The organism is Cupriavidus lacunae, from assembly GCF_003353055.1.
GTDB classification, from domain to species: Bacteria; Pseudomonadota; Gammaproteobacteria; order Burkholderiales; family Burkholderiaceae; genus Cupriavidus; species Cupriavidus lacunae.
This window is the reverse complement of sequence record NZ_QKWJ01000035.1, coordinates 1-57,538: the sequence shown is the minus strand read 5'-3', so window position 1 is coordinate 57,538 and position 57,538 is coordinate 1. Positions and strand designations below refer to the sequence as shown.

The following is a 57,538-nucleotide window of genomic DNA, read 5'->3' as shown; positions in this document are numbered from 1 at the left end:
TCCGGCTCGGGCAAGTCCACGCTGCTGCGCATCATGGCCGGGCTGGTCGGCGCCGACCGCGGCGAGGTGCATTTTCGCGGCGAGCGCCTGGCCGGCACCGCCGAAGGCATCGCCATGGTGTTCCAGTCGTTCGCGCTGTTCCCGTGGCTGACGGTGCAGCAGAACGTCGAGCTGGGGCTGGAAGCGCAGGGCGTGCCGAAGGCCGAGCGCGAGCGCCGCGCCGAGGCCGCGATCGACATGATCGGGCTGGCCGGCTTCAACAGTGCGCTGCCGCGCGAGCTGTCGGGCGGCATGCGCCAGCGCGTGGGCATTGCGCGCGCGCTGGTGACCGAGCCCGACCTGCTGCTGATGGACGAGGCCTTCTCGGCACTGGACGTGCTGACCGGCGAGACCCTGCGCGACGAGATGCTGGCGCTGTGGGAAAGCGGCCGCGCCAATATCCGGAGCATCCTGATCGTCTCGCACAATATCGAAGAGGCGGTGATGATGGCCGACCGCATCGTGATCCTGTCGAGCGACCCGGGCCGCATCCGCGCCGAGGTGCGGGTGGCGCTGCCGCGCCCGCGCAACCGCGACAGCGCGCAGGTGCGCGCGCTGGTCGACGAGATCTACGCGCTGATGACCGCCCCCGCTGCCGAAGCGCGGCTGCCCGCGCAAGCGCCCGCGCGCCAGATCGCCTACCGGCTGCCTGAGGCCGACATCAGCCAGATGGAAGCCATCCTCGACCTGTTGTGCGAAGCGCCCTTTGACGGCCGCGCCGACCTGCCCCACCTGGCCGACGAAGCCGGCCTGACCGACGACGAACTGCTGCCCGCCTGCGAGGCGTTGCAGCTGGTGCAACTGGTTTCGATCGAGCGCGGCGACATTGCCGTCACCAATGCTGGCCGTGCGTGGTATGCCGCCGAGCCGCAGCAGCGCAAGGTAATGTTCGGCCAGCAGCTGCTGGGCAACATCGCGCTGGCCGCGCATATCCGCCGCGAACTGGTGGCCAGCGAAGCCGGCGAGATCCGCGAGGAACAGGTGCTGAACGAGCTGGAGCAGTTCCTGAAGCCCGCCGAGGCCGAGCGCGTGCTCAGCGTGGCGATCGGCTGGGGGCGCTACGGCGAGATCTACGAATACAGCTACAACAGCGGCATGCTGACGCTACCCGAGGAAGAGCTACCCGAAGCGCAGTCAGCCGAAGACTGACCGGTTTTGGGCGCTCAGGCGCGCGCGCGCATGGCGCGCCCGATTGCCCCCGTGCGCAGCGCGATCTTGGCCGCGTCCTCGCGCAGCGCGCGCAAGCGGCGGTCCAGCACCGCGTTGGCCGAACGGCCGGTGGAGCTGGCGGTGGGGCCGGCCTCGTGGCTGGATTCGCCGGCGGCGGCGGCATGCACCAGCACATCGGTGCGGCGCTTGTCGGCCGAATCGGCCAGGCGGGCGCGGCGTTCGGCGGCGGCGTCTTCGGCGGCCTCTTCAACTTCGGCGCTGACGGTGCCGTCGATGGTCGCTACCGGCTTGTCCGCGGCCGCAGGCGCTGCCTCCTTGCGTTCCACCGGCGGTTTCACGCCGCGGATAAAGCCCGCGCCGCGGCCACCGCCTCGCTCATCGGCATGCAGCCGCTCGCTGGCCACCTGCAGGCTGTGGCTGGCGGCCTCGGTGGCCTGTTCGATCGCGGCTTCGGCGGCCGGGATATCGAGCTCGTCATAGTGCTGGCGCACCTGGATGCGCGCCGCCGCCACGTGCGCCGCCACCAGGTAGTTCTGCACGATAAAGCGGTTCAGGTTGTCCACCGCGCGGTGCCGGCTCTTGGGCTCGTCCAGCATGCGCTGGAACGACGAGATCAGCGCCGACAGGTTGTCCATGAACTGCTTGCGCTGCACGCGGTAGGCAAAGTCGTCCTTGGCCCGGCGCAGCAGCAGGTCGCGCGTGGCGCCGATATAGCGGCGGTTGGCCTGCAGCACGGCCTCCACCAGCTTGGGAATGGCGCGGTATTCCCAGCTCGGCAGCACAAAGCTGAACAGCGAGGCGATGATGCCGCCGATCACCGTGTCCACCAGCCGCTCGCCGGCCACGGTGGGACTGTTCGGCATCAGCAGGTGGATCTGGATCAGCACCTGGATGCAGGCGGCAATCGCGGTGTAGCGGTACTTGATGGTCACGAACGCGGCGCTGGCCACCAGGGACAGGAACAGCACGCCCAGCAGGATCAGCGGCTGGTGTACCACCTTGAGGATCGCGACCGAGACCATGCAGCCGATCAGCGTGCCGATCACGCGGTCGTTGTAGCGCTGCTTGGTCATGCTGAAGTTGGGCTTCAGGATGACGATGATGGTCAGCAGGATCCAGTAGCTGTGCGACACATAGGGCAGGTGCTCGGCGATCCACAGCCCCAGCGCCACCGCCATGCAGATGCGCAGCGCAAAGCGGAACGCCGGCGAACGCCACTTCAGGTTGTCGCGCAGCACGCTGAACTCATACTTCTGGCGCGTCAGGAACGGCGTCATGTCGGAGCCGGGCAGCACCTTGGCCGGCTCCACCGGCGTGCGCGAGGCCTCGTGCAGCTGGCCGATCAGCGTGACCGCGCCGCGCATCATGTCGAGCGTCTCGACCAGCGCCGTCATCGCCGCCGGGTTGATATGGTGGTGGCGCAACTGCGCGATCTCGGCCTCGACCGCGCGCAGGCCCTGGCGGTATTCCACCGTGGCGTACGAGGCACGGCCGCGCGTGACCTCATAGGCGATCTCTTCCACGTCCTTGCACATCAGCATCACCAGCGCGCGCAGGTGGTCCAGCACCGGCGTGCCGGCGAAGGTCTGGCGCAGGAGCGGATAGTCGGTGTTGGTCGACAGGATGTACTCATACAGGTCGAGCATGCGCATATGCACCTGCACCAGCAGCCCGTCGTGCGGGGTTCGGTTGCCGCGCAGCACCAGGTCGCGCGCGGCCTGCTGGCGCTCGGCCACCACGATCTGCTGGCGCACCAGCTGGTTGAACTGGGCCTCGAAGTCGTTGCCGGCGTCGTAGAAGCCGGCCTTGATCTCGAGATAGCCGGCCAGCTCGTACAGCGACTCGGCGAGCACCTGCTGCCTGGTGCGGCGCTCGGTGATCCAGCTCACCAGCATCGCATAGCCCAGGTAGGCGACCGCGCCGATGCTGAACAGCGCCGCGTGCTCCAGCGCGCGCCGCACCAGGAAGTCTTCGTTGATCGTGAGGGTCATCACGAACAGCGCCGCGAACTGCAGCGGCAGCGTCTTGTTGCCGTACACCGTCATCATGCCGGCCAGGAACGTCACCAGCACCAGCAGGAACGGCATCACGCGCGGGAACGGCGTGGCCAGCCCCACCACCAGCGTGACCACGCTGCACAGCAGCACGCTGGCCAGCATCTCGTTGAACTTGTGGTTCAGCGGACTGGGCAGGTCCATCAGGCTGGTGCACAGCGCCCCCATCGACACCACCATGGCGGTGGGCAGGTCGCTGAACTGCAGCGCGATCAGCGTGGCGCCGATCACGCCCGTGGCCGAGCGCAGCCCCCGGTAGACGTAGTGCGAATAGAGGAAGGTGCGGGGATCGTGCGCGTATTGCATGCAGCGGGGGCGATGGACTGCGGTGGCGGGTGTGGCTGCGGAAGACTAATTCACTGGCCCAGCCAGCGCGAGCGTGCCGCGTGCCGTCCGCTCTCGAGCTTGACCTTGAACTGCGCCGCCGGCTCGCGCGCCAGCGTCACTGGCAGCGCCTGCAGCTCGTCGCGCCGGAAGGCGTGCAGCTCGATGCGGTCGCCGGTGCGGTAGCGCGCCAGCATCTTGTCGAGCTGGCCGGGCGCCACGCGCAGGCCGTCGATGGCCACCAGCAAGTCGCCCGCGGACAGACCCGCGGCCTGCGCCGCGCCGCCGTCCAGCACCTGGCTGACGCGCACCCAGCCGTCCTCGGTCTTGACCTTGATCCCCAGCGCCGCGGTGCGCGCCGGCTTCTGCGCCTCGGCCTTGACGCCGAACGCCTTGAACAGCGCCGGCAGCGGCAGCTCGCCGGTGCCTTCGGTCAGCGAGCGCAGCAGCGGCCCCATGCGCAGGCCCGTGACTTCATCGAACAGCGCATGGACCTCGGCCTCGGTCACGCCGCGCTGCACTGCGCCCGGCGCATAGAAGTCGCGGCCGTAGCGGTGCCACAGCGCGCGCATGACATCATCCAGCGAGCGCCGCCCGCGGGTCTTGTCGCGGATGGTCAGGTCCAGCGCCAGCGCCACCAGCGAACCCTTGGTGTAGTAGCTGACGATGGCGTTGGGGGCGTTCTCGTCCTGGCGGTAGTACTTGGTCCAGGCGTCGAAGGAGCTTTCGGCCACGCTTTGCTTGGTGCGGCCGCTGCCGCGCAGCACGCCGTTCCAGGTCTTGGCCAGCATCTCGATGTACTGCGCATCGGTGACGCAGCCCGCGCGCACCAGCACCAGGTCATCGTAGTAGCTGGTGAAGCCTTCGAACAGCCACAGCAGCGGCGTGTAGGTTTCCTCGGCCAGCCGGTACGGCACGAACGCGGCCGGCTTGATGCGCTTGACGTTCCAGGTATGGAAATACTCGTGGCTGCAAAGCCCGAGGAAGGTGCGGTAGCCCTCGCTGGTTTCGCTGTCGCCCCGCACCGGCAGGTCATTGCGCGCACAGATCAGTGCGGTGCTGGCGCGGTGCTCCAGGCCACCATAGCCGTCGGTGGTGACCATCGTCATGAAGACATAGCGGCGGTTGCTGTCCAGGAATGGCGCCTGCGCGGTCTTGGGTTCGAACAGCCGGATCTGCGTCTCGCAGATGCGCTTCAGGTCGCGGCATACGCGCTCGATGTCCAGTTGCGGCACGCGCCCGGTGAAGACCACGTCGTGCTGCGCGCCGCAGGCGCGGAAGCTGGCCAGCTGGAAGGTGCCCATCTCGACCGGATGGTCGACCAGCTCATCGTAGTCGGCCACCTGGTAGCGGCCGAAGCCGTAGCGCTTCGCGCCTTCGCGGCCCGGCGCCTCGCGCATGGCGGTGGCCACGCGCCAGTCGCGGTAGGCCTCGCCCGCGGGTGCATGGATATCGACCGTGCAGGGCCGCTCGGCCTGCCCGTCCACGCACAGGAACACCGAGCTGCCGTTGAAGAAGCCATGGGTGGTGTCCAGGTGTGCTGCGCGCACCGACAGGTCCCAGGCATAAACCTCGTAGCTGAGCGTCATCGGGCCGTCGCCAGCGCTGACCGGCGCGGCCTGCCAGCTCTGCTTGTCGAGCTTGGTCAGTTTGACCTCGCGCCCGCCCGCATCGGCACGGATGCGCACGATATTGCGCGCGAAGTCCCGGATCATGTAGCTGCCCGGGATCCAGGCCGGCAGCGAGAAACGCTGGCCGGCGGGATCGGGCTCGCTCACGGTGACGGTAACGGCAAACAGGTGCGCTTCAGGCTGAAGCGGGGCGATGGCGTAGCGGATCGGCGTCATGAGCAGGATTGTAACGTCGGCACATACGGTCGGTGCCGACGCGGTTTTGCAGCAAGGCCACTATCGCGCGCGCTCAGCCGCGATTCACATCCACCACCACGCGCCCGCGCATGCCCCCTTCCATGATCTTGCGGCCCGCCTCGATGGCATCGCCCAGGCCGATCTCGCGCGTCAGCGCATTGAGCCGGTCCGGTTCCAGGTCGCTGGCCAGCCGCTGCCAGGCCTGCTCGCGCAGCAGCATCGCCGCCATCACGCTGTCGATGCCGTGCAGCGTGATGCCGCGCAGAATGAACGGCGCCACCGACCCCGGGAAGTCCAGGCCCTGCGCCAGCCCGCACGCCGTCACCACGCCGCCGTAGCGCACCTGCGCACAGGCATTGACCAGCGTGTGCGAGCCGACCGAGTCGACCACCGCGGCCCAGCGCTCTTTCTGCAGCGGCTTGCCGGGCACGCCCAGCTCGGCGCGGTCGATCACTTCGTCCGCGCCCAGCGCCTTCAGGAAATCGGCCTCCTTGGTCTTCCCGGTCGAGGCCACCACCTTGTAGCCAAGCTTGCTCAGCAGCGAGATCGCCAACGTCCCCACCCCGCCCGAGGCGCCGGTCACCAGCACCTCGCCGTCGCCCGGGCGCACCGGGCCGTTGACGCCGCCGCGCTCCAGCGCCAGCACCGACAGCATCGCGGTATAGCCCGCGGTGCCGATCGCCATGGCCTGGCGCGTGGTGAAGGCGTCGGGCAGGCGCACCAGCCAGTCGCCCTTCAGGCGCGCGCGCTGCGCCAGGCAGCCCCAGTGCGTCTCGCCCACGCCATAGCCGTTGAGCACCACCTTGTCACCGGCCTGCCAGCGCGGATGCGCGGATTCCAGCACCGTGCCGGCACCGTCGATGCCCGCCACCATTGGCCACTTGCGCACCACCGGCGAGCGGCCCGTGATCGCCAGCCCGTCCTTGAAGTTGATGGTGGAATAATCGACAGCGACCAGCACGTCGCCATCGGCGGGAAGTTGCGCGTCGTCGAGCGTGGCGATGCTGGCCTGGGTGGCGCCGTCGGCCTGGGTCAGCAGCAATGCCTGGAAGGTCATGGTGTCTCCTTTGTCGCCTGTAGGCGATCGCATGCAATGAGGGGAAAAGCAGAAAGCAGAACGGCCGGACAAGTCCGGCCGTCGATCGGGCCGGGACTGGTCCGGCGCGCGCTTATTTCTTGAGGCTGGCGAGCTTGCGTTCCAGCGTGGCGACGTCGGCCGCGCCCGGGATGCGGGTGCCGTCCATGAAGAACACAGCAGGCGTGCCGTTGATATTCAGACTGTGGCCAAGCGCCAGGTTCTCTTCCAGCGGGGTCTTGCAGCTGCCGTTGCCGCTCAGCGCCACCTGCTTGAGCATCCAGTCGCGCCAGGCCTTGGTGCGGTCGGACGCGCACCAGACCTGCTTGGCCTTGGTTTCCGAATCCGGCGACAGCACCGGGTACAGGAAGGTGTACACGGTGATGTTGTCCATCTGCTGGAAGGTCTGCTCGATGCGCTTGCAGTAGCCGCAGTTGGGGTCGGAAAACACCGCCACCTGGCGGCTGCCATCGCCCTTGGTCCACTTGATCGCGCGCGCCAGCGGCAGGTCCGACCACTTGATGCGGTTGATCTCGGCCAGCCGCTCCTCGGTCAGGTTGGTGCCGGTGCGGGTGTCGATCATCTCGCCGTTCAGGATGTAGCGGCCCGAGGCGTCGGTGTAGACCACCTGCCCGCCGATATTGGCCTCGAACAGGCCGGGCACCGGGGTCTTGCTCACGCTCTTCACTTCGGCGCGGCCGCCCAGCATCTTCTGCAGCGACTCCTTGATGCGGTCGGTGCCGGGTTCGCCCGCTGCCATGGCATGCAGCGCGAAGCCCGCCGCGGCCAGCCCGCCGACGATGGCGGTGATCGCGGCGCTCATGGCGGGGCGGCGGCGCAGGAATTGGAACATATGGACTCCAGAGTATTCGGTAAAGGGATCGGAACTTGGGTTCGGCCGCGGTCAGCCGAGCGCGCGTCCGATCAGGAAGCGCTTGAGCAAGGACTGGCCGCCGACCGCGCGCATGCCAGTGTTGCGCACCACGCGCGCCACGTCGCCGGGCAGCGAGAACAGCCGGTGCAGCCCGTCGGTGGCCGCGGTCAGCGACAACAGGTCGGTGGCGCGGGCGCGCTCGTAACGGCGCAGCAGGCGCAGGTCGCCCTCGCTGCGGAAAGGTTCTTTGTCGGCCATCACGCGGCCAAGTTCCGCGACATCGCGCAGGCCCAGGTTCATGCCCTGCCCGGCCAGCGGATGCACCACATGGGCGGCGTCGCCCACCAGCACCACATGCGGCTGCACGAACTGGTCGGCACGCTGCAGCACCAGCGGGAAGCCCTGCGCGGGGGTCACGCAGCGCAGCGCGCCGAACTGCGCGCCGATCGCGCCGCTGGCGCCCTGCATCACGGTGGCGGCCAGCGCCTCGGGCGACAGCGCCAGCAGCTCGCGCGCGTGGGCCTCGTCGGCGGACCAGACCATCGACACATGGTTGTCCGGCAACGGCAAGATCGCCAGCACTTCGCCGTTGGCGGGCTCCTCGTCGGCCATCAGCTTTTCCGGCGCGCCCAGGAACCATTGCCAAGCAGTTTCCTGGTGCGGGCGCTCGCAGGCGAAATTGGCAACCACGCCCAGCTGGCGGTACTTGCGCGTGCTGACGCCGATATGGCATTGCTGGCGCAGCCAGGAGCGCGCGCCGTCGGCACCGACCACGCAGGCCGCGCGCAGCTTCTCGCCATTGCCCAGGGCCAGCGTGACGCCGTCCGGGTCGCGCTCGAATGCGCTGGCGGTGGCATCGTGCCACGTCACCTGGTGCTGGAAGCCCAGCGCCGTGTCCAGCGCCCGCTCGACATGGCCGGATTCGATGATCCAGGCCAGCTGCGGCACTGAGGCGGCGTAGGCCGAAAAATGCAGGTCCCCGTCCAGGCTGGGCGAAGTCTCGGCCGCGCTGACATCGCCGAACACGCGCATGTCGCGCACCGGCTGGATCCGCGCCGGGTCCAGCGCTTCCCACACGCGCATGCGCTCCAGCAGCGCATGCGAGCTGGCCGAGAAGGCGTAGATGCGGCTGTCCCAGTCATCCGGGCCGGCCGCCGCGCGGGCGCTGGCGCGAGGCGGCTTCGGCGCGACCAGCGCCACGTCCATGCCCTGCTGGGCCAGCAGCAGCGCGCAGGACTTGCCGACGATGCCGCCGCCGACGACGGCAACCTGGAAAGCGGATGAGTTACGCGCGGACGGGCGCGCGGACGCGTGGGATCGGGTCATGGCTGGATTATAGCCACGTCACTCCGCGGCCCGTCCGGGCCAGGTCTGGCAGCAGACGCCAGGCAAGCAGACCCGCCGGAAAATGCAGGGCGAGCGCCGCAAGCAGCACGCCATTCTCGGCCGGCTCTTATATATCGTCCGGTCATAAGGCTTAGAACAAAACAATACATATGGCGGTCCGCGGCCGGTCAGGTGCAGGGCTATATTGAAACGAAATGTTTCACGCCGGGGAACTAACCACCTGAAGGGAGGTGGAAAAATGCTTAAAGAAGCACTATGGATTGCCGCCGCCAGCATTGGGATCATTGGAACGGCACTAGGGGGCACCGGTCCTCGCGATGTCTACACAGATGGCGCGAAGGTTTCCAGGTTCGATGTGTATACCGATGGAGCGCGCACCACCGACGCCCGCGACGTCTTCACAGATGGGGCACGCGTCATCGACAAGCGCGACATGTTCACGGACGGCGCAAAGACCACGGATAAGAGAGACGTATTTACCGACGGAGCCTGATCGCACAGGAATCGATCGAGCGCCAGATCGCAATGCACGGCCAAGCTTGAAACCTTGGCCGTCTTGTTTTGCCGGCCGGGCTCCGCTTTGCTGCAGGCGCCATCCCAGAGCGTCCGCAAGCGCAGCCAACCCGCGGCCAGCCTTCGTCGCCCCTCTGCCAATTCCGGCACCTGAAAGGGTTACAATCGCGGTTTTCCGTGGCAAAACCCGCACAACATCGTTGAGCCAGCGCGATGTGATGTCTTTGTCTCGTCCCGATGCAGTCCCGGTGGTAATGGAATCCGCGCCTGTCGCAGACTTGCCGGCACGGGCCCGCACCGGTACGCATCACGCAACCCATTGATTCCTAAGACAACACCATGAGCCTCCAATGCGGCATCGTCGGCCTGCCCAACGTCGGCAAGTCCACGCTGTTCAATGCCCTGACCAAGGCCGGCATCGCCGCCGAAAACTACCCGTTCTGCACCATCGAGCCCAATGTGGGCGTGGTCGAAGTGCCGGACCCGAGGCTCGGCAAGCTGGCCGAGATCGTCAAGCCTGAGCGCATCCTGCCGGCCACGGTCGAGTTCGTCGATATCGCCGGCCTGGTGGCGGGCGCCTCCAAGGGCGAAGGCCTGGGCAACCAGTTCCTGGCCAATATCCGCGAATGCGACGCCATCACCCACGTGGTGCGCTGCTTCGAGGACGATAACGTCATCCACGTGGCCGGCAAGGTCGATCCGCTGTCGGATATCGAGGTCATCAACACCGAACTCGCACTGGCCGACCTGGCTACCGTCGAGAAGGCCCTGGCCCGCTACATCAAGCCGGCCCGCGCCGGCGACAAGGAAGCCCTGCGCTTGGTCGCGGTGCTGGAAAAGGCCCAGGCCGTGCTCGACCAGGCCAAGGCCGTGCGCACCCTGGACCTGGCCCCGGAAGAGTGGGAAGCCATCCGCCCGTTCTGCCTCATCACCGCCAAGCCGACCATGTACGTCGCCAACGTGCGTGAAGACGGCTTCGAGAACAACCCGCACCTGGACGCCGTGCGCGAGTACGCCAAGCAGACCGATTCCCCCGTGGTCGCCGTCTGCGCCGCCATCGAAGCCGAGATCGCCGACCTCGACGACGCCGACAAGGCCGAATTCCTGGCCGACCTGGGCATGACGGAACCCGGCCTGGACCGCGTGATCCGCGCCGGCTTCAAGCTGCTCGGCCTGCAGACCTACTTCACGGCCGGCGTCAAGGAAGTGCGCGCCTGGACCATCCACGTCGGCGACACCGCCCCCAAGGCGGCCGGCGTGATCCACACCGACTTCGAACGCGGCTTCATCCGCGCGCAGACCATCGCCTACGAGGACTTCATCTCGTTCAAAGGCGAGGGCGGCGCGAAGGAAGCCGGCAAGATGCGGGCGGAAGGCAAGGAGTATGTGGTGAAGGATGGGGATGTGATGAACTTCCTGTTCAACGTCTAAGCCAAAGGCACCATTTCAAGAAATCTCACAACATCTCATCGAACCCAGGAAGCCCAGCATTTGCTGGGCTTCTTCGTTTCCAGCCGTCCTCACGTGACTTCTTGTCATCTCATCAAAAACCGGGTACAAAGTCGGGTATGGGAGCGCCGTACCCGGTCGGGACGGAAAGTTCATACCCGGTTTCCCCCCGAATACCGCGCCCCGCTTAGCTTTCGAGGCCGACATGCTCACCGATACCCAGTGCCGTAACGCGAAGCCCAAGGACAAGTCCTACAAGCTGACGGACGGCAACGGCCTCTTCCTCGAGGTCAAGCCAAACGGGGTCAAAGCGTGGCGTTACCGCTTCGAGCTAGCGTCGGACGGAGTCCGCAAGGAAAACCTGTTTGCCATCGGCGAATACGTCTACGTACCAGCCGGCGAAACCCCGGCACAAGCCCAAGCACGCCGAGGCGGTGCCCGATTCACATTGGCCGAGGCCCGGGAGGAGCGCACCAAAGCCCGGGCCTTGGTCAAGCAGGGGATCAATCCGGCACATCAGCGGCAGCTGGAGCGCATTCAGCGCGCCCAGGCAGCCGCCGTCACCTTTGAGGCGGTGGCACAGGAGTGGTTGGGACTGAAGGACTGGGAGCAAACCACGAAGGACCGACGCCTGGACATGCTTACCAGAGTGGTATTCCCGAAGATCGGACGCCTGCCGGTCGATTCAATCAAGCCGGCACACATCCTGGACGTCCTGAAGACCGCGGCCGGGAATAACGGCCCCACGGTGGCGGCCGAAGCCAAACGTACGATGTCCGGTGTATTCGAGCTCGCGGTGTCCACCCTGCGGGCTGAGGCCGACCCGGTGTACCCGGTTCGCAAGGCTTTGCCGGCCAACAAGACGCAACACAAGCGCCCGCTCAGCACCGAGGAGATCGGGCAACTGCTCCGCGACTTGGACGGCTACGAACGGAACTTCCAGACCGTAGCGGCGTTCCGCCTCATGTGGATGACCCTCTGCCGACCCAACGAGGTTGTCGGCGCCCGCTGGGATGAGATGAATCTCGATGCCGGAATCTGGCGGATCCCCCCGGAGCGAATGAAGAAGCGCAAGGAACATGTTGTCCCGCTGCCGCGCCAAGCAATCGAAATGCTGCGCGCGCAACAAGCCGTCACCGGCCGCCATGCACATGTGTTCCCCAACCGGGACGATCGCACGATGCCTATGACGGATGCCACCTTGCGTCAGGCCCTCAAATACCTGGGCTGGTCGGGCAAGTACAGCCCGCACGCTACGCGCACGACCGGCAGCACCCGCCTTAATGAAATGGGCTACGCGGCCGACTGGATCGAGCGGCAGCTAGCCCACATAGAACCCAATGCCGTGCGGCGGACATACAACCATGCCGACTACCTGGCGGACCGAACCACGATGATGCAGGCATGGGCGGACATGCTGGATTTATGGAAGAACGGCGCCAAGGTGTTGCCGATCGGTAGCAAGCGCGCCTGACGGGTAAGAGCCACGCCTGGATCGAGCGATCGAAAGGCCGGTTACCCACACGGCTTGCGCGGCGTCAGCAAGAACAAAGATCTTCGGAGTCTGTAAGTGTCTGAACTATGCGTTGATGGGGATCGTTCCCACGATGGGACCGATGATATCGATGAGCTCTGGAATCTTCATGAGGATTTCAGCGTCGCCGATGCTGCTGCGCTTGTCGCAGGCTACAACCCGACGCTGGTTCAGCGTTGCGAGCAAGACACTCTCATTCACCAGAGTTTCCCGCGGTATCCCGTTGTCTTGGACGCTCTCACCAGAGCTATAACGAACCGCCGCCTGAAGGCCGCCATCCGCGTTTCCGCACGCGAGTATGGGTATGCGGACCGTATGGCTGACATCGAGTACTTTGCGTTTATTGAGGACGCTCTACCGGAAGGCAACACGGTAGAAGATGATGAGGTGCTGGCCAAAGATCGCAGTTGTATCTACAAGCCATTCCCCGATTGGTCCCTTAGCACGATCGCCAGGGAGGATCTGATCGACTGGCTGCGACGGCGCGGCGTCAGCTCAGGTTTTTTCTTCCCAGCTGGCACTGATGCTCCCGACTATCTTGACCCCGGCAATCCGCGTTATGCCTCTAAGCTAGCGGCAGCGGTGCGCGCCTGGCAAGCCGTGACCGATTCCGGTGGCGCCAGTCCGAAAAAGGCTCTTGTGAAGTGGCTGCGCGAACATGCGGCAGAGTTTGGCCTAACCGACGACGAAGGGAAGCAAAACGAAACTGGGATTGATGAGGTTGCTAAGGTGGCCAACTGGCAGCCAGGCGGCGGCGCACCCAAGACCCCTAGCGAATAACCCACCCCCCCCAAAACCCGCGCCACTCCTAGCTTTCAAGGCTGGCGCGACTTCTAACCCACCCACCTTTTCTGGAGAAACCCGCCCACCCCCGCCCCAATTTCTGGGGGGCAGGTATTCGAAACCTGCCCATCTATTCCCAGCCCCCTGTTGTGGCAAAGAATCCATACCGCATCAACTCACTTCACGAGGTAACGCGGTATGCCACAAGGCACCACAACCCACGCAAAACGCTCATCGACATCCACGCTACTCGCCCATCTGATAGGGAAGCTGCCCGATACCGGCTATGTTCGCCAATCCCAACTGATCCCCGCCATCCTGCCGTTCTCTAGTGCCACGTTGTGGCGCAAGGTGAAGGCTGGCACATTCCCTAAGCCGGTCAAGCTGTCGGAACGCGTCACCGCCTGGGATGCGTCATCCATACGCGAATACCTTGCCGATCCTGCCGGCTACCGCAGCGAGGGCTAATCGTGATGCCACCTCGAGAAAAGGAGGTACACGTCCACGCCCCTGAGTTGCCTATCACTTGTCCCTATTACCTGGGCGCAAGTGAATGCCGTAACCGCTGCCAGGCCGCTCCGCTCCGCCTCTGCGCTGTCCTCTCGTTCTTCTTGGGGGCGTAAATGGGTCGCGTGAGGAAACGCTCCACTGAAAGATTTATTGGGATCCCACATTGGGTCATGCAGAGTGCCGCATACCGATCGTGCCCCCACCCGGCTAGGTCGCTGCTGCTCGATATCGTCATGCAGTACAACGGGCGGAATAACGGCTCGCTGGTAGCCTGCGACAAATACCTAAAGCCGCTTGGCTGGCTAAGCAGCGATGTCATTGCTCGCGCGAAGGACAAACTATTGAAGTGCGGCCTGCTGGTCGAGACTCGGAAAGGGCAGCGTCCAAACAAGGCCGCTTGGTATGCCTTGGGCTGGCGACCGCTGGATGTAAAAGACGGAATGGACATTAACCCCCGCGCCTACCGGACAATTTCACAACATGAAATTAACACCCTTACCCCGTCTCACGGAGCAAGGAGCCGCGGCATAGCTCCGTCTCCCGGAGTAGATGGTGCTCCGCCTACTCCGCCTCGCGGAGCTATGCGGGGTGTTTTGGGGGGGATACCTACTCCGCCTCACGGAGCGTATCTAGATATAGCCATACCCTCAGCGGAATCTGTCCCATCTAGGAAGAATGCTGGTGCGGAGGTCGCTTCATGCGCGTGAAACGCCAATGGATGAATCGCCCGCGCACCGCGCATCTCACATCGGCGCAATGCCAGAGGGTGCAGGATGGCCGCTCGCCTACGAGCAAGTCGGCACGCCGTCCGTCGGTGACGCCAGGAGTCTCGGTGGAGGATGTGTACGGCCTGCGTCTAGCCGTGGCCGTCGCGGGGGCGGCAATTTGCCATACGGCGATTCAGGCGATAGACAGCAAGGGCATACTGTGCCGAGCACGCGCGGCACGCACGCACACCCTGCGGGAGCATCGAAAATCTCCGCACCCACCACATCGTGCGCTGAGCCATGAGCCGGCGCTCCGTGTGGTCATGGAGAACGGCATAACCCTTTACAAAATCTGTCACGAAGATGAGCACCGCAAAGCAGCCTAACCAAAAGAAACCGGCAAAACCCGCGACGAAGAACGTAGCACCGAATCGCTCCATTGGGCGCCCATCATCGTTCACCCAGCGCCTCGCCGAAACCATCTGCATCCGGCTCGCCTGCGGCGAGAGCTTGCGCAAGATATGCGCGGACGAGGGGATGCCGGACAAGGCGACCGTGTTGCGTTGGCTATACACGAACGAGGAGTTTCGCACCCAGTACGCGCGCGCGAGGGAGCTGCAACAGGAATTCATGGCCGAGCAGATTCTGGAGATTGCGGACGACGGCACCAACGATACCTACGAGGACGAAGGCGGGAACATGCGCATCGACCACGACGTGATCCAGCGCTCGCGCCTGCGCGTCGATACGCGCAAGTGGCTGATGTCCAAGCTGGCGCCGAAGAAATACGGGGAGCGAGTAGATGTAACCCACGGCGGCCAAGCAGAGAACCCGCTGGCCATGCTGCTGAAGCAAGTGCAAGGCACCTACATAAAGCCGGTGGCCGAACCGCTTGACGAGGAGGATGATTGATTTGCTTTCCGCAGCACTCAATCTCGAGTTAAAGCGACGCATCGAACAGTCCCGGGGTGCGCTCGCCCTGCACACCAAAGCGCCTCGCCGGTCGGCTTCCTGGCGCGGGACTTGCGCAACTTATCAGTCCTCCGGCGGTAGCAGGATGTCCGGCATCACGAACTCCTCGGCCTGGTGCCTTGGCATCCCCGCTGCCATCAGGGTTGCCACCTGCGTCGCCGCCTGCTTACTTAGGCTCTGGGCGAACTCCTGAATCGTCCCGTCCTTCGTCATTTCCTTGTACGCCTTCGGGCGCCACTGTTTCCAGTGCCGAAGGATCAGGCCCGTGTACTGGAGTCCTAGCATTCACTCTCCATCATTAGGTCAGGATTTAATCCTAGTCGCTGCCGATGGCGTTGCAATGTTGCCCGGCAAACCCCGGCACAGCCTTCACCCCTTCCAACCCAGACGGCGTATCCAATCCTTTCTAACGGCATGAAGTGCTATCGCAAAGCTCGAAACGATGGTGATGGCGCAGTAGGCGATGTTGGCTTGGGAGGGCGCCAGACCGTGAATGTCAAGGGAAGGAGGTTCGAAGCGGCAAGGTCATGTCAAATGGTCCTGGGGCAGGCATGAGTGCAATGCCGGAGGTGCTGAATGGTCGCTCGTCTATGAGCAAGTCGGCACACCGTCAGTCCGTAATGATGGGCACCCCGGTGGAGGACATGTATCGCCTGCGTCTCGCCATGGCCGCGGCAGAGGGTCCCGCAATTTGCCGCGCTTCGATGCTGGCGATAGACAGCGAGGGCCGCGCAATGGAGGCAAGCGCTTGGACGATGCTGTCCGGCAGGGCAAGGTAGGCCTCCCTTCATGTCATTGCGCATACCGCCAATCCCTTGTCCCGTGGGACAAACTTGGGACAAACTTAGGACAAACTTGGGACAGACGCGGACTCCGGCGGGACTCCCTGTGCCTTCCGCCGAACTCAATCTAGAGTTAAAGCGACGCATCGACCAGGCCCGGGGTTCGCTCGGCCTGCGACTAGTAAAATCGGCTGCGTGGCGCTGTCCGGCACCCTGATAGGCGGTGCGGCCCTTGCTCGCCACCCACTTCAACAGCTTTCAAGCTAACCGCGAATTACTGAGCGAATCAGGTGCTCCGATAGTGCTTGTCATTTACCCAGCGGTACCGGTTCGGATCTTCTGCCAACAGAAAAGCCCTCATGGCTTGGCGCTTGGCCTTATCCACTCGTAGGAAGATGGCTCGCAACTCCGAATCGATGATTCGCGTGCTGGCGCCGCGCTCTTCAGCCTGGGCGTACCAGTTGCGGGCTTCGCCAAAGTTACCCAGTTCCATATGCACGGCGCCTAGCAAGGTGCATGGACGGAAGTCCCGCGGCTGGAAAGCATGTCCCTGCTCGCCCAAATGCCGGGCATCGTTCAGCCGGCCCATGTCGCGCATTACACCGGCGCGCGTGGTGCACACGGCGGCCTTGGTCTTAGGGTCTTTGAGACGGTGGGCCGGCACGCTGTCGAGCAGTTCGAGCGCCGCATCAGCGTGATCGCATTTACGATAGTGGCTGCTGGCATTGACCGCGTTCCAAGGGTCTTGGGTGCGACGGTATTCTTCCGTGAAGAACTCGGCCTCGCGCAGGTGGTAGGCATCCTGCAACTCTTCCGTGAAGTGCTCCCCGGCCGCTGTAGTGAGCCAAATATAATCGTCGACGGTCAGGCGACTGCCAGAGTCGATATTTCTGAGGATGCCCATCATCCGAGCAAACAGAGGCTTATCGATGAAGTCCAGCCTGTACTTCCGGCGTAGGGCTTGATTCTTCATCCTGGCTATGTACTTGGGATCGCTCTCGCGAGCTTTGCGGGCGAGTTCCGCAGCATCGCACTCGCGCTTGTACTTCGCTGCCCACTCCGCCTCTCGGGCCATGAGGTCGGCAGCCTTGGCCTGGCGTTCGGTCTCGGCAGCTAGCATCCGGGCCTGAAACTCCGGGCCGGCGACCGCAACGAAGGTCTCATAATTGATCTGGCCGGTGGCCAACAGGTGCAATCCGATGAGGTTCTGCTCCTGTAGGAACTTCAGGGACAGCTCCGTGAGCGGTCGCCCATGATGCATGCTGCCTAGGATATTGCTGAGGCGGGTTGCCGGGATGATCGCGCTGCTGATGTCACTCACGCAGAAGTGACGGGCGATATCGAAGAGAGTCGAAATGCTCATGGTGGTGGTAATGACTTCCCTCTTCCCGAATGGCCCCGAGAATGCACTCCAATATGACTTCGAGGCAATACTCCCTGCCGAGCAGAGAGTTTGCCCACCCCACTTAGGTAGGGTCTGCTCTTCAAATTGCTCACTGCCTTACAGGTGCTCGGCGGAGCAGACGCCGTCGACCACATCCCAAGTGGACTGTCTCAGGTCTCATCTTCCGGTGTCGGCGGGTCGCTGCTGAAACTGACTCTGGCTATCAGGGCGCGCCGGTAGCGCGGTGGCTGAAATGCGACCGAGCATGACGCGATCCGCCCTGCGGCGACCAGTGTGACGACAAAATCGAACTCTCTTTCCGACAGCTCCACAACGCCATCCATCACAGGCTTGGTGCGAATAAAGCTTCCGACGGACGGGATCTCAGCTTGACCCACGCAGGGTTCTGAGACTGGAAACACGTGAATCGAAAAGCCCGAGACGCCGGCCACCGGCTCGGTCAACTCGCCTTCGAGCACTAACCAGGTGCTACCCTTCCGCTCGCGTGGTCCGCCGCGTTGGCGTTCGGCCAAAACGTGAAGAGAGGCTCGCCAACCGGTGATAACGCCGTCGCGGGTTAATAAGGTCGCCCGTGAAGGGCGCGTTTTTCGCTCACTCATCACTTGGCTTGCCACCTACTTACAGTCCTGTTGCCCCAGATCCCCCGTGGCACCTGCTCCTGCCGCCCCCTCTGATCGATCATGGAGCCAAGCCGTTTTCAATCAACCTTCCACAAAGTACAATCTTTCTTATGTTTCTGCACGAAAAATTCTAGTTGATGTCAATCCTGCTGGCCTGGTTGGGTAATACGGATCTGCGCGCATCCGAGTCGCCTGACTCCGGAGAGGGCGGCCCCATCCTTGGCGCTATCAAGGCAATGGGCTTCGATGTGGTTCATCTCCTCTCCGATCACTCCGCATCGAAAACTCGTGCCTACGCGCGCTGGCTTGAATGTCAGACGGATGCAACTGTCTCATCGCACCAAGTCAAGCTCACCAGCCCGACCAGCTTTGAGGAGATATTCAAAGCAGCCACACCCGTCATCGAAGAGGTTCGGCAGGCTTCTCCAACTACCCCCTTGACGTTCCATCTCAGTCCAGGCACGCCGGCGATGGCTGCCATCTGGTTGCTCTTGGCCAAGACACGTTACCCAGCCAGATTGATTGAGTCGTCGCGCGAGCAGGGAGTCAAAGAAGTCAGCATCCCTTTTGAGCTGTCTGCGGAGTTCGTGCCTGCCAGCGACAAAACGGCCGACGAGGCGCTGACCAGACTGATGCAGGGCCTGCCGCCGGAGTCGCCTGCTTTCACGGCGATCATTCATCGGTGTGCGGCGATGAAGCGCACAGTTGCCATGGCGCACCGTTTGGCCCTGCGTGAAGTTCCGGTGCTGATCCAGGGGGAGTCAGGAACTGGGAAGGAGCTCTTTGCCCGGGCCATCCATCAGGCGAGCGTTCGAAGCGGCAGACCGTTTGTTGCAGTCAACTGCGGCGCCATCCCCCAGGAACTGGTCGATGCCGAGTTGTTTGGCCATGAGAAAGGGGCGTTCACGGGCGCCGCATCTGGCCGTGCCGGGTATTTCGAGGCTGCTGAGGGCGGCACCTTATTTCTCGACGAAATTGGTGAGTTGCCTCTTGCCTCACAAGTACGGCTTCTTAGGGTTCTGCAAGAGCGTGAAGTCACACGCGTAGGCGCCACCAAGGCCAAGCCCATCGACATCCGGGTCATCGCCGCTACCAATCGTGTCTTGCCCGACGAGATAAGAAAAGGTCACTTTCGGGAAGATCTGTTCCATCGTTTGGCTGTCGGGGTGCTATTGCTGCCACCCCTGCGCCAGCGAGAAGGGGATCTCGGCCTGTTGATAGAGTCGATTCTAGCCAGCATCAATGCCGAGGCATCAACTCAACCAGGGTTCAAGCATAAGAAACTGGATATTGGCGCTAAAAATCTTATGATTCAGCATTCTTGGCCCGGCAATGTGCGAGAGCTGCATAATACTTTGCTGCGGGCCAGCATCTGGGCCACTGGTGACCGGATCACGGCTCAGGACGTCGCAGAGTCGTTGGCGGTGACCGTCCCTCCCAGTGTTGAATCTGTTCTTGGACGTCCTTTGGACCATGCCATTTCTCTGCCAGAAATTATTGGAGACGTGGCACGCCACTACCTTGAACGCGCGATGGCACTGACCCATGGCAACAAGTCCGAGGCAGCCCGCCTGCTTGGCCTGGGCAGCTACCAAACTCTGAGCAACTGGCTGCAAAAATATGGGGGGTAGCTAGTTGGCACGCCTTCTGCTTATAAGAGGCCATTCGCAACTTTTCTTATGACCCACGCCGAAACATAAAACTTAACTAAGGCACATCCAATGGCACGCAACGAACGACTCACCTGCAAAGAACTAATCGAGCCCCGCCTGGCGGCGCTCGGTTGGTCGTGGCAGGAGCAACTTCGCATCGGGCCTGGACGGGTCAACCTAACTGGTGAGGCGATGTACGACGCAACGCAGTCGATCATCGCCGATTACTTGCTGCGCTACAAAGGCGTGCCACTCGCCATTCTGGAAGCCAAACACGAGGGTGAAAGTGCTGCCAATGGCATGCAGCAAGCGTCGCGCTATGCCCGCCGCCTGTCCCTACGTTTCTCGATTGCCTCAAACGGCAACGACTGGATCCTGACGGACAATGACACCGGCGATTTCGAGCCGCTGAGCGGGCCGCCGTCACCTGAAGAGCTGATCGCCCGCATGGGCGTGTCGGTCGACTGGTGCCGCTGGGAAGGCGCGTTCGCCGCCGGCTATCACATGGATCAGGTCTCGCGCAAAGGCGTGCGCCCCTATCAAGACGTGGCCATCAACAAGGCCATGTGGCAGTTCGCGCAAGGCAATGACCGCGTGTTGCTGCTTATGGCAACCGGCACTGGCAAGACCTTCACCATCTTCCAGTTGGTGTGGAAGCTACTGAACGGCAAGGCGCTCAAGCGCGAACATGTGCTGTTCCTGACTGACCGCAACAGCCTCAAGGACCAAGCTTATCGGGCTTTCAGCGCCTATTCGGCTTCCGAGCGCGTTCAGATCGACAAGGATACCGTCGCCCAAGGCCAGCATCTGGTGGGCAAGGTGTTCTTTGCCAATTACCAGAGCCTTGACGAGGAGCTGGATGGCAAGAAGGTCTACGAGCACTATGACCCGGACTTCTTCGATCTGGTGGTCGTCGACGAATGTCACCGCTCGGGCTTTGGTGATTGGTTCGGCGTGCTCGAACACTTTGGCGGCGCCCTGCAACTGGGCCTCACCGCCACACCACGCGAGTTGGAAGAAGGCGAGCGGGCGCTGACGGACGAAGAAAAGCGCCGCGACACCCAGCATTACTTTGGCGACCCGGTCTACACCTATAGCCTCAAGCAGGCCATCGAGGACGGCTTCCTCGTGCCCTACCTGCTGGAGGAGCGCATCACCAACGTCGATGAGGATGGCTACACCGGCCTGGACGGCAAGCGCTACACCACCGCTAATTTCGAGCGCGACATCCGCATGCCGGATCGCACTAGGGCCATCGCCGAGGACCTGTGGGAGGTGCTGGGTAAGTACGAGCTGCGCGACGAAAAAACCATTGTGTTCTGCGTGGACGATACACATGCCGCCTTCATGGCGCAGGAACTGCGCCGCCTGTCCGGTAACAACGATTATGCCGCCCGCATCACCCGAGCCGAGCGCAACAGCCATCAACTGGAACGCAACTTCGCCGTCGTCGGCCCGAGCAATCCACGCGTCGCAGTCACGGTCGATTTGCTCACCACGGGGTTCGACGCACCCGACGTGAAGAACGTGGTGTTCATGCGCCCGCTCCGCAGTGCCATCCTCTACAAACAGATGAAGGGGCGTGGCACCCGCTTGTGCGAGGACATCAACAAGCGTTACTTCACCATCTTCGATTACTCCGGCGCCAGCCAGCTGGAGGACGCCGAGTTCGACGGCCACCCAGCCAATAGGCAAAAGGCCACAGCCGCTAGCAGCAAGCCCCAGAAGAAAAAAGGCGAGGACACTGCGCCCAAGCCCATCGGCGAAGGCGTGTCGGTGATCATCTCCACCGAGAACCGCTACGTCTGCCTGGCGGATGGCCGCAAGGTGCCCTTCGACGAGTACACCGAGCAGTCGCGCGAATTCATCCTAGATGTCAGCCACAAGGGCATGGACGAGCTGCTACGCATCTGGATCGACAAAGGCAGCCGCCAGGAACTGCGCGAAGCCCTGCATGACCGCGACATTTATCCCTCGGCCTTCCGGCATTACCTAGACCTGCCCGATGCCGACGACGTGGACATCCTGGCCAAGATCGGTTTCCAACTGCCGCGCGTACCCAACCGCGCCGACCGCGCCAACCGCCTGTGGGACGAAGACCAGATATGGCTGCTCGACCACCTGGGCGAAGCCGCGGTTCCCGAGAGCCTGCGATTCAAAACCCATCTGTGGCAAACGGCGCTCGACCACTATCGCCTGTTTGGCATCGACGACCTCGAGCAGGCTCGGACCTACAGCGCCCCGCAATTTGCCGAGCAGTTCGGCAGCTTCACCACGTTGGCTCAGCGCTACGGCGGCCCAGCGCTGCTCAAGGCTGACCTTGAACTGGTGAAGAAACACCTCTATGTACCCATGGCTGCCTGATGCGCCGGGCAGCCGCAATAATACAGGACCCGACTTGACCCAGAACAACACCGATCACCGCCGCCAAGAAGTGCAGCAGATCGTCAAGAACGCTTGCGATCAGCTCAACGCCGAAGGCGTGGATGCCCGCAATTACGTGGAGCAGCTTGCCTGGCTGTTTTTTCTCAAGGCTTTTGATGAAACCGAGAGCCGCAAGGAGCAGGAAGCCACCTTCGACGACACGCCCTACGAGCGCCGCCTGGCCGGGGAATACGCCTGGAGCCATTGGGCGCAGGACACCGACCACCCCGACGATATGCTGGAGTTCGTCGACGGCAAGCTGTGGATCAAGCTCACCAGCCCCGACCCCGCCAAGGGCTTGGGCCACGACGCGCTGGCCCAGCGTTTCCGCCGCATATTCGACAACGTGCGCAATTACAGTCGCCGTGGCGTGAGCTTTGCTAAGGTGGTGCAGCAGGTCGACAAGCTGCATTTCTCCAGCGAGACAGACGTCATCGTCTTGTCGGAAATCTACGAAGACTTGCTGAAGCGCGTGGCCGCCGACTCGGCCGGTTACGCCGGCGAGTTCTACACCCAGCGCCACATCATCCGCGCTATGGTGCAGGTGGTGCAGCCCCAAGCCGGCGACCAAGTGTACGACCCCTGTTTTGGCACGGCGGGCTTTCTGGGCGAGGCGGCCGACTACATTCGCCACAACAACACACTGAGTGGCAAGCAGCTCGACGAGTTGCAGCACAAGACATTCTATGGCTTGGAGCTCAAGCCCCTTACCTATCTGCTGGGCTCGATGAACATGATCCTGCACGGCATCGAAGGCGCCAACCTGGAGCTGGCCAACACGCTGGAGGTACATAGCCAGAACGTTGCTGAGAAGGACAAGTTCCAGGTGATCCTCGCCAACCCGCCCTACGGCGGCAAGATGGCCCAGGAGCTGCAAACCAACTTCCGCGTGCGCTCCAGCGCCACCGAGTGCCTGTTCCTCCAGCACATCATGGCCAACCTGAACAAGGGTGGGCGCGCGGCGGTGGTTATCCCCGAGGGCGTTCTGTTCCGGGGCGGGCCGGATCAGAAGGTGCGCAAGGAGCTGCTTGAACAGTTCGAGGTACACACCATTCTGTCGTTGCCAGCGGGTTGCTTCTTGCCGTACACCGGCGTCAAGACCAACGTGATCTTCTTCGACCGTACTGAAGATGGCTCGGGCACGAAATCCGTCTGGTATTACGCTCTGACCAATGACGGTTTCGAGCTCAAGCAGACGCGCAAACCCATTGCCGGCAACCAATTGCCCGACTTCTTGGCGAAAAGGCAAGGCCGTGTGGAAAGTGAAAACTCGTGGACGGTACCTATTGCTGACATCGTTGCAAATGGCTATGACCTCTCGGCCAAGAACCCCAACAAGGTGGATGACTACGAGCATAGACCCGCGCTGGACCTAGTTCAGTCGATCAAGACTAACGAGGCTCGAATTACCGAGCTCTTGGATGAGCTCGAATCCTTGCTGGAGCGTGCCGAATGACGTTTCCAGCCACTTGGAAAACCTACAAACTTGGTGAACTCGCCCAGTACATCAATGGCAGAGCGTTCAAGCCGGAAGATTGGGGAACTACTGGGTTACCAATCGTACGGATTCAGAATCTCAACGACCCTGAGAAGCCATTTAACTACTTTTCGGGTTCGTTCATGGAGAAGCACCGGATTGATTCCGGTGATGTGCTTCTTTCTTGGTCCGGGACGCCGGGGACCTCGTTTGGATGCTTCATCTGGGACCGCGGAGAGGCACTCCTAAACCAACACATCTTCAAGGTCATTATTCAGCAAGATGTAATCCTGCCTGAATACTTCGTTTATGCAACGAATAGTCGCCTTGACGAGATGATTGACCTCGCCCATGGTGCGGCCGGGTTGCGACATATAACAAAGGCCAAGCTTGAACAAATAGAGATTCCCGTTCCATCTCTCGACGAACAGGGCCGCATCGTCACCCGTATCAATGATTGCATGGCGCGGGTAGAAGAAATCGAGACCTTGCGTGCATCATCGCAACTGCAACAGCAGTACTTGTCTGCATCGCTGATTGAGTCGGAGTTGCACCCTGACTTGGTCGATAGCGAAGGATGGGCCACACGCATAGTGGGCGACCTTGTCACCACGGTTCGCAATGGACGATCCATTGCTCAGGACACTGAAGGTCGAGCCGATGGAGCTGTGCTCACATTGACCGCAGTAAGAAGCGTTGATCTTGGCGTCGGTTACGAGAAACCGATTGTGCTTCCTGACACCGTAGCGCAGCAGTTCGACATTGACGCGGGGGATGTGTTTGTATCGCGTGCTAACACGATTGAGCTGGTGGGGTTGGCTGCAGTGGCAATGGAAAAACCAGAGAGACGTTTGATCTATCCAGATCTTCTCATCAAACTCAAGGCAGACCGTTCGCAGGTTCTGCCGCGCTATCTCGCCTACGCATTGCGCAGCGCAGGTGCACGCAAGCAGATAAAGGCACGTGCTTTAGGTTCCAGTCAGACGATGGTGAAGATCTCCGGCGAACGCCTTCGAGAGGTCAGCATTCCCGTGCCTTCGCTAGCCCAACAAGAGCAGATCATCATCCGCCTGGACGCCGCCCACGAGCTGATCGGTCAATTGCAATCGGAATCGCAGTCGGGCGAGATTGAAGCGTTGCGCGGTGCGGTGCTACGCAAAGCCTTCGCCGGGGAGCTGTGAGCATCGTGCGTGACCCCCTGGTCCTCCGTGAAGAGTGCAAGCATCTGGTCGCCGCGCTTGAAGCAGCGCTGACCAGCGCGCTGCCCAATCATGATGCGAACACCCTCATCCGCGAGGCATTCGCGACTCTACTGCTGCTGCGCTGGCTGAGCGTGGCAGAGGCCGAGCAGGAGGCCATGGCAGTTTTCGAGGAGCGGCCTTATCACCCCTCGCTGCCCACTGCACTGCAATGGCCGCATTTGGTTCAGATCGACCAGCCCAGCGATTGGGCGGGATTCGTGTCTGCCCTGGTGGCCCATTTGGAACGCGCCGATCCCCATTGCTTGAACGCGGCGATGGCCTGGCTGCCCCGCCTAGCCGGGCCGCTGCGACGGTTGGTGAGGGTGCACGCGGTTCATGTGTTCGACCTCATCCGATGGCTCGATGCTCTGCCGCTCGATACCCCCGGCGAGCGCCGCACGGCGCTAGAGCTGTTCGACGCGGTGCTGGCTGAAACCAGCGAGGCTTACGACGGCCAGTACCAGACGCCGGCCAACATCGCCCGTCTTGTGGCGGCACTGGCCCAGCCACAGCCGGGTGAGCGGGTGTATGACCCCTGCTTCGGCTCGGGCAACTTCCTGATTTCCGCCTGGCGCGAAGCTGAGCGCAGCCGGCGGACGACTCAGCGCCCCGGCGCGTTGCTGGATGTGGCCGGGGTAGAGATCAACGAGAGCGCCTTCTTGCTTGGGCTCACACGTCTGGTGCTCGCAGGCATCGAGCATCCGCTACTTGAACTGGGTAACAGCTTGGAGCGGGAGGCACCGAGCAGTTTGCGCCAGCAGGGATTCGACCTGGTACTGGCCAACCCTCCAATTGGCGCTAAGCTGCCGCGCGATGCTGGGGGGCACCAGCACTTCGCCTTCCCAACCAGCGACAGCGCGGGTCTGTTCATCCAGCACGCGCTGACGCAGCTCAAGCCGCAGGGGCGCGCGGTGATTGTGGTGCCTGAGGGTTTCTTGTTCCGTGGTGGCGCCGAGCGCGATTTGCGTCGGCACTTGTTGGAGCGGGGGCAGGTCGAGGCCGTCGTGGGTCTGCCGGCGGGGGCCTTTGCGCCGTATACCGGCGTCAAGGGTGCATTGCTGCTGCTGCGCCGTCAGGGTGGTGCCGAGCGGGTACGCATGGTTGCTGCCGCGTCCCAATTCGAAGCCAGTGGTCGCCGCAAGGCGCCGGTGATCCGCGCCGAGCTGGCGAGGCAGCTCGCGCAGGAGGTGCGCCGCCCAGAGTTGAGAACGCCAAGCGAACTGCCCCCCGGTGTGCCCGAAGGGACGCCCAGCAGCGACGGGCTCGCACGCTCGGTGTGGGAAGTCAAGTTGGACGACCTCGCCGCCACGGATTGGGACCTGACGCCTCGCCGCCGGGAGGAAGGCGGGTTGGATGAGCTGCTGGCCAGCCTGAACGAGGGAGCGCCTGGCGAGCAAGGCCTAGTCTTGCCGCTGAAGGACGTGGCGCAAGTGATGGCCGGCCGGGCCGTCAAGTCGGCCGACTTGGTGGATGAACCCACCGAGCTTGAGGAGCGCGCCCCGGCCACTCCCTATCTGCGCATTAAGGATCTCAATCAAGGCAAAGTAGGGCGCCCGTCGCGGTGGGTACGTGCTGAATTGGCGGCGGTCGAGCGACGCTGGGCGCTCCTGCCGGGCGATGTATTGGTGTCAAAATCGGGCACCATTGGCAAGGCGGCCGTCGTGCGCAACGGTGCCGTCGGTGCCATTGCGGGCAATGGCCTCTATGTGCTGCGCCCCAATCACGAAAGGCTGGATCCAGCCTTCCTCGTGGCCTATCTGGCGAGCCCGAACTGCCAGAATTGGTTGGCCGCCCGATCGCGCGGCGCGGTAATCCAGCACCTGAATCGCGTTGTGCTCGATGAACTGCCGGTGCCGCTGCCGCCTTTGGGCCTGCAGGCGCGGGCGGCTGCACAGTTCCGCGAGCACGGCACCGATGCACTGAACTTCCTCATCCAGGCCAGTGCCAGCGGCGAAGCTGAGCGGTTGGCCACCTGGCTGGCGGACTTCAGCAACAAGCTACCGGTGCTTGCCGCTGGCCTGGACGCCCCCCCTCCGCTGAGGGCGATGGAAAGCCTTGTGGCCATGGCGGCGACACCCCGACGCTGGCTGGCGCAGGAGGACGTCAGTAGCGATTCTGCTCGCTGGCTGCGGCCGCTGGTCGATACGCTGGAGCCGTTGTCGGGTCTGGCGCAGATCCCACCCGGGCCGGGTCTGTTGAGTGTGTTGCAGGATGCCGAACGCGGCGTACGTGTGATGCTCGAGCGGGCGAGTGGCCACTTGCCCGTGGAAGCCCAGGCGCGTGCTGTGGCCGAACGCCTGCATGCCTGGCTTCGTGAGCTCATCGATGACCTGGCTGGCAGCGCCGAGTTACGGGTCACACAGGCGCCGCCGACGCTTTCTACGGGGAGCGCAGCCGAATTCACGCTCATGCTGGCCAATGCCGGCGCGCTGCCGTTGCGAGCGGTGCAGGTCACCAGCGAGCCGGATTGGGGCCTGATCGACAGCCCTTACCTGGCCGAGAGTGGCACGCTGGCGCTGACGCTCCGCGGCGATGCACCCAAGCAGGGCGAGCGATTGGCGCTGAAACTTCATTGGCAAGCTCGCACGCTGATCGGCAACAACGTGAGCGGGAGCATCGAAGTGATGATCCAGCTCGTCCAAGCACCACCGCAGGCCGCGGAGGTAAGTCATGTCGAACTGGGCGGCAGTCCCTATGTGACGGGCAGTCCGCTGGAGCCGCAGCATGGGCATGCGGTGTTTTATGGCCGTGAGCGTTTGCTTGAGCAGCTGGCCCGTCAGATCATCACTCACGGCAACGTGGTGCTGCTGGAAGGCAACCGCCGGGCCGGCAAGACCTCCATACTCAAGCACCTGGAAGGGCGCACGGCCATTCCAGATTGGCTGGCGGTGTATGCGAGCCTGCAGGGGGCGGAGGGGGCATCTCAGGCCGTGGGAGTGCCGACGGCCGAGGTTTTTCGACATATTGCTTTCGAGCTAGCCAAGGGAGTCGCTACTCTGGGAGTCGAGACGCCGCTACCGGATGGATCGACCGTAGAAGGGCTGACGCTATTTGGGGCAAACACACTTGAAAGACTCAAGGAGAGCAAACGCTGCCGGAAGGCTTGTCGCAGTGGAATCGCCGAAGACTCGTCCTTTGCAGACTTCCGTGACTATCTTGAGGTGCTGCTATTGGTTGTCGAATCGCAGGGGCTTGGCATTGTCCTCATGCTCGATGAGTTCGACAAGCTGCAGGAAGGTATCGACAATGGAGTCACTTCGCCGCAGGTGCCGGAGAACATCCGCTTCCTGATCCAGAGCTATCCGAAGTTCTCGGCCATCCTCACGGGGTCGAGACGCCTGAAGCGGCTGCGTGAGGAGTACTGGTCGGCTCTTTACGGACTGGGCACGACCATCCCAGTCACCGCCTTGGATGTTGACAGCGCGCGGCGCATCGTGACCGAGCCGGTGCGCGACCTATTGGTGTTCTCTGACGAGGCGGTGGACCGCGTCATCGAGACGACGGCGCGCCAGCCCTACCTCATTCAGTGCTTGTGCAACCGCATCTTCGACTTCGCCAGCCAGACCAAAACGCGCTCGATTACGCTCAGCGTCGTGGAGCACGCGGCCGCCGTGCTTGTGCGTGACAACGAGCATTTTGCCACCCTATGGGATTTCGCAGCACGCGGTCCTGCCATGGGCGGTTGCCGGCGTCAGTTCATCCTGTCCCTGTGTGCGCTCAATTTCAAGCGCGGCAACTCCATCAGTTTCGGCACCTTGCGCGAGCAACTGGTGCAGGTCGGCGTGGAAGCGGATGACGCGGCACTCGATGTGGACCTGGCCTATCTACGCGAGCTTGACTTGATAGAACTGAGCGGCGAAATCTTCGACGGTCACTATAGGTTAGCGATCCCGCTGATGGCGCAATGGATTGAACAACAACATGATGCCGACGTGGTGGCAAGTCGCGCGCGGATTGAATCGGAGGAAGAGCATGCCTGACCGCAGGTTTCCCATTTGCAGCACACCCTTTCCGCCTTGCCTGGGCCGCAAAGCGCCGCTGGACCGGTTGACAGCCTCGCTAACCAAGGCGGCCCCGGACCATCTGCAATTGGTGGGGCCGCGGTTTGGGGGAAAGACCGTGTTGCTCGCGGAACTGGTCAAGCGTCTGCAACAGAAAGGGGAGCCGTATTCCGCCATCTTTCTGTGGGACTTGGCCCATCAGACCTTGGACAGTGATGGGCATTTCATCCGTTTGCTCGGCCAGGAACTGGCGCGGGCTTTGAGGGCCAGTCATCCGGACTACGCCGACCATCTCGAAACCGAGTCCAACGGCTCGGCAGCCGAGATTGCGGAGGTGCTCGATGCGCTCAAGGATGAAGGCGGGAAAGTGCTGGCGGTGCTGGACGGCTTCGACAAGGCCGTCGCCAATGGACGCTTGACCCGCAACCTCTGGGATCAGCTACGTGAGCTGGCGATCAAGCCTAGCTTGCGATTGGTGACCGCAAGCCGCAAACGGTTGAGCGAGCTGATTCGTGACCCCAATGCAGAGACCAGCCCTTTTTGGAACATCTTCGACCCTACTCCCATCCGCGTGGGCTGCTTTGATGATCATGACCTCGATGAGGTGCTGAGGCAGGTGCAAGAGATTCGCCTGACCAACGGTGCCCGTACCGAACTGCTCAACGCCACCAACGCATCGCCTCTCCTCACGCTGGAGGTACTCAATACGGTGCTGAGCAACGGCAGTACCGGCGAAATAGGCCCTGAGGCAATGCGTACTGCCTGCGATTTGACCTTCCCGGCCGTTCGCGATCGGCTTAGTCTTCTGTGGACAGAGTGCCCTCCGACCAGTCAGGAGTCCTTCCGGCGGGTTCGAGAGCAAGCCCCCGTGCCGCGAGGTGAGGTTTCGGCGACTGACGCGGACATTCTGATTGAACGCGGGTTTGTTCAACTGTCTGGAAACAAGCTGCTGCGGCCGAGCCGTTTGTTGGAGCAGCTCCTAGACGAAATGCCCAATGAAGGTAGTTCGTTGTCTCGTCTATTTGGCGACGTACGCGCCTACCAGAGCAATCTGCGCGGGGCGCTGGAGTATCGCATTTCGCATATAGACCAGCTCGACGCGAAATTGGCAAGATATCTGAGCCTCGGGATTGACGATCTACCAGATCACCCAGATGTTTTTCTGACCCATATCCGAGGGATCGTCGACAAGGCCTTTGACCTGATCTGGGGGGCGGAAATACCGGAAAAGCGCATCCCCTCTGGATGGATGAGTCTCTGGAAACGCAACGACGAAAATGTCAGTGCTTGGGAAACCACTTTTCCTCAGGGTGGGCAGCGTGTGCGGCTGCTCGGGCTGATGACTGGCGCAAGCCAGAAGAGCGCGCCATGCGCCAAGCACGTCACGAAGGGAACCTATGTCCTCATGAACGCCGTTTACGGGTTCGGTGACTTTGGCCAACACCAAGAGGGAGCACCGGTCGACGCCGGAACTGCCTACGCGGCACTACACCTATGCATCGAGCTAGCTGCATCGCTTGCTCGGGAACTTGGAAAACGAGCGTGATCCTGCTATCCGCACAAGGCCGCTCCCCTTGCACGTCCCCCCCCGGCCGAAACGACGCGGGGAGGCCAGCATGGCGCATGATTTCATTAGCCGCCTACGCGCTGCTTCCGCCGATGCGCCATTCCATTCCCCTCTGATGTGCACCAAGTCGCGTTCTGAATGCGGCTTTGCGTCGGTTCTGCTATCGCGTCCCCGTGCCGCCGGCCAGTCGCAGCCTCGCACCGTGCGCGGCCACGGAGGCACGCCCGTGCAGGGCGGCCTTTGAAAAAGCAAACCCCATAAACGGTGATTCGGGGAGGGCACAGCGACAGAACGCCAAACGAGCAGGGCAATCGCAAGTTATCAAAAGTTATCCTTGAGTAGGCGATTCAGGAGGCGATGAACGCGCGTTCACAGCGCTTGTGATAGCTAACCCCATGCAATCGCCGCTTTCGCGCTCGCGGTTGGGAACCGCTGGCACGTTAGGCGGGTGCGATGCGCGGATTGCCCGTAGCAACCCAGCGTAGCTTGGGGCGTCGGTGCACTTCACGAGCAATTCAGTCCCCACCGAAGGGGGGATAAGCGCTTACCAATGGCCAAGAGTGGTATCTCATCGGCGAAACTTACTCCCTCAATTCAGCAGAACAATAAAGAAATGAGTGGCGACAAGGGTTTGTGTAGGACCGCACTTCCGATGTTATGAAACACGCGGCTTGTTCCCCATCACGTCCACCTTCCTATAACCAAGTTAGATTGCAAAGGCATCATGAGTTCAGTTCCAAAGATTCACACGAGATTCAAGACCTTCGACAAGGAGATGCGCGATATCTGGGAGTCGTACAACCTCGTCGAGCTACTGGCGAAGGAGGGCCATCGGCTGCTAAAGGACGGAACCATCGAGCCGCTTACAATGGCAACGTTGTATGGCGGCAACAACAAGACCCTCTCTCTCAAGGACACGTTTGGTGCAATTGACCATCTCCGTAGGAAGTCAGAGCCGCGAACGATTCTGCTAGAGGCCGTGGCCTACTTCGAAGACTACTTGGGGTGGCTGACAGAGACGGTGTTGCTGGACGACCCATCTCTCTTGAAGTCTGACGCCCCGAACTCCGAGAAGGAGGAGGCGAAACTCATCAATCTCATAGTAGGCAGCTCAGACAGGGAAGAGATCATCGAGCGGATCGTTGAAGAGAAGGTGCGAGGCATCTTCTATGGGAATCCCGTAGACTTCTTCATCAAGCCCAAGACCAAACTGAGGTTCCAGAAGTATTTCGAGACCAAGTGTCAGACCCAACTTGCGCAGTATGCAGAAATCACAGCGCGCCGAAATGTAATCGCACACAACAACGGCCGCGTAGACAGAAAGTACATGCGCGAGGTGGCAAATCCAATATTCAAGCTCAACCAGACTGTTTCTCTGAGTGACTCCTATCTCAGAGAATCGATTGGCTTGCTTCTTTGCCTTGCCGCGCGAGCAACAGAACTGGTACTGATTGGCCATTACAGCGCGACAGCCAACGGCAAGCTGCGCGAAAGATTAGATGGCTGCAAATGTCTGCCTGCAATCTAAGCCTTCCACGAAGCGTGGCTAGCGCTGGCGAGCCAGGTAAGCGCATCACGTAAGCCGGCTCGACGATCAAGTCCGAGCGAACCCAGTAAAGTAATGGGTTTCTTCCGGGGGTATTCGTGGAGCATGTGGTCACGACAGTCTGATTTGCTCACGTGTATCCCACTGGCGGGCGTATCCTTTTGCCGCACTTCTATGTCATGATCTAATTCACAGTAGCAATAGAAAAGAAATACGAAAGGAGGGGGGAATGACATCCGAAGTAATCGTCATGAACAAGCGCGCGGTCGCTTTGGCTGCAGACAGTGCTGTGACAATTACGTCTTGGAAGGACGGTCGGCGCGAACGCAAATACACCAAGGGTGCGAACAAGGTGTTCGAGCTTTCAGATCTCAAGCCGGTGGGCGTAATGATCTTCGATTCCTCCGCGGTCCATTCCGTGCCTTGGGAGATAGTAATCAAGGGCTACCGAGCACACATCGCCAAGAACGGCTTCCCTGCCTTGGCGGACTACGCCTCAGACCTCTTCTCCTACATCGAGAACCACGGGCAGCTTTTCCCTCACACGCGACAGGACGACGTATTGAAGAGCAAGGCAATTGATGCTTTCTTTGACCTCCTTGTTGAGATTGACCGAACTCCATCGGTGCGCAGCGTTACAGTTGATCCCGTGGCGAAGAACGCCGCCAGAGATGCGGTAGCGGATGAGCTTGAAGCTAAGCTTGGCCAGGAACAAATGCCCGCCCATTTCCCGGCTGGCGTGGTGGCGAGCTCGGTTGATCAGTTTGGCGACGAGATTGCCGGAGCAATCCGCAAGGCGTTGGAAGAGAAAGGATGGGCAACTCGGGAAGCTCAGCTCATTCGTCTCAGCTTTGAAGCGCTCTTCAAGAGATACAAGCGGTACCTCGACCACACCGGTATTGTGGTAGCAGGCTATGGAGACTTGGAGTACTTCCCGCGGTTTGTGCACTTTGACTGCTATGGAATCGTGAGGGGGAAGCTCGTTGCTGATCAGGCTAAGTCGCACGAAGTAACGTTTGATGACGGGTCGACTATCCAGCCGTTTGCCATGAGCGCCATGGTCGAAACCTTCATGCTTGGGATTAGCCCAGACATTTTTAACCGAGTCGCAAGCGGCATCACCCGTTCGCTGCAGGACGTGGCGGAGGCTGTAAAGGCCCATCTCGGGGCACCGGAGCTGCCGGAAGAGCTTGCGAGGAAGATAGCGGAAGCTGAGTCATCGCTCTTGGATGAGGCGATTCAGGGCGCCCGCTTTGATCATTACGATCCTCTGAAGCAGGCGATCAACTCACTCCCAGTCGACGAGATGGCTGGCTTGGCTGAGACCTTGATCATGCTAGAATCTTTGAAAGAGAAGGTGACGCAACCTTCAGAATCCGTTGGCGGTGCCGTAGATGTAGCTGTGATCACTAAGAGCGAAGGCTTTGTCTGGGTGAAGAGAAAGCACTTTTTTTCTGCCGACCTCAATCCCAAATTCTTCGAACGACAAAGACAGCGCCTTGTCTAATTGCATCCTTGGAGGCAGCATGAACAAAGTGATTTCGTACGCTGATCTGTATCGCACCGTGGCCCGGCTTTCGGAGGCCGAGCGCTCCATTTCGCGTGCTACTGATCCTGATGTGGTTGCCCAGCGAATGAGAAGCCTAGAGCACAGAGCGGAAGATAAGAAGCGCGCCCAGGTGCCTGTTGCCGCTCCATCCATCTCTACCGTCGTGCAATCGTTGTCACGCTGACGGAGTATCTGGACCATCAACCCCACCCCGCCATTGGCGGGGTTTCGTTTTTTCAGCCTTAGGCGAGCGTCTCATCCAAAGACTACGAAACCGGGTACAAAACCGGGTATGAAGCCACCGCTCGAATCTAAGGAACCAGCACTGGAACCAGATTTCGATAGAAATGTCGGTTTAACGTCTGATCCCGGCAGACACCATGAAAAAGCCCGCAACGATGCGGGCTTTTTTGCTTGGTGCGGGCGACATCACTCTCGCCTCACAACCTCTCCATCCCCTTCCCCCGCAACCCCACCAGAAGCGCCTGCCCGTCCGCCCCCACGCGGAATTCCCCATACCCGGCCTGCGCAAACCGCTCGCCCTGCCCCTCCTGGAAGAAATACGCATCGGTCGACACCTGCACCTGCATGCCGCCCCAGCGCGAGCGGGCGATCTGGTAGCGCAGCAGCTGCTCGCCTGGCGCCAGCGGCTCGGCGCCGTGCACGCGCACGAAGCTGGCCACGCCCTGTTCGTCGCGCCGGATCACGGCTACGCCGTCGCGGGGCGGCCGGTCGTCGTGCGTCTGCGTGACACGGATCCGGTTGCCGATGTCGAAGTTCAGCGCCATGTAGTCGCCCTGCATCAGCGAGCGCGGGTCGACCGGAGCAAGCTTGAGGAGAACGGTGTCGCCGCGCGCCAGCAGGCGCTCCTTGCCGGCGATGCCGGCGGCGGCCAGTGCCAGCGTCAGGGCCCAGGCGATCAGGATCCAGCGTTTCATGCGGCCTCCAGCTTGGTGCGGCCCAGCAGCCAGTAGCGGCCGGCCAGCAGCAGTACGCCGGCTGCGGCGAGCGTGGCGGACTTGGCCAGCAGGGTCCAGTGCAGCGCCGAGTAATACCAGATGAAGCCGATGGCGATGCTGGCGATGCCCAGGCCCAGCCACGGCATCGAGGCGCGCCGCAGGGCCAGCCCCAGCGCGAGCACGCCGGCCACCACGGCTGGCGCGGCCGCCATCAGCGCGCCGAAGGCCACCACGCCGGCCAGGATGGCGCCCTGCATGGCGGGGCCGAGTGCCAGGCGGCGGCATTCGGCCAGCGCAAACCCGGCCAGCACCAGCGTGGCCAGTCCGCCCGCGACCCAATGCGCCAGCGGGATGCGCGCGGCTTCCGGGCCGCCCAGCCAGGCCAGCGGATGGCTCATGCCCGTGACGACCAGCGCGACCGCCAGCGTGAACAGCAGCGTCGCGTCGGCCAGCGGTTCCAGCAGCGCGTGGCGGCCTGCCGCGCACAGGCGGGCTTCGGCCAGCGTGAAGCCCGTCACCAGCGCGCAGCCAAGCGGCACCAGCCAGCCGAGGGACCACGTCAGCAGCAGCCAGTCCTTCGGCTCGCTGCCGGCCAGGACGAGGTGCACGGCGCCTGCCAGCCCGATCCATGCGCCCAGCCCGCACAACAGCCGGTGCAGCCGGTTGGGCACGAGCAGCGCCAGCGCGGCCTCGAACAGTGCCAGTCCGGCCCAGAAGCCCGCGCTCTCGGTGACGCGCGTGAAGCCCAGCGCCTCGGCCAGCCCGAATACGGCCATGCCCTGTCCGCTCAGGCTCACGGCCAGCGCGAATTGCCCCGCGGCGATGCCGCCGCCGCGCCAGTACAGCAGCGTCGCCAGCGCGATCATGGCCAGGCCGGTCACTGCCATGGCGATGCCGTTCTCGCGCGCGGCGACGAAGACCGTGCCGACCAGGAAGAACTGGAAGAACAAGGCGCCCAGCCACCCCGCCGCGCCCATCAGGCAGCGCACAGCCCAGGGGGTATCGATATGCGCGGGCGGCTCGCCCAGTACCTCGCCGCGTGCGGCGAGTTGCTGCCAGAGCCGTTGCTCGGTGCGCAGTATGTTTGTCATGCCCGCTCCAGTTGGCTGCGCCAGGCACGCATCAGCCAGGCAGCCGCGCCGGCGGCCAGGCCGATGGTCAACAGCCCGAGCAGCAGGAAGGCGCCAAAATCGTCCTTGCCCTCGAACAGCACCTTGGCGATCGCGGCCACCGCCAGCACGATGCCAGTTAGGCAGGCCAGGCTCAGCACCACGATGTCGAAGGCGCGCTGGCGGAACCACCAGATCAGGGCGGCAAGTACCACCAGCGCGAGCGCGAAGGCGGCGCCGTCGAAATGGCTGCCCAGCAGGCTGGCCAGCCCCAGCGAGCCGGCGTGCACACAAGCCAGCGCGGCCAGCATGCGGCCGCCGGTCTGCCCGCGAAAGCCCAGTGCCGGCGCCCGGGCGCACAGCAACTCCCACAGCGCCAGTTGCAGCACGACCGCGCCCAGCAGCACCAGCGAGGCGGTGCGCATATAGCGCGCATCGAACAGCAACACGAATACGCCTTCCATGCCGAAGCGGATGCTGAAGTAGCGCAGCAGCGCCACGTTGCCGACCACGATCACCAGCCACCAGTGCGGCGCCGCGCGCGCCGCCAGCGCCCAGGGCACCGCCAGCAGCGCCCAGAGCGCGAACAGCTGCCAGGCATCGGCGCCGGTCTGGTAGGTCTGCCCGATCACGGCCAGCAGCACGCCGGCCAGCACCTGCGCGCCGCCGAGCGCGGCGCGGCCCGCGGTGTCGCCAGCCGGGCGCAGCCAGGCGAATCCGGCAAGCAGCGTCAGCGCGCCGGCCAGCAGGCCGAACTTGGAAAACTTGTGCAGATCCTGCCAGTTGAAGGCGAAGAACACGATCACGCCCGCGCACAGCAGCGCGGTGCCCAGCGCCATCAGCGCCGTATCCAGCCAGCGGCGCCAGTCGGTGGCGACCGGCTCGGTGCGGGCCCAGGGCGAGGCGACGCCGGCCGGCGCCAGGCGCCCCAGTGCGCGCCAGTGGGCCAGTGCCCGACGGATGGCCCGTCGTTCGCCTTGTTCGCCGCTTGCGGTGGATGTGCCTGGCATGTAAGTGTCCTTACGTGCTGAGATGACGGGGACTTTAGCAAAGCGATGCCGGGGCCGCACCTGTTCCGTGGGAGGGGGCGGTGCGGTCGCGCGCAAATCTATGCCCGGCCTGCGCGGGCCGGTATGCTGTGGTTTTCTCGTTCTTCGCCCGCTCCATGACTCTCGGAATCCTTGCCGCCATCCATGATGAAGTCGATGGCCTGGTGGCCGCCATGCGCCATGACGACAGCCGCGCCACCGTGCGCACCATCGGCATGCGCGACTACTACGCCGGCCACCTGTACGGGCAGCCGTGCGTGCTGGTGCTGGCGCGCATGGGCAAGGTGGCGGCGTCGGCCACCACGGTCACGCTGATCCGCGAGTTCGGGGCGAAGCAGATCGTCTTTACGGGGTTGGCCGGCGGTATCGGCATGGATACGCAGGTGGGCGACATCGTCATCGCCGACCGCACGATCCAGCATGACCTGGACGCCCGCCCGTTCTTCGGCCGCCATGAAGTGCCGCTACTGGACCGCGCCGAATTCCCGGCTGACCCGGCACTGACGGCCGAGCTGCATGCCGCCGCCGCGGACTTCCTGCGGCAGGACCTGGCCGCCGAGGTGCCGCGCGAGGTGCGCGAACGTTTTGGGGTCGCCTCGCCGGCGCTGCACCAGGGCATGATCGCCAGCGGCGACCAGTTCATCGGCTCGCCCGTCGCGGTCGCGGAGTTGCGCGAGCGCCTGCCCGGGCTGCTGGCGGTGGAGATGGAAGGCGCCGCGGTGGCGCAGGTCTGCCATGAGTACGGCGTGCCGTACGCGGTGATGCGGACCATTTCGGACCGCGCCGACGATACCGCGCATGTGGATTTTTCGGCATTTCTCACGGACGTGGCCAGCCACTATTCCAGCGGCGTGCTGCGCCGGCTGCTGGCGGCCAGGGCCTGAGCCAAGGCCCGGTGCGCACCTGACCGGGATCAAACCGCGTGCAGATTGCCGACCGGGCAGTCAGTTCTGTTTTTACCGTCCGCGCGGCCGCACCGCGCCCCAGAGCCCCACCAGCAGCGCCGCGCCGGCGATCACCGCCAGCCAGCTGCTGAGCTGCCCGTCGACAAACAGATGGAGCGCCCTGCCGCCGTAGAATGCGCCCGCCGCACCGGCCGCGCCCAGCACCAGCGCGGCCGGCAGGGTCACCACGCGCCCTGCCGGATGCAGCCGGCGCGCCGCCAGCCCCACCAGCAAACCCACGATCAAGGTGCCCAGCATCCGCTTCTCCTGTGTTGTCAGCATCACAACCGAAAAGGCTGCGGCGTAACGATACTGCAATCCGGGGCCGCTGCCACGCTCAGCGGCCCTGCGCCTGCAATTAGCGATCCCGGCGGTATAATGACATTCGGTCCGGCCACGCTCCGGGCCGTATCCGTCCCCTACAAATGCAACTGCTCGCGATCGGCATCAATCACACAACGGCACCTGTCTCGCTGCGCGAGCGGGTGGCGTTTCCGCTCGAGCAGATCAAGCCCGCGCTGGGTGCGCTGCGCTCCCACCTGTCGGGGCGCAGCGGCACCGAAGCCGCCATCCTGTCCACCTGCAACCGCACCGAGATCTACTGCGCGACCGACGTCCTGACGCCGGGCACCGATGGTTTCGAGCACACCCTGCACTGGCTGTCGCAGCACCACAACGTGCCGGCCGGCGAACTGGCCCCGCATCTGTACGCGCTGCCGCAGTCGGAAGCCGTGCGCCATGCCTTCCGCGTGGCCAGCGGCCTGGATTCGATGGTGCTGGGCGAAACCCAGATCCTGGGCCAGCTCAAGGACGCCGTGCGCACCGCCGGCGAAGCCGGCTCGCTGGGTACGTACCTGAACCAGCTGTTCCAGCGCACCTTCGCGGTGGCCAAGGAAGTGCGCGGCCAGACCGAGATCGGCGCGCATTCGGTGTCGATGGCAGCGGCCGCGGTACGGCTGGCGCAGCGGATCTTTGAAAGCGTCTCGACCCAGCGCGTGCTGTTTATCGGCGCGGGCGAGATGATCGAACTGTGCGCCACGCACTTCGCCGCGCAGCAGCCGCGCCAGATCGTGGTCGCCAACCGCACCGTGGAGCGCGGCGAAAAGCTCGCCGAGCAGCTCTCCGGCCAGGGCCTGACCGCCAACGCGATCCGCCTGACGGACCTGGGCGAGCGCCTGCATGAGTTCGACATCGTGGTGTCCTGCACCGCCAGCTCGCTGCCGATCATCGGCCTGGGCGCGGTGGAGCGCGCGGTCAAGCGCCGCAAGCACCGCCCGATCATGATGGTCGACCTGGCCGTGCCGCGCGACGTCGAGCCCGAAGTCGCGCGCCTGGACGACGTCTTCCTGTACACCGTCGACGATCTCGGCGCGATCGTGCGTGAAGGCAACGCGATGCGCCAGGCTGCGGTGGCACAGGCCGAAGCCATTATCGAAAGCCGGGTGCAGAACTTCATGCACTGGCTGGAAACCCGCAGCGTGGTGCCCGTCATCCGCGAGCTGCAGACCAGCGGTGAAGCCATCCGCCAGGCCGAGCTGGAACGCGCGCGCCGCATGCTGGCGCGCGGCGACGACCCCGAAGCCGTGCTGGAGGCCCTCTCCGGCGCGCTGACGCGCAAGTTCCTGCACGGCCCCACGCACGCGCTGAACCACACCCAGGGCGAAGACCGCGAGGCGCTGCTGCGCCTGGTGCCGGGCCTGTTCCGCCACAGCAGCCACTCCGAGCGCTAGCCGCGCTCGCCCAGCCGCCGGCGCGCCGCGCCGGGCACGCCAATCGCCGCCGTCACTGTCTTGCGCGCGCGGCCCGGCCCACCCCCATTCCTGTCCGCCCCCGATGAAAGCCAGCATGCTTGCCAAGCTCGACCAACTGGCCGAGCGACTCGATGAAGTCAACGCCCTGCTCGCGCGCGAAGACGCGACCGCGAAGATCGACCAGTACCGCAAGCTCAGCCGCGAGCATGCCGAGCTGTCGCCGGTGGCCGAGCAATACGGCCAGTACCGCCAGGCCCAGGACGACCTGGCCACCGCGCAGGCGCTGCTGGACGATGCGGAGATGAAGGACTTCGCCGCCGACGAGATCGCCAGCGCGCGCGCGCGGCTCGAAGCGCTGGAGGCCAGCCTGCAGCGCCTGCTGCTGCCCAAGGACCCCAACGACGACCGCAACCTGCTGCTGGAAATCCGCGCCGGCGCCGGCGGCGAGGAGAGCGCGCTGTTCGCCGCCGACCTGCTGCGGATGTACACGCGCTACGCCGAACGCCAGCGCTGGCAGGTCGAGGTGATGAGCGAATCGGAATCGGACCTGGGCGGCTACAAGGAAGTGATCGTGCGGATCGCCGGCGATGCGGCATTTTCGAGGCTGAAGTTCGAATCGGGCGGCCACCGGGTGCAGCGCGTGCCGGCCACCGAGGCGCAGGGCCGCATCCACACCTCGGCCTGCACGGTCGCGGTCATGCCCGAAGCCGATGAAGTGGGCGAGGTCGAGATCAACCCGGCCGACCTGCGCATCGACACCTTCCGCGCCTCGGGCGCGGGCGGCCAGCACGTCAACAAGACCGATTCCGCAGTGCGCCTGACCCACCTGCCGACCGGCATCGTGGTCGAGTGCCAGGACGACCGCAGCCAGCACCGCAACAAGGACAAGGCGATGAAGGTGCTGGCGGCCCGCATCAAGGACATGCAGACGCGCGCCGCCCAGGCCAAGGAGGCCAGCACGCGGCGCAACCTGATCGGCTCGGGCGACCGCAGCGACCGCATCCGCACCTACAACTTCCCGCAGGGGCGCGTGACCGACCACCGCATCAACCTGACCCTGTACAAGATCGACATGATCATGGACGGCGACATGGATGAACTGCTGTCGGCACTGGCCTCGGAGCACCAGGCTGACCAGTTGGCAGCCCTTGGCGATGAGGCTTGAGCGCCACTAAATGGCGTGCGTCCGGCCTTCCGGCATGAACACCGCGTAAAGTCGCCGATATCTTTGTATTTCTTGTAAATGCTTGAAACAGCACTGGTGGGGGTAAAGCCGCTGTCTATAATCGATTTCGACCGGCAAACGGAGAATGGTGCCGGGTAGTCACTCCCCGAGAACATACCTAGGACGAAATCATGAAAAAATTGCTCGCGCTGTTGATGATCACCGCGGCCATGGCCGCTTGCAGCAAGAAGGAAGAGGCCAAGCCGGCCGCCTCGAGCGCCGAGAGCGCCATGCAGAGCGCCGCTGAATCCGCCAAGGCGGCTGCCAGCGATGCCGCCGCTGCCGCCAGCAACGCCGCGGACGCCGCCAAGTCCGCCGCCAGCGGCGCTGCGGCCGACGTCTCGGCTGCCGCCGACAAGGCCAAGGAAGACGCCGGCAACGCCATGGCAAATGCCAAGCAGGCCGCCAAGCAGGCCGTCAACGCCGGCGCTGACAAGGCCAAGGACTCCGTCAATAAGTAATCGCCCCGGCGGGGGCATTGCGCCCGCCGCGGCCGATGAGCGGTACACTGGCGCCAAGCCGGAAAGCCCCGCCCCAAAGCCCCGCCAGGCCTTGCGCCGGTGGGGTTTTTTATAGCCGGCAACGGAACCGTCCCCCTGCCCTTCGATGTCTTCCCCCAATTCCGCCGCGTTGTCGGCAACGCCGACGCTGCGCGAGGCCCAGACCCTTGCCGCCATGGCCGGGCTGCCTGCGCTGGAAGTGCGCATGCTCCTGACGCATGTCACTGGCCTGAGCCGCACGCAACTGATCACGCGCGACACCGACACCCTCACCATCGCCCAGCGCGACGCCTTTGCCACGCTGCTGGCGCGGCGCCTGGCGGGCGAGCCGATGGCCTACCTGATCGGCGAGCGCGAGTTCTTCGGTCGAAAATTCCGGGTCACCCCTGATGTGCTGATCCCGCGCCCCGATACTGAGGTCGCCGCCGAAGCCTCGCTGGCGCGGCTGGCCGAGGTGCCGCAGCCACGGGTGCTGGACCTGGGCACCGGCTCGGGCATCCTGGCCGTGACGCTGGCGCGCGAGCGCCGCGACGCGCAAGTCTGGGCCACCGATATCTCGCCCGGCGCGCTGATGGTGGCGCAGGACAACGCCAGCGCGCTCGGTGCCGACCGCATCCACTTCCTGGTGTCGGACTGGTACGCGGCGCTGCCGCCGGACCTGCGCTTTCACCTGATCGTCAGCAATCCGCCCTATATCGCCGCGGGCGACCCGCACCTGGCCGAGGGCGACCTGCGTTTCGAACCGATCGACGCGCTGACCGACCATGACGACGGCCTGTCCGACCTGCGGGCCATCGTCGGCGGTGCCGGCGCGCGGCTGCTGCCTGGCGGCTGGCTGCTGATGGAACATGGCTACGACCAGGCCCAGGCCACCCGCAAGCTGCTGGAGCAGGCCGGCTTCACCGAGGTCTCCACTGCCCGCGACCTGGCCGGCCTGGAGCGCTGCACCGGCGGACGCTGGCTGGGCGCATAGCCTGGCAGCGCGGCGACGGCCCCTGAAGCCCGGCCGCGATTCCGGTAAAATCGCCATCAGATCCCCGCCGTGCGGCCCGGCCGCGCGGCATCCCATTCTCCCCAGGCGGCGCCCGCGACACGGCCTCGCCCCACTGAAAAGCAAACCATGAGCGACGTACAGCAAAAGATCGACCAGATCGTCAAGGGCAACCCGGTAGTCCTGTTCATGAAGGGCACCGCGCAATTCCCGATGTGCGGCTTCTCGGGCCGCGCCATCCAGATCCTGAAGGCCTGCGGCGTGGACGCGCCCACCACGGTCAACGTCCTGGACGACGAAGGCATCCGCCAGGGCATCAAGGAATACGCCAACTGGCCGACCATCCCGCAGCTCTACGTGAACGGCGAGTTCATCGGCGGCTCGGACATCATGATGGAGATGTACCAGAACGGCGAACTGCAGACCGTGCTGAAGGGCTGAGTTCCGCCATGTCCGTGGCTGGCGGCACACCCAGACGGCTGATCGTCGCCATCACGGGCGCCACCGGCGCCATCTACGGCGTGCGCCTGCTGCAGGTGCTGCGCGCGGCGCCTTCGGTGGAAACCCATCTGCTGATCTCGCCGGCCGGCGTGATGAACCTGCAGCACGAGCTGGACATCAGCCGTGCCGAGGTGGAGGCGCTGGCCAGCGTCGTGCACAACGTGCGCGACATCGGCGCGACCATCGCCAGCGGCTCGTTCCGCGCGCAGGCGATGGTGGTGGCCCCGTGCTCCATGCGCACGCTGGCCGCGATTGCGCACGGCCTGTCCGACAACCTGATCACGCGCGCCGCCGACGTCACCCTGAAAGAGCGGCGCAAGCTGGTGCTGATGGTGCGGGAAACGCCGCTGAACCTTGCGCACCTGCGCAACATGACGGCGGTGACGGAAATGGGCGGGATCGTTTTCCCGCCGGTGCCGGGCTTCTACCAGAAGCCGCAAAGCATTGCCGAACTGGTCGACCATACGGTCGGGCGCGTGCTCGACCTGGTGGACTTGCCGGAGATCGCCGAGACCCTCGCGCCCAGCTGGGGCGGGCTGAATACGCGGGCCGGCGACGCCGCCGGCAACTGAAATGCCGCCGGCGCGCAGCCTCTCTCTACGCGCCGGCATCCTCCTGCATCGTCCTGCCAACGGCTGTCTTTACCAGTGGCGATATCCCCGGCCGTAGTAGCCATAGCCATAGCCGCCGTAGTAGTACGGCCGCGGTGCCACCACGACCGGCGCCGGGGCCACGTACACCGGCGCAGGACCGATCGCGGGGCCGGCGGGCGTGGGATAGACGGCGCAGCCGCCCAGCAGGGTGACGGATACCGCTGCGGCAGCCAGTCCAATCGTCAGCATTTTCATGATTTGTCCTTGGGGTCCGAACGGGCATGTGCCTGCCCTGCTGACGTTATACGTGCAGAAAGCGTAATACGGCGTCAAAGGCATGTAAGGCTTGTTACCGTTCCCTACGCGACCTGTAACACACCCCGAAGGATGCCCTCAGATCTCGAACCGTATCCCCTGGGCCAGCGGCAGCGAATCGCCGTAGTTGATGGTGTTGGTGGCACGCCGCATATAGCCCTTCCACGCATCCGACCCCGACTCGCGCCCCCCGCCCGTCGCCTTCTCCCCGCCGAAGGCGCCGCCGATTTCCGCGCCGCTGGTGCCGATATTGACGTTGGCGATGCCGCAGTCGCTGCCCGCCGACGACAGGAAGCGCTCGGCCTCGCGCATCGATTCCGTGAAGATGCACGACGATAGCCCGTGCGCCGCGGCATTATTCAGCGCGATGGCCTCGTCCAGGGTGGTGTACGGCATCAGGTACAGGATCGGCGCGAAGGTCTCGGTCAGCATGGTGTCGTGCTGCGCGTCGGTCATCACCAACGCGGGCCGCACGTAGTACGCATGCGGATAGCGGTCCGCCAGCAGCCGTTCGCCGCCGGTGACGATATTGCCCTGCGCGCGGCAGGCGGCCAGCGCGTTGGCCATGGCATCGCCGGCGGCGGTGTCGATCAGCGGGCCGACCATCGTGCCGTCCGCAAGCGGATCGCCCACGGGCAGGCGGTCGAACACGGTGATCAGCCGGCTCGCCATGGTGTCCATCAGGTCGGCGTGGATAAAGCAGCGGCGCAGCGTGGTGCAGCGCTGGCCCGCCGTGCCGGCCGCGGCAAAGGTGATGGCCCGCACCGCCAGCTCGATATCGGCCGAAGGCGCGACGATGGCGGCATTGTTGCCGCCCAGCTCCAGGATGCTGCGCTTGAAGTGCCCGGCGCAGGCAATGCCGACCTCGCGGCCCATGCGGGTCGAGCCGGTGGCGCTGATCAGCCGCACGGCCGGGTGCGACACCAGATGGCCGCCCAGCATGCGCCCGCCCGGCAGCACCGCGCAGATGCCGGTATGCTGCGGCGCCGCCGCGGCCAGCACCCGCTCCAGCAGGCCATGCGCGGCCAGCGCGCACAGGGTGACTTTCTCCGACGGTTTCCAGATCACGCCGTTGCCGCACACCAGCGCCAGCGCCGCATTCCACGCCCACACCGCCACCGGGAAGTTGAAGGCCGAGATCACGCCGCACAGCCCATAGGGGTGCCAGGTCTCGCGCATGGCGTGCTGCGGGCGCTCGGAGGCAATGGTCAGCCCGTGCAGCTGGCGCGACAGCCCGACCGCGAAGTCGCAGATGTCGATCATCTCCTGCACCTCGCCCAGGCCTTCCTGCAGGATCTTGCCGGACTCGAGCGACACCAGCCGCCCCAGCGCCGGCTTGTGTTCGCGCAGCACCTCGCCGAAGCGCCGCACGATCTCGCCGCGCGCGGGCGCGGGCAGCAGCGCCCAGGTGCTCTGCGCCGCGTGGGCGCGGGCGATCGATGCGTCGGCCTGCGCCGGCGTGCAGGCCGGGACATGGCCGATGGCTTCGCCATCGACCGGCGAGCGGACCGCCACGGTACCAGCGGGCGTGCCCTCCCGCCATGGCCGTGGCAGGCCCAGCGAATCCCAGCAGGCGGCGAACTCTTGGGCTTTCATACGAGGCTCTCCTGGAGCGGATGCTGCGTGTAGTGGCGACCGAACCGGTTGGCAAGGAAGGCATCCAGCGGCATCGACTCCTGCCGCACGAAGCCGGCCTGCGGCAGCGCGCCGGTGGCCACCATGTCCAGCGCGGTGCAGATGCCCGCTGCAGTGGTCAGCTGGATCGCGTTGACATGGCCACCCTTGCCGTCCACCCCGCCGATGCGCACCGAGAACGAAGCCTGCGTCAGCGGCCCGCGCCCGCGTTCGCCCCCGGCCGGGTAGCCGGTGGCGGTGGCGAACACGATCACCACGTCCTGCTCGGTCACCGGGATGGCGCGGTCGAAGATATCGCGCAGCCAGTCGCGGCGTTCGCGCAGGCGCAGGTCGTTGAGCAGCAGCTTCATCAGCGCGCAGTGGCCGGGATAGCGGATCGACTTGTAGTCGACATGGCGCGCGCGCCCGGCCAGCGTCTCGGGCAACGTGCCGAGTCCGCCAGATGTATTAAAGGCTTCGTACTCGATGCCGTCCAGCGCAAAGCTCTCCAACCCTTCCAGCGCCGTCAGTGCCACGCGGCGGCCGTCGACAATCGCCTCGCACGGGTTGCAGTACTCGTTGATCAGTCCCTCGGTGCTCCAGGTCAGGTTGTACTTGAGCGCATTGCTGGGGTAGCGCGGCAGCGCCCCGACCCGCATCTGCAGGTCCAGCAGTTCGCCGCCGCCGCGCAGGAAACGCTGCGCCAGGTCGTGCCCGACTACGCCGATAAAGCCGGGCGCCAGCCCGCACTGCGGCATCAGCACCGAGCGCGCGCCCTGCGCCAGCTGGCGGATGGCCTGGGTCGCGGCCACGTCCTCGGTCAGGTCGAAGTAGTGCACGCCCAGGCGCGCCGCCACCGAGGCCACGCTGATGGCGGCATGGAACGGCAGCGCGTTGAGCACGGCATCGGCGCCGGCCAATAGCGCGGCGCAGGTGCCGGGCTCGGTGGGGTCGCCGGCGCGCGCCACCACACCGCGCGGCAGGCCGTCGAGACGGCGGGCGTCGTGGTCGACCAGGCTGACGCGGTAGTCGCCGCTGTCATGCAGCATCGCCGCGATGGCGCGGCCGATCTTGCCCGCGCCCAGCACCGTCACGTGCAGCGGGCGGGGTGCCGTGGGCAGGTCGCGCGGGGCCTGCCGGCCCAGGTTCGAGGCTTGCATGGTGTCTCCGTCCACAAGAAAAGGTTGTTCCCTTGACTGGAGTATGGATAGCCGGCGCGACACAATGAAGGCGCAAGAACGACGAAAACCCGCCATAATCGAACAAAACGACGAAGCATGCTGACGCAATGACCGAACTCGACACCACCGACCGGCACCTGCTGTCGCTGCTGCAGGCCAATGCCCGCGAAAGCGCCGCCAACCTCGCCCGGCACCTGGGCATCGCCCGCACCACGGTGGTGGCGCGCATCGCGCGGCTGGAGCGCACCGGGGTGATTGCCGGCTATGGTGTGCGGCTGGGACAGCGCATGGAAGACAACGTCATCCTGGCCTACTGCGGGCTGTCGGTGCAGCCCAAGGCCGCGCCCGCCATCCTGCGCGCGCTGCAGCGGCTGCCCGAGATCGAGGAGGTCAATTCCGTCAGCGGCCCGGTCGACTACCTGGTGGCGATCCGCTGCGACACGCATGACCGGCTGGACCGGCTGCTCGACGAGATCGGCATGCTCGACGGCGTCAACCACACCACCACCTCGATCGTGCTGGCGCGCAAGCTCGACCGCCGGCGCGCCGCAGGCTGACGCGGTATGCTGCCAGACCCATCAGCCTTTGCGGAGAAACAGAACATGAGCAATCCGATCCGTGTCGCCGTCGGCGGCGTGACCGGCTGGGCCGGCGGCGAACTGGCGCGCGGCGTGGCCCATGCGGCCGACATGACCCTGGTGGCCGGCCTGTCGCGCGGCGCCGCCGGTCAGACACTCGCGCAGCTGACCGGCCATGCCGACACCCCCGGCGTAGCGGCCGCCAGCATCGAGGCGCTGGGGGCAACGCCGTACGACGTCTATGTCGAATACACCAAGCCGGGCATCGCCAGGCACAACATCCTGCAGGCGCTGGCGCATGGCGCGCACGTGGTGGTGGGCACCTCGGGGCTGACCGACGAGGACTATGCCGAGATCGACGCGGCCGCGCGCAAGGCCGATCGCGGCGTGCTCGCCTGCGGCAATTTCGCCATCACGGTGGTGCTGCTGCAGAAGTTTGCCGAAATGGCCGCGCGCCACCTGGAGCACTGGGAGATCATCGACTACGCCAAGGCCGGCAAGATCGACGTGCCCTCCGGCACGGTGCGCGAACTGGCCTTCCGGCTCGGCCAGGTCAAGGCCGCCGCGCAGGCGGTGCCGGTCGACCAGGTCAACGGCCCGAAGGAAACCCGCGGCGCCACCATGTCCGGCACGCAGGTGCATGCGGTGCGGCTGCCGGGTTACCAGCTTGGCGTGGAGGTGATCTTCGGCGCCGATGGCCAGCGCCTGCACCTGAAGCACGAGGCCGGCGACGGCTCCAAGCCTTATGTCGCCGGCGCGCTGCTGGCGATCCGCAAGGTCCACACCGTGCGCGGCGTGGTGCGGGGGCTGGACAAGGTGATGGAAGGACTCTGAGGCCGCGAGCGGAGAAAGCAGGCGGCTGGCCGCCTGCTGCCGGTGTTACCAGTTGCCGGGCTTCTCAGGCTTGGCCGCAGGCTTCGGCGCCGGCTTGGCGGCGGCGGCCTTGCCGCCCTTGGCCGCGGGCGCCGAGGCCGGGTTGAGCTGCTTGTCCACCTCGGCATCCTTGTCCGCCATCAGCGTGCGCGCCTGCGGCAGCAGCATTTCGACGGTGCCGGTGTTGGGGTCTTCGGGCATCGCGTACAGCTCCACCGTCAGCGGCTTGTGCATCCAGCCGGCATGCAGGGTCTTGACGCTCTTGCCAGCCTTGTCGGGCATGTCGACCTGTTCCTGCCGGAACGGCTTGCCGTACAGCGCGCTGACGCTGTCGGCCGCGGCCTGCTGCGAGTTGGCGCCCGCGGTCGGCACCACCAGGCCGACCAGCGCGTTGCGGTCGACAAAGGCCAGCACAAAGGGGCCATCCATGAAGGCCGGGCGCTGGGCGCGCGGCACGCCCACCTGGCGCATCAGGCCATCGCCCTTCAGTTCGACACAGAATCCGGTGACGTCGCGGCCATCGGGCGTGCGCTTGTCGGCGCAGTCAGGCAAGGCCGGCAGCGGATTGCCGATTTCCAGCACGGCCAGCAGCGGCGACAGCGCGCTGTTTTCGGCCTGGGCCTTGGCCGGTGCAGGGGCCGCCGGCCCGGCGGCAGGGGCGGAGGCAGGGGCGGCAATGGCGCCGGCGGCGCCCAGCAGGCCGGCAAGCGCCAGCCCGGCAACGGGGAATTTCAAATCGGACTCCTGTTGAACGGCTCCGGGTTGGAGCCCGCCCCGGCCGGGTTGTTCCTGCGCAGCGTGCAACCCGTGACGAAAAGATCACTGTCAGCCGCGCCGGCAAGGGGCGAGCGGTAGCTTACCCCATGGCCCCGGCGGCGCAGGCACTTACGGCCCGCGCCTTGATCAGCCGGCCGGCGCCTGGCGTACCAGCGCCAGCGCCTCGCGCCGGAACGCGTGACCAACCTGGTGGTAGAACGGGTGCGGCGAGAACTGCCGCGAGATGAACGACGCCAGCAGCGACGCCGCCAGCAGGAAGACCGTCAGGTCCTGCGTGCGCGTCATCTCCATCACGATCACGCTGGCGGTGATCGGCGCCTGCGTGGCCGCGGCCAGGAACGCCGCCATCGACACCAGCGCCAGCACGCGCGGCTCGGCCATGCCGGTGACGAAGTGCGCGACGTTTTCGCCGATACCCGCGCCGATCGCCAGCGCCGGCGTGAAGATGCCGCCCGGGATGCCGGCGAAGTACGAGACCACCGTCGCCACCAGCTTGGCGATGCCGAACCACAGCGTGGCATGCGATTCGCCGTTGATCAGCGCCGCGGCCTGCTCATAGCCGGTGCCGAAGGTCGCGCCCGCGGTAGCCCAGCCGATGATGGCCACCACCAGCCCGCAGCCGAACGCCACCCACACCGGATGCCGCACCGGCCAGCCGCGCCATGGCGCGGGCAGCAGCGCCGGCACGCCACCCTTGAGCGCCTTGGCGAACAGGCCCCCCAGCACGCCGGTGACGACCGCGCACAGCAGCACCGGGCCCCAGGCGTCATGCAGCGCCAGCATCGGCACCTTGACCACGAAATACGGGTTGTTGCCCAGCACCGCCAGCGACAGGAAACCGGCGGTCAGCACGCCCGACAGCACCAGCCGGTCCCAGCGCACCGCGGTGCCCCGGCCCAGTTCTTCAATGGCGAACACCACCCCGGCCAGCGGCGTGTTGAACGCCGCCGCCAGGCCACCGGCCGCGCCCGCGGCGATCAGCGCATTGGGGTGGAAGCCGATGCGAAAGCGCAGCTTCTCCTGGCACCAGCGGCCCCAGGCCAGCATGGCCGCCGCGCCCACTTGCACCGACGGCCCCTCGCGCCCGACCGAGGCGCCGGCCAGCAGCGCCGCGGCGGTCAGTACCACCTTCCACATCGACTGGCGGAACGACACCAGCATCGTCTGCGCCGGGCCCGACGGCGGCAGCGTGACCGCCGCGATCACCTGCGGGATGCCGCTGCCGCGCGCCTGCGGCGCCAGCCGGATCGTCAGCCAGCGCAGCGCGGCCAGCCCGAACGGCAGCATCACAAAGGCCAGCCACGGCGTGGCCTGGGTCAGGTGATGGTTCCAGCGCAGCGCCACTTCGGCGATCCACGCAAATATCAGCGAGAACAGCCCGACGCAGCCCGCGCCGAACATGAACACCGCATAGCGCATGGTGGTGCGCGAGATGCGCCCGGCCTGGCGCGACTTGCGCCAGGCCGCCAGGCGCGCGTGGCGGCTGAGCTGGTTCAGCAGGCGAGGATCGGGAGGCGGCGAGCCGGCGTCGGGCCGCGCCTGGGGGTCCGGGCTCGCGCCCGGATCGGCGGAAGAAGAAACGGGAGGCTTGGGATCGTTGGGTTCGCGATCGGTCATGACAGGCGTGTGGCGTAGGTCCGGCGCGACGCGGGGCGCAGCGTCCGCCGGGATGACTTCGAACTATACGCCCATCGCCATCGCACCAAACCCTGGACTCAGTCCAGCGAGATGTTATTGGCCTTGATCACCTTGCCCCAATGCTCCCGGTCGGCCTCGACATAGCGGTCGATCTCGGCCTGCGTGCGCGGCGGCTGCACCACCAGCCCCAGCGCGCTGAAGGTGGTGCGGAATTGCGCATCCTTCTGGACGTGGGCGGCGGCGGCCTGCAGCCTGGCCACCACGTCGGGCGGCGTTTGTGCGGGCACGGCCAGGCCGAACCAGGTGGCGGCCTGGAAGTTGGGATAGCCGCTTTCGGCCACGGTCGGCACGTTGGGCAGCACTTCCAGCCGGGTACGGCCGGTGACCGCCAGGGCCTTGAGCTTGCCCGCCTTGATATGCGGCAGCGAGGTGCTGACCACATCGACCATCAGCTGTACGTCGTTGGCCAGCAGCGCCGACAGCGCCGGAGCGCTGCCGTTGTAGGGCACGTGGGTGACGCTGATGCCGAGCTCAGTCTTCAGCATTTCCGTCGCCAGTTGCAGCGCGTTGCCCAGGCCAACCGAGCCATAGTTGAGCTTGCCCCCTGCCGCCCTGGCGTAGGCCGCGAACTCGCGGATATTGCTGGCCGGCACCTTGGTGTTGGTCACCACCACCAGCGGCACCTCGGCGCCGATGCTGAAGATCCGGAAATCCTTGGGCGGATCGTAGTTGATCTTCCTGTACAGCATCGGGTTGAGCACCATGCTGCCGTTGGTGGCCAGCACCACGGTGTAGCCATCCGCCGGCGCGCGCGCCACGCTGGTGGTGCCGATCATGGTGGCCGCGCCGGGGCGGTTTTCCACCACCACGGTCTGGCCCAGCTGGCGCGACATGCCGTCGGCCAGCGCGCGGCCGAACTGGTCGGTCGAGCCGCCGGGTGTGTAGGGCACCACCAGCTTGATCGGGTGGTCGGGATAGGCGGCCTGCGGGGCCCCGCCCCACAAGGCTAGTGCGCATCCCGCGCCGGCTGCCATCGCGGCGAGCCAGGCGCGCCGTCCGGTCGGTTTGTTCTGCATCGCGTCTCCTCCTGTTGTTATCGGTCGTGATCCATGCAGGCCCGTCGGCACCCAGACGCGGCACTCAGACGCGGCGCTGGCGGCCTTCCCAGTAGCGGTCGCGCAGCCGGCGCTTGGCGAGCTTGCCGGTTTCATCGCGCGGCAGCTGCGCCTCGATCACGATGCTGCGCGGCACCTTGAAGCCCGACAGCCGCTGGCGCAGCCAGTCGATCACCTCGGCCTCGCGGATCTCCACGCCCGGCATCGGCTGCACCATGGCCAGCAGGCGCTCGCCGTATTCGTCGTCGGGGATGCCGAACACCACGCAGTCGGCCACGCCGGGGTAGCGCACCAGCTCGTGCTCGATCTCGGCCGGATAGATGTTGACGCCGCCGGAGATCACCATGTCCGAGGCGCGGTCGCAGATAAACAGGTAGCCGTCGGCATCGACATAGCCCATGTCGCCCAGCGTCACCAGCCCGTCGCGGTCGATGGCGGCGCGCGCGGCGTCATTGTTTCGGTAGCTGAAGTCGGGGTAAGCCGGCTGGCGCACGTAGACCAGGCCGATCTCGCCCGGCGCGCACTCGCGGCCGTTCTCATCGAGGATGCGCAGCTGCGCGTCATCGACCGGCCTGCCGGCGGTGCCGGGGCGCGCGGCGGCGTCGGCCGGGGTGGCCACGGTGATCATGCCGGCTTCGCTGGAGGCGTAGGTTTCATGGATCACCGGCCCCAGCCATTCCAGCATCGCGCGCTTGACGTCGGGCGAGCACGGCGAGCCGGTCGAGGCGACAAAGCGGATCGAAGACAGGTCGTACTTCGCGCGCACCTCGGGCGGCAGCTTGAGCAGGCGCACGTACATGATCGGCACCAGGTAGAGCACGTCGATGCGATGCTTCTCCACCAGCGCCAGTACCTGCTCGGCGTCAAAGCGCGGCGTGATCACCAGGCGTTCGGCCATCTGCAACGCACTCTGGATAAACGAGCCCGGCGCGCTGTGGTACAGCGGCGCCGACATCAGCGCGCGGCAGCCCGGCTCGAGGCCGTAGGCCTGCCGTATCAAGGAGCGAATGCGCGGCAGCTGCGCCTCGAGCTGGTCCAGCGGCACCGCCTCGCGCACCACGCCCTTGGGCCGGCCGGTAGTGCCGGAGGTATAGGCCATATGGCCGCGCGGCGCCACGCGCGGGCCGTCATAGGCGGACTGGCGGGCCAGCCAGCTTTCATATTCGATGGCGCCGTCGGCGGGGCCGCCCACCGACAGCACCGCCATGCCGGCCGGCATGGCTTCGCGCACCGCGGGCAGCAGGTCGGCCTGCACCAGCAGCACCTTCGCGCCGCTGTCGGTCAGCAGGAAGCGCACCTCCTCGGCGGTGAAGTGCCAGTTGATCGGGCAGTAATAGCAGCCGGCGGTGCGGCAGGCATGGACCACGTCGGCATAAGCCGGATCGTTGCGCAGCAGCACCGCGACCACGTCGCCCTCCTGCACGCCCAGCGCGCGCAGGCCGCCAGCCAGCCGGGCGCCGCGCGCCAGCAGTTCATCGCCGCCGCGGTGCATGTCTTCAAACCAGAGGTCCGTGGCCATCCGTTGTCTCCTGTTGCGATCCATTCTGTCAGCCGACCACTGTATCGACGTAACCGTGCATCGACAATCATGCACATCGGAATCACAATGTTGCACCAGACGCGACAATCCTGCAGGCAATCCCCGATGGACCTCAACCTGATCCAGGCCTTCGTCGACATCGTCGACGCGGGCAACCTGGCCGAAGCCGGGCGGCGCCGCGGCGTGACGCGCTCGCAGGTCAGCCGCCAGTTGCGCGAGCTCGAGCACCAGGCCGGCGCCCAACTGTTGCGCCGGACCACGCGCCGGCTGGAACTGACCGAGCCCGGCCACGCCCTGTACCAGCACGGCGTGCGCATCCTGCAGGAAGTGGCCTCGGCGCAGGCCGAGATCGACAGCCTGGGCCAGACCCTGCGCGGCCATGTGCGCGTGAGCGTGCCCACCGGGCTGGGCGATGCCTATATCGCGCCGCTGCTGCTGCAGTTCGCGCAGAAGCACCCCGGCATCACGCTGCGCGTGTTCTTTGCCAACCGCGTCAACGACCTGATCGCGGCCGAGATCGATGTGGCGCTGAAGGTCACCTCGGCGCCGCCGCTGGACCATGTGGCGCGTGAAATCTGCGATATCCGCTGGCAACTGTACGCATCGCCGGAGTACCTCTCATGCATCCCGCCGGTACACGTGCCAGCGGACCTGACCGGCTGCAACTTCCTGTGCCCGCCCTACCCACCGCGGCAGTTTCCGCTGTCGCTCTACCGCGACGGCCAGCGCGTGAACGTGGCGCTGACGCCCACGCTGCAGTCCGAACACTTCCTGTTCCTGGCGCGCGCCGTGCGTGAAGGGCATGGTATCGGCATGCTGCCGGTCTATATCGGCTGGGAGGAAGTGCGCGCCGGCCAGATGATGCCGGTGCTGCCGGACTGGCGCCCGGAAGGGCTCGGCAACAAGCTCTTCATCATCACCACGCCCAACCTGCATCCGTCGATGGCCACGCGGGCGCTGATCGGCTTCCTGCGCGAGGAACTGGGCAAGCTCGAGGTGTTCCGCGACGGGGTGGCGTAGCCGGCACCGCTGGCCGATGAACGAACGTTTTCGGCTGCCGGGGTCGAAAGCCAGCGGCGAACTTTCGATTTGCAAGCTATCCTTCAGAAAACTTGCATTTTGCAAGCAAGCAGACCAGACCGGCGCAGACCATGCCCCCTACCGATTTCACCTCGATGCCCTGCCCCGTCGCGCGTTCGATGGCCGTGCTGGGGGAACGCTGGGCCATCCTTGTGCTGCGCGAGGCCTTCTACGGCAGCACGCGCTTCGATGAGTTCGAGCGCAACCTCGGCATCGCTCCCAACATCCTCAGCGCGCGCCTGAAAACGCTGGTGGCGCACGGGCTGCTGGCACGCGTCACGCCCGAGGGCAGCGCTCGCCACGTCTACCAGTTAACCGACAAGGGCCGCGACTTCTTTCCGGCCTATGTGGCGCTCAAGGCCTGGGCCGACCGCTGGATGATCGATGAAAAGGGTCCGCTGACGCTGCTGCTGGACCGCCGCACCGGCACGGAGATCACTGAGCCCGCCCTGACGCGCGCCGACGGCAGCGCGATCACGCTGGACGACGTGCGCGTCTTGCCCGGCCCGGGCGCGGGCCGTTTCCTGCAGCGGCGCTTCGGTGACGCGGAAACCGTTGGCGAGCAAGGGGAGACCCGCCATGACTGACGCGCGTGCATTGCCCGCGGACGCCATGCCCGCCGACGCGGTACCGGCCACCGAGCTCGCCCGCCGCATCGGCAGGCTGGCCGGGCCGACCGCGCTGATCGCCGTGCTGCAGGCCGTGGCCCAGTTGATCGAAACCTGGCTGGCCGCACGCCAGGGCACGGCGGCGCTGGCCGGCTGGGCCGTGGTCCTGCCATTTGCGCTACTGCTGCAGCAGATGTCGGCGGGGGCCATGGGCGGCGGCGTGGTCGCGGCCATCGCCCGCGCGCTCGGCGCCAACAAGCGTGAGGAAGCGTCGTCGCTGGTCGTGCACGCGCTGTTGATCGCTGTGACCGCCGGGCTGGCCTTTGCCGTGGTGCTGGCCGGCTTTCCGCGCCCCGTGCTGGGCGCGGTGGCCGGCGCCACCGCGGCCGACGCGGCCGCCAGCTATGCGATCTGGCTGTTCGGCGCGGGGGCGGTCCCGGCCTGGCTGGCCAACACGCTCGCGTCGGTGTTGCGCGGCGGTGGCCGCCATGCACTGGCCGCGCGCGTACTGGCGCTGATGTGGATCGCTTTCCCGGTGCTGTCGTGGCTGCTGGCCGAGCCCGCCGGCATGGGCCTGGCCGGTATCGGCGTCGCGCTGGCGGCGGTGTCGTGGGCCGCCGCGCTGGCGATGGCAATCGTGGTGGCACGCGGCGGCGCGGGCTTCGTGCCGATGCTGCGGGTGCGGCCGTCGTGGGCGCTGTTCGCGCGCATCCTGTCGGTCGGGCTGGTGGCGTGCGCGCTGGCCTCGGTGGCCAACCTGACCACCATCCTGGTTACCGCGCAACTGCGCCACCATGGCACGGCGGCGGTGGCCGCCTATGGCATCTCGGCGCGACTGGAATTCCTGATGATCCCGCTGGCCTTCGGCGTGGGCTCGGCCCTGACCGCGCTGGTCGGCGGCGCCGTGGGCGCGGGCGACTGGCACACCGCACGGCGCACCGCATGGGTGGGCGCGTTCCTGGCACTGGTCATCGCCGGCAGCGCAGGCGCCGCGGTGGGCATGGCGCCGGTGCGCTTTGCCAGCCTGTTCACCCAAGACGCCGAAGTCATCGCCATCGCCGCACGTGCGCTGTCATGGGTGGGGCCGGCGTTCGGCGGCTTCGGGCTGGGGATGGCGCTGTACTTCGCCTCGATGGGCGCTGGCCGCATGCGCTGGCCGGCGGCCGCGGGCCTGTGCCGGATTGCGCTGGCCGTGGGTGGCGGCTGGCTGCTGGCCAATGTGTTCGGGATGGGCCTGGACGGACATTTCCTGGGCGTGGCGCTGGGGATCACGGCCTATGGCGTGGTCACGGCGCTGGGCGTGCGGCAAGGGGAATGGTCGGCACGGTAGTGGCAATGCGGCTGGCAAGCGCCAGCCGCCCCGCTATCGCCTCAACACCTTCGCATCCCCCTGCATCCCTGCCTCTCTTACATCCTGCGGCACCGCCGGCCAGCCGCCGCCAAGCGACTTGTATAGCGCCGCGGCGCCGGTCAGCACGTCCACCTGCCCCTGTACCGCCGCCAGTTGCGCGTCAAACAGTTTCTCCTGCGCGGTGGTCACTTCCAGGTAGCTGGAATAACCCCCTTCGTAGCGCGCGCCGGACTGGTCGGCATAGACCACCAGGCTCTTCTCCTGCTGGCGCAGGCTGACCAGCCGGTTGCGGGTCTCGATGCTGTTGGCGAGCGCACTGTTGACGTCGGCCAGCGCCGCCAGCACCGTGCCCTGGTAGGCCAGCATGGCCTGCTGGCGCTGGGCCGACGCGGTCTGCACCTGGCCGCGGATGGCGCCGCCCTGGAAGATCGGCTGGGTCAGCCCGGCGCCGACGCTCCACACCTGCGAGGCGCTGTGCCACAGCGCGCCAGGCGTGCTGGCGATGGCGCCGAACAGCCCGCTCAGGTTCACCGCCGGCAGGTACAGCGCCTGCGCGGCGCCCAGCTGCGCATTGGCGGCGATGGCGGACTGCTCGGCCTGCAGCACGTCCGGGCGCCGCGACAGCAGCGCGGCCGGCAAGTCCGCGCCCGCCGGCGGCGGCAGCAGTTCATGCACCGTCTTGCCGCGCTCGATCGGGCCGGGCTCGCGCCCCAGCAGCACCGACAGCGCGTTCTCGGTCTGGGCGATGGCTGTGCGCAGCGGCGGGATCGCGGCCTCGGTCGAGAAGTAGTCGTTTTCCGCCTGCGACAGCTCCACCTGCGAGATCACCCCGCCCTCGTAGCGCTGGCGGAAGATATCCAGCCCCTTGGCGCGCGACGCCAGTGTCTGCTGTGCGATCTCCAGCTGCGCATCCAGCCCGCGCAGCGTCGCATAGCCCTGCACCACCGATGCCGCCAGCGACAGCACCACGCCGCGGCGCACGTACTCGGCATTCCACACACCGGCTTCGGCGGCCTCGGCCTGGCGCCGGATGCGGCCCCACAGGTCCAGCTCCCAGNCGGGCCGTCGAGCGATGCGAATGGCGTGCCGTTGAAGGTGCCCGCGCGCTGCCGTGTCGCCAATGCCGACAGGTTCACCTGCGGAAAGAAGCCGGCCCGCGCGACCATCAACTGCCCGCGGAATGCATCGATGCGGGCCGCGGCAATGCGCACGTCGTAGTTGTTGCGCAGCGCTGCTTCCACCAGCGCATTGAGCACCGGGTCGCTGAAGCTGTCCCACCAGGCGCTGTCGGCGGCCACCGCCAGCACGCCGGTGCCGATGCGGTACTGCGCCGGGTCGGGGGTCTCGGGCCGCTGGTAGTTGGGGCCGATGGCACAGCCGCCCAGCAGCGCGGCCAGGCAGGCGCCGGCAATGCCGCGGCGCGCGCTCATGACGGTTCTCCTGTCGGGGGCGTGGGCGGCGTGGTCGGTGTCGTCGGCATGGCACCCGCCTTGGCCTTGGGCTTGCGCTCCGACATGACTTCCAGCCCCCAGAAGAACATCGGAATGAAGAACAGCGCGATGACCGTGGCGCCCAGCATCCCGCCGATGACACCGGTGCCCAGCGACTGGCGGCTCGCCGCCGAGGCTCCGCTGGCGATGGCCAGCGGCACGCAGCCCAGGATAAAGGCGAGCGAGGTCATGATGATGGGCCGCAGACGCAGCTTGGCCGCGTACAGCGCTGCGTCGTAGGCGCTCAGGCCTTCCTTGTGCCGCACCTCCACC

Annotated in this window: 50 protein-coding genes and 1 pseudogene (1 of these 51 cut by a window edge); 29 read left to right on the top strand and 22 right to left on the bottom strand. The window is 65.2% G+C overall.

What is annotated here, in order from left to right; all coding sequences use genetic code 11:
• Window positions 1–1,188 carry the 3' portion of an ABC transporter ATP-binding protein gene (locus DN412_RS24290; RefSeq protein WP_115213918.1) on the top strand. The gene continues 159 nt to the left of window position 1, outside the view, so only the last 1,188 of its 1,347 coding nucleotides appear in the window; the start codon falls outside the window, past its left edge; the stop codon is at window positions 1,186–1,188.
• Window positions 1,189–1,202: 14 nt separating this feature from the next.
• Here DN412_RS24290 and DN412_RS24285 read toward each other — a convergent pair whose 3' ends face one another.
• The 5 genes from DN412_RS24285 to DN412_RS24265 form a co-directional block, all read right to left on the bottom strand.
• A complete protein-coding gene (locus tag DN412_RS24285) occupies window positions 1,203–3,569 on the bottom strand; it encodes an FUSC family protein (RefSeq protein WP_115213917.1) in 2,367 nt (788 codons plus the stop codon).
• Between the two features lie 50 nt (window positions 3,570–3,619).
• Window positions 3,620–5,434: a M61 family metallopeptidase gene (locus DN412_RS24280; RefSeq protein ID WP_115213916.1), complete on the bottom strand. Its 1,815-nt coding sequence runs from the start codon at window positions 5,432–5,434 to the stop codon at window positions 3,620–3,622.
• Window positions 5,435–5,507: 73 nt separating this feature from the next.
• The gene (gene acuI, locus DN412_RS24275) at window positions 5,508–6,512 is read right to left on the bottom strand and encodes an acrylyl-CoA reductase (NADPH) (protein WP_115213915.1); all 1,005 of its coding nucleotides are present in this window, start codon (window positions 6,510–6,512) and stop codon (window positions 5,508–5,510) included.
• A 112-nt stretch (window positions 6,513–6,624) separates the two neighbouring features.
• Window positions 6,625–7,383, bottom strand: a complete 759-nt coding sequence (locus tag DN412_RS24270; protein WP_078198026.1) for a DsbC family protein — start codon at window positions 7,381–7,383, stop codon at window positions 6,625–6,627.
• Window positions 7,384–7,434: 51 nt separating this feature from the next.
• Entirely contained in the window at window positions 7,435–8,730 is a 1,296-nt protein-coding gene (locus DN412_RS24265; protein WP_115213914.1) for a UbiH/UbiF family hydroxylase, read from the bottom strand.
• A gap of 259 nt (window positions 8,731–8,989) precedes the next feature.
• On the opposite strand from DN412_RS24265, the gene DN412_RS24260 reads away from it, so the two are divergent.
• From DN412_RS24260 to DN412_RS24235, 7 genes are all read left to right on the top strand, one after another.
• Complete coding sequence (locus tag DN412_RS24260; protein ID WP_115213913.1) at window positions 8,990–9,244, top strand: hypothetical protein; 255 nt, start codon at window positions 8,990–8,992, stop codon at window positions 9,242–9,244.
• Window positions 9,245–9,603: 359 nt separating this feature from the next.
• Window positions 9,604–10,695, top strand: a complete 1,092-nt coding sequence (gene ychF, locus DN412_RS24255; RefSeq protein WP_115213912.1) for a redox-regulated ATPase YchF — start codon at window positions 9,604–9,606, stop codon at window positions 10,693–10,695.
• A gap of 223 nt (window positions 10,696–10,918) precedes the next feature.
• On the top strand, window positions 10,919–12,187 hold the full coding sequence (locus tag DN412_RS24250) for a tyrosine-type recombinase/integrase (protein WP_115213911.1): 1,269 nt from the start codon (window positions 10,919–10,921) through the stop codon (window positions 12,185–12,187).
• 96 nt (window positions 12,188–12,283) lie between these two features.
• Window positions 12,284–13,027, top strand: coding sequence for a hypothetical protein (locus tag DN412_RS24245; RefSeq protein WP_115213910.1), 744 nt, complete (start codon window positions 12,284–12,286; stop codon window positions 13,025–13,027).
• A gap of 201 nt (window positions 13,028–13,228) precedes the next feature.
• A complete protein-coding gene (locus tag DN412_RS24240; protein WP_115213909.1) occupies window positions 13,229–13,498 on the top strand; it encodes a helix-turn-helix transcriptional regulator in 270 nt (89 codons plus the stop codon).
• 739 nt (window positions 13,499–14,237) lie between these two features.
• The gene (locus DN412_RS43305) at window positions 14,238–14,633 is read left to right on the top strand and encodes a hypothetical protein (protein WP_145970223.1); all 396 of its coding nucleotides are present in this window, start codon (window positions 14,238–14,240) and stop codon (window positions 14,631–14,633) included.
• Window positions 14,611–15,159, top strand: a complete 549-nt coding sequence (locus DN412_RS24235) for a terminase small subunit-like protein (protein WP_208647650.1) — start codon at window positions 14,611–14,613, stop codon at window positions 15,157–15,159. The genes DN412_RS43305 and DN412_RS24235 overlap by 23 nt, the downstream gene beginning before the upstream one ends.
• A 123-nt stretch (window positions 15,160–15,282) precedes the next feature.
• Here the strand turns inward: DN412_RS24235 and DN412_RS24230 are convergent, their stop codons facing one another.
• From DN412_RS24230 to DN412_RS24215, 3 genes are all read right to left on the bottom strand, one after another.
• A complete protein-coding gene (locus tag DN412_RS24230; RefSeq protein WP_115213908.1) occupies window positions 15,283–15,504 on the bottom strand; it encodes a hypothetical protein in 222 nt (73 codons plus the stop codon).
• A gap of 783 nt (window positions 15,505–16,287) precedes the next feature.
• Window positions 16,288–17,364 (bottom strand): tetratricopeptide repeat protein, encoded by a 1,077-nt coding sequence (locus tag DN412_RS24220; protein WP_115213906.1) that lies wholly within the window; start codon window positions 17,362–17,364, stop codon window positions 16,288–16,290.
• A gap of 191 nt (window positions 17,365–17,555) precedes the next feature.
• Entirely contained in the window at window positions 17,556–18,020 is a 465-nt protein-coding gene (locus tag DN412_RS24215; RefSeq protein ID WP_244222767.1) for a hypothetical protein, read from the bottom strand.
• A gap of 143 nt (window positions 18,021–18,163) precedes the next feature.
• Between DN412_RS24215 and DN412_RS24210 the strand changes: the two genes are divergently transcribed.
• From DN412_RS24210 to DN412_RS43065, 9 genes are all read left to right on the top strand, one after another.
• Window positions 18,164–19,657: a sigma-54 interaction domain-containing protein gene (locus tag DN412_RS24210; protein WP_115213904.1), complete on the top strand. Its 1,494-nt coding sequence runs from the start codon at window positions 18,164–18,166 to the stop codon at window positions 19,655–19,657.
• Window positions 19,658–19,747: 90 nt separating this feature from the next.
• Window positions 19,748–22,042, top strand: coding sequence for a type I restriction endonuclease subunit R (locus DN412_RS24205; RefSeq protein WP_115213903.1), 2,295 nt, complete (start codon window positions 19,748–19,750; stop codon window positions 22,040–22,042).
• Window positions 22,043–22,076: 34 nt separating this feature from the next.
• Window positions 22,077–23,558: a type I restriction-modification system subunit M gene (locus DN412_RS24200; RefSeq protein WP_161564036.1), complete on the top strand. Its 1,482-nt coding sequence runs from the start codon at window positions 22,077–22,079 to the stop codon at window positions 23,556–23,558.
• Entirely contained in the window at window positions 23,555–24,760 is a 1,206-nt protein-coding gene (locus DN412_RS24195) for a restriction endonuclease subunit S (protein WP_115213901.1), read from the top strand. The genes DN412_RS24200 and DN412_RS24195 overlap by 4 nt, the downstream gene beginning before the upstream one ends.
• A gap of 5 nt (window positions 24,761–24,765) precedes the next feature.
• Complete coding sequence (locus DN412_RS24190) at window positions 24,766–28,800, top strand: N-6 DNA methylase (protein WP_133303075.1); 4,035 nt, start codon at window positions 24,766–24,768, stop codon at window positions 28,798–28,800.
• Window positions 28,793–30,367, top strand: coding sequence for a P-loop domain-containing protein (locus DN412_RS24185; RefSeq protein WP_115213899.1), 1,575 nt, complete (start codon window positions 28,793–28,795; stop codon window positions 30,365–30,367). The genes DN412_RS24190 and DN412_RS24185 overlap by 8 nt, the downstream gene beginning before the upstream one ends.
• A 745-nt stretch (window positions 30,368–31,112) precedes the next feature.
• Window positions 31,113–31,916 (top strand): hypothetical protein, encoded by an 804-nt coding sequence (locus tag DN412_RS24180; RefSeq protein ID WP_115213898.1) that lies wholly within the window; start codon window positions 31,113–31,115, stop codon window positions 31,914–31,916.
• A gap of 247 nt (window positions 31,917–32,163) precedes the next feature.
• On the top strand, window positions 32,164–33,441 hold the full coding sequence (locus DN412_RS24175; protein ID WP_115213897.1) for a hypothetical protein: 1,278 nt from the start codon (window positions 32,164–32,166) through the stop codon (window positions 33,439–33,441).
• Between the two features lie 19 nt (window positions 33,442–33,460).
• Window positions 33,461–33,667: a hypothetical protein gene (locus DN412_RS43065; protein WP_133303074.1), complete on the top strand. Its 207-nt coding sequence runs from the start codon at window positions 33,461–33,463 to the stop codon at window positions 33,665–33,667.
• A gap of 256 nt (window positions 33,668–33,923) precedes the next feature.
• On the opposite strand, the gene DN412_RS24170 is transcribed toward DN412_RS43065, so the two are convergent.
• Genes DN412_RS24170 through DN412_RS24160 form a run of 3 tightly spaced genes read right to left on the bottom strand, consistent with a single transcriptional unit; the run spans window position 33,924 to window position 36,561 of the window.
• A complete protein-coding gene (locus tag DN412_RS24170; protein WP_115213896.1) occupies window positions 33,924–34,421 on the bottom strand; it encodes a GDYXXLXY domain-containing protein in 498 nt (165 codons plus the stop codon).
• On the bottom strand, window positions 34,418–35,533 hold the full coding sequence (locus DN412_RS24165) for a DUF4401 domain-containing protein (protein ID WP_115213895.1): 1,116 nt from the start codon (window positions 35,531–35,533) through the stop codon (window positions 34,418–34,420). Before DN412_RS24165 ends, DN412_RS24170 begins: the two co-directional genes overlap by 4 nt.
• The gene (locus tag DN412_RS24160; protein ID WP_115213894.1) at window positions 35,530–36,561 is read right to left on the bottom strand and encodes a DUF2157 domain-containing protein; all 1,032 of its coding nucleotides are present in this window, start codon (window positions 36,559–36,561) and stop codon (window positions 35,530–35,532) included. The genes DN412_RS24165 and DN412_RS24160 overlap by 4 nt, the downstream gene beginning before the upstream one ends.
• Window positions 36,562–36,716: 155 nt before the next feature.
• Between DN412_RS24160 and DN412_RS24155 the strand changes: the two genes are divergently transcribed.
• Window positions 36,717–37,484 carry a 5'-methylthioadenosine/adenosylhomocysteine nucleosidase gene (locus DN412_RS24155; RefSeq protein WP_115213935.1) on the top strand — a complete coding sequence of 256 codons (768 nt, stop codon included), beginning with the start codon at window positions 36,717–36,719 and terminating at the stop codon, window positions 37,482–37,484.
• 72 nt (window positions 37,485–37,556) lie between these two features.
• Here DN412_RS24155 and DN412_RS24150 read toward each other — a convergent pair whose 3' ends face one another.
• The gene (locus tag DN412_RS24150) at window positions 37,557–37,802 is read right to left on the bottom strand and encodes a hypothetical protein (RefSeq protein WP_115213893.1); all 246 of its coding nucleotides are present in this window, start codon (window positions 37,800–37,802) and stop codon (window positions 37,557–37,559) included.
• Between the two features lie 167 nt (window positions 37,803–37,969).
• Here DN412_RS24150 and hemA point away from each other — a divergent pair, with 167 nt between their 5' ends.
• From hemA to DN412_RS24120, 6 genes are all read left to right on the top strand, one after another.
• Window positions 37,970–39,274: a glutamyl-tRNA reductase gene (gene hemA, locus DN412_RS24145; protein WP_078198035.1), complete on the top strand. Its 1,305-nt coding sequence runs from the start codon at window positions 37,970–37,972 to the stop codon at window positions 39,272–39,274.
• A gap of 103 nt (window positions 39,275–39,377) precedes the next feature.
• Complete coding sequence (gene prfA / locus DN412_RS24140) at window positions 39,378–40,460, top strand: peptide chain release factor 1 (RefSeq protein WP_115213892.1); 1,083 nt, start codon at window positions 39,378–39,380, stop codon at window positions 40,458–40,460.
• Between the two features lie 191 nt (window positions 40,461–40,651).
• The gene (locus tag DN412_RS24135) at window positions 40,652–40,981 is read left to right on the top strand and encodes a hypothetical protein (protein WP_115213891.1); all 330 of its coding nucleotides are present in this window, start codon (window positions 40,652–40,654) and stop codon (window positions 40,979–40,981) included.
• A gap of 145 nt (window positions 40,982–41,126) precedes the next feature.
• Complete coding sequence (gene prmC, locus DN412_RS24130; RefSeq protein WP_115213890.1) at window positions 41,127–41,993, top strand: peptide chain release factor N(5)-glutamine methyltransferase; 867 nt, start codon at window positions 41,127–41,129, stop codon at window positions 41,991–41,993.
• Window positions 41,994–42,140: 147 nt separating this feature from the next.
• Window positions 42,141–42,452 carry a Grx4 family monothiol glutaredoxin gene (grxD, locus tag DN412_RS24125; protein ID WP_078198039.1) on the top strand — a complete coding sequence of 104 codons (312 nt, stop codon included), beginning with the start codon at window positions 42,141–42,143 and terminating at the stop codon, window positions 42,450–42,452.
• A gap of 8 nt (window positions 42,453–42,460) precedes the next feature.
• On the top strand, window positions 42,461–43,084 hold the full coding sequence (locus DN412_RS24120; protein WP_115213889.1) for a UbiX family flavin prenyltransferase: 624 nt from the start codon (window positions 42,461–42,463) through the stop codon (window positions 43,082–43,084).
• Window positions 43,085–43,153: 69 nt separating this feature from the next.
• On the opposite strand, the gene DN412_RS24115 is transcribed toward DN412_RS24120, so the two are convergent.
• The 3 genes from DN412_RS24115 to DN412_RS24105 all read right to left on the bottom strand — a co-directional run bounded on the left by DN412_RS24115 (window position 43,154) and on the right by DN412_RS24105 (window position 46,194).
• Window positions 43,154–43,354: a hypothetical protein gene (locus tag DN412_RS24115; RefSeq protein WP_115213934.1), complete on the bottom strand. Its 201-nt coding sequence runs from the start codon at window positions 43,352–43,354 to the stop codon at window positions 43,154–43,156.
• Between the two features lie 144 nt (window positions 43,355–43,498).
• On the bottom strand, window positions 43,499–45,016 hold the full coding sequence (amaB, locus tag DN412_RS24110) for an L-piperidine-6-carboxylate dehydrogenase (protein WP_115213888.1): 1,518 nt from the start codon (window positions 45,014–45,016) through the stop codon (window positions 43,499–43,501).
• Entirely contained in the window at window positions 45,013–46,194 is a 1,182-nt protein-coding gene (locus DN412_RS24105) for a saccharopine dehydrogenase family protein (protein ID WP_115213887.1), read from the bottom strand. Before DN412_RS24105 ends, amaB begins: the two co-directional genes overlap by 4 nt.
• Before the next feature lie 128 nt (window positions 46,195–46,322).
• Between DN412_RS24105 and DN412_RS24100 the strand changes: the two genes are divergently transcribed.
• Window positions 46,323–46,772 carry an Lrp/AsnC family transcriptional regulator gene (locus DN412_RS24100; protein ID WP_115213886.1) on the top strand — a complete coding sequence of 150 codons (450 nt, stop codon included), beginning with the start codon at window positions 46,323–46,325 and terminating at the stop codon, window positions 46,770–46,772.
• Between the two features lie 45 nt (window positions 46,773–46,817).
• Window positions 46,818–47,627, top strand: coding sequence for a 4-hydroxy-tetrahydrodipicolinate reductase (dapB, locus tag DN412_RS24095; protein ID WP_115213885.1), 810 nt, complete (start codon window positions 46,818–46,820; stop codon window positions 47,625–47,627).
• A gap of 45 nt (window positions 47,628–47,672) precedes the next feature.
• On the opposite strand, the gene DN412_RS24090 is transcribed toward dapB, so the two are convergent.
• The 4 genes from DN412_RS24090 to DN412_RS24075 form a co-directional block, all read right to left on the bottom strand.
• Window positions 47,673–48,401 (bottom strand): hypothetical protein, encoded by a 729-nt coding sequence (locus DN412_RS24090; protein WP_115213884.1) that lies wholly within the window; start codon window positions 48,399–48,401, stop codon window positions 47,673–47,675.
• Between the two features lie 168 nt (window positions 48,402–48,569).
• Complete coding sequence (locus DN412_RS24085; protein ID WP_115213883.1) at window positions 48,570–50,060, bottom strand: chloride channel protein; 1,491 nt, start codon at window positions 50,058–50,060, stop codon at window positions 48,570–48,572.
• Window positions 50,061–50,158: 98 nt separating this feature from the next.
• Window positions 50,159–51,157: a Bug family tripartite tricarboxylate transporter substrate binding protein gene (locus tag DN412_RS24080; RefSeq protein WP_115213882.1), complete on the bottom strand. Its 999-nt coding sequence runs from the start codon at window positions 51,155–51,157 to the stop codon at window positions 50,159–50,161.
• Between the two features lie 64 nt (window positions 51,158–51,221).
• The gene (locus tag DN412_RS24075; RefSeq protein WP_115213881.1) at window positions 51,222–52,715 is read right to left on the bottom strand and encodes an acyl-CoA synthetase; all 1,494 of its coding nucleotides are present in this window, start codon (window positions 52,713–52,715) and stop codon (window positions 51,222–51,224) included.
• Window positions 52,716–52,841: 126 nt separating this feature from the next.
• Here DN412_RS24075 and DN412_RS24070 point away from each other — a divergent pair, with 126 nt between their 5' ends.
• The 3 genes from DN412_RS24070 to DN412_RS24060 all read left to right on the top strand — a co-directional run bounded on the left by DN412_RS24070 (window position 52,842) and on the right by DN412_RS24060 (window position 55,754).
• Complete coding sequence (locus DN412_RS24070; RefSeq protein ID WP_115213880.1) at window positions 52,842–53,756, top strand: LysR family transcriptional regulator; 915 nt, start codon at window positions 52,842–52,844, stop codon at window positions 53,754–53,756.
• A gap of 131 nt (window positions 53,757–53,887) precedes the next feature.
• On the top strand, window positions 53,888–54,403 hold the full coding sequence (locus tag DN412_RS24065) for a winged helix-turn-helix transcriptional regulator (protein WP_115213933.1): 516 nt from the start codon (window positions 53,888–53,890) through the stop codon (window positions 54,401–54,403).
• Window positions 54,396–55,754 (top strand): MATE family efflux transporter, encoded by a 1,359-nt coding sequence (locus DN412_RS24060; RefSeq protein ID WP_115213879.1) that lies wholly within the window; start codon window positions 54,396–54,398, stop codon window positions 55,752–55,754. The genes DN412_RS24065 and DN412_RS24060 overlap by 8 nt, the downstream gene beginning before the upstream one ends.
• 33 nt (window positions 55,755–55,787) lie before the next feature.
• On the opposite strand, the gene DN412_RS24055 is transcribed toward DN412_RS24060, so the two are convergent.
• From DN412_RS24055 to DN412_RS24050, 3 genes and pseudogenes are all read right to left on the bottom strand, one after another.
• Entirely contained in the window at window positions 55,788–56,774 is a 987-nt protein-coding gene (locus DN412_RS24055; RefSeq protein WP_279635233.1) for a TolC family protein, read from the bottom strand.
• A 158-nt stretch (window positions 56,775–56,932) separates the two neighbouring features.
• A pseudogene (locus DN412_RS45915) lies at window positions 56,933–57,205 on the bottom strand (efflux transporter outer membrane subunit); the annotation flags it as partial.
• A partial coding sequence (locus DN412_RS24050) for an efflux RND transporter permease subunit (protein WP_208647649.1) occupies window positions 57,202–57,538 on the bottom strand: 337 nt, incomplete at its 5' end. The gene DN412_RS24050 and the pseudogene DN412_RS45915, both read right to left, overlap by 4 nt.

Bases quoted from the DNA above. Each gene is read 5' to 3' on its own strand.
- DN412_RS24285 (WP_115213917.1), bottom strand. From the start codon at position 3,569: ATGCAATACGCGCACGATCCCCGCACCTTCCTCTATTCGCACTACGTC.
- DN412_RS24280 (WP_115213916.1), bottom strand. From the start codon at position 5,434: ATGACGCCGATCCGCTACGCCATCGCCCCGCTTCAGCCTGAAGCGCAC.
- acuI (WP_115213915.1), bottom strand. From the start codon at position 6,512: ATGACCTTCCAGGCATTGCTGCTGACCCAGGCCGACGGCGCCACCCAG.
- DN412_RS24270 (WP_078198026.1), bottom strand. From the start codon at position 7,383: ATGTTCCAATTCCTGCGCCGCCGCCCCGCCATGAGCGCCGCGATCACC.
- DN412_RS24265 (WP_115213914.1), bottom strand. From the start codon at position 8,730: ATGACCCGATCCCACGCGTCCGCGCGCCCGTCCGCGCGTAACTCATCC.
- DN412_RS24260 (WP_115213913.1), top strand. From the start codon at position 8,990: ATGCTTAAAGAAGCACTATGGATTGCCGCCGCCAGCATTGGGATCATT.
- ychF (WP_115213912.1), top strand. From the start codon at position 9,604: ATGAGCCTCCAATGCGGCATCGTCGGCCTGCCCAACGTCGGCAAGTCC.
- DN412_RS24250 (WP_115213911.1), top strand. From the start codon at position 10,919: ATGCTCACCGATACCCAGTGCCGTAACGCGAAGCCCAAGGACAAGTCC.
- DN412_RS24240 (WP_115213909.1), top strand. From the start codon at position 13,229: ATGCCACAAGGCACCACAACCCACGCAAAACGCTCATCGACATCCACG.
- DN412_RS43305 (WP_145970223.1), top strand. From the start codon at position 14,238: ATGCGCGTGAAACGCCAATGGATGAATCGCCCGCGCACCGCGCATCTC.
- DN412_RS24235 (WP_208647650.1), top strand. From the start codon at position 14,611: ATGAGCACCGCAAAGCAGCCTAACCAAAAGAAACCGGCAAAACCCGCG.
- DN412_RS24230 (WP_115213908.1), bottom strand. From the start codon at position 15,504: ATGCTAGGACTCCAGTACACGGGCCTGATCCTTCGGCACTGGAAACAG.
- DN412_RS24220 (WP_115213906.1), bottom strand. From the start codon at position 17,364: ATGAGCATTTCGACTCTCTTCGATATCGCCCGTCACTTCTGCGTGAGT.
- DN412_RS24210 (WP_115213904.1), top strand. From the start codon at position 18,164: ATGTCAATCCTGCTGGCCTGGTTGGGTAATACGGATCTGCGCGCATCC.
- DN412_RS24205 (WP_115213903.1), top strand. From the start codon at position 19,748: ATGGCACGCAACGAACGACTCACCTGCAAAGAACTAATCGAGCCCCGC.
- DN412_RS24195 (WP_115213901.1), top strand. From the start codon at position 23,555: ATGACGTTTCCAGCCACTTGGAAAACCTACAAACTTGGTGAACTCGCC.
- DN412_RS24185 (WP_115213899.1), top strand. From the start codon at position 28,793: ATGCCTGACCGCAGGTTTCCCATTTGCAGCACACCCTTTCCGCCTTGC.
- DN412_RS24180 (WP_115213898.1), top strand. From the start codon at position 31,113: ATGAGTTCAGTTCCAAAGATTCACACGAGATTCAAGACCTTCGACAAG.
- DN412_RS24175 (WP_115213897.1), top strand. From the start codon at position 32,164: ATGACATCCGAAGTAATCGTCATGAACAAGCGCGCGGTCGCTTTGGCT.
- DN412_RS43065 (WP_133303074.1), top strand. From the start codon at position 33,461: ATGAACAAAGTGATTTCGTACGCTGATCTGTATCGCACCGTGGCCCGG.
- DN412_RS24170 (WP_115213896.1), bottom strand. From the start codon at position 34,421: ATGAAACGCTGGATCCTGATCGCCTGGGCCCTGACGCTGGCACTGGCC.
- DN412_RS24165 (WP_115213895.1), bottom strand. From the start codon at position 35,533: ATGACAAACATACTGCGCACCGAGCAACGGCTCTGGCAGCAACTCGCC.
- DN412_RS24160 (WP_115213894.1), bottom strand. From the start codon at position 36,561: ATGCCAGGCACATCCACCGCAAGCGGCGAACAAGGCGAACGACGGGCC.
- DN412_RS24155 (WP_115213935.1), top strand. From the start codon at position 36,717: ATGACTCTCGGAATCCTTGCCGCCATCCATGATGAAGTCGATGGCCTG.
- DN412_RS24150 (WP_115213893.1), bottom strand. From the start codon at position 37,802: ATGCTGGGCACCTTGATCGTGGGTTTGCTGGTGGGGCTGGCGGCGCGC.
- hemA (WP_078198035.1), top strand. From the start codon at position 37,970: ATGCAACTGCTCGCGATCGGCATCAATCACACAACGGCACCTGTCTCG.
- prfA (WP_115213892.1), top strand. From the start codon at position 39,378: ATGAAAGCCAGCATGCTTGCCAAGCTCGACCAACTGGCCGAGCGACTC.
- DN412_RS24135 (WP_115213891.1), top strand. From the start codon at position 40,652: ATGAAAAAATTGCTCGCGCTGTTGATGATCACCGCGGCCATGGCCGCT.
- prmC (WP_115213890.1), top strand. From the start codon at position 41,127: ATGTCTTCCCCCAATTCCGCCGCGTTGTCGGCAACGCCGACGCTGCGC.
- grxD (WP_078198039.1), top strand. From the start codon at position 42,141: ATGAGCGACGTACAGCAAAAGATCGACCAGATCGTCAAGGGCAACCCG.
- DN412_RS24120 (WP_115213889.1), top strand. From the start codon at position 42,461: ATGTCCGTGGCTGGCGGCACACCCAGACGGCTGATCGTCGCCATCACG.
- DN412_RS24115 (WP_115213934.1), bottom strand. From the start codon at position 43,354: ATGCTGACGATTGGACTGGCTGCCGCAGCGGTATCCGTCACCCTGCTG.
- amaB (WP_115213888.1), bottom strand. From the start codon at position 45,016: ATGAAAGCCCAAGAGTTCGCCGCCTGCTGGGATTCGCTGGGCCTGCCA.
- DN412_RS24105 (WP_115213887.1), bottom strand. From the start codon at position 46,194: ATGCAAGCCTCGAACCTGGGCCGGCAGGCCCCGCGCGACCTGCCCACG.
- DN412_RS24100 (WP_115213886.1), top strand. From the start codon at position 46,323: ATGACCGAACTCGACACCACCGACCGGCACCTGCTGTCGCTGCTGCAG.
- dapB (WP_115213885.1), top strand. From the start codon at position 46,818: ATGAGCAATCCGATCCGTGTCGCCGTCGGCGGCGTGACCGGCTGGGCC.
- DN412_RS24085 (WP_115213883.1), bottom strand. From the start codon at position 50,060: ATGACCGATCGCGAACCCAACGATCCCAAGCCTCCCGTTTCTTCTTCC.
- DN412_RS24080 (WP_115213882.1), bottom strand. From the start codon at position 51,157: ATGCAGAACAAACCGACCGGACGGCGCGCCTGGCTCGCCGCGATGGCA.
- DN412_RS24075 (WP_115213881.1), bottom strand. From the start codon at position 52,715: ATGGCCACGGACCTCTGGTTTGAAGACATGCACCGCGGCGGCGATGAA.
- DN412_RS24070 (WP_115213880.1), top strand. From the start codon at position 52,842: ATGGACCTCAACCTGATCCAGGCCTTCGTCGACATCGTCGACGCGGGC.
- DN412_RS24065 (WP_115213933.1), top strand. From the start codon at position 53,888: ATGCCCCCTACCGATTTCACCTCGATGCCCTGCCCCGTCGCGCGTTCG.
- DN412_RS24060 (WP_115213879.1), top strand. From the start codon at position 54,396: ATGACTGACGCGCGTGCATTGCCCGCGGACGCCATGCCCGCCGACGCG.